General features: G+C 70.6%; 48 protein-coding genes, 1 tRNA gene and 3 pseudogenes (1 of these 52 running past the window's edge). 24 read left to right on the forward strand and 28 right to left on the reverse strand.

From position 1 onward, the window contains the following. Positions 1–132 precede the first annotated feature (132 nt). The 4 genes from AB0C46_RS14685 to AB0C46_RS14700 are packed head-to-tail and all read right to left on the reverse strand — an operon-like array spanning position 133 to position 4,506. A complete protein-coding gene (locus tag AB0C46_RS14685; RefSeq protein WP_362828179.1) occupies positions 133–1,077 on the reverse strand; it encodes a sugar ABC transporter permease in 945 nt (314 codons plus the stop codon). A 5-nt stretch (positions 1,078–1,082) separates the two neighbouring features. After that, positions 1,083–1,967, reverse strand: a complete 885-nt coding sequence (locus AB0C46_RS14690) for a metallophosphoesterase (RefSeq protein WP_362828180.1) — start codon at positions 1,965–1,967, stop codon at positions 1,083–1,085. Beyond that, the gene (locus tag AB0C46_RS14695) at positions 1,964–3,346 is read right to left on the reverse strand and encodes an ABC transporter substrate-binding protein (RefSeq protein ID WP_362828181.1); all 1,383 of its coding nucleotides are present in this window, start codon (positions 3,344–3,346) and stop codon (positions 1,964–1,966) included. Before AB0C46_RS14695 ends, AB0C46_RS14690 begins: the two co-directional genes overlap by 4 nt. Then, a complete protein-coding gene (locus AB0C46_RS14700; RefSeq protein ID WP_362828182.1) occupies positions 3,343–4,506 on the reverse strand; it encodes an ABC transporter ATP-binding protein in 1,164 nt (387 codons plus the stop codon). The genes AB0C46_RS14695 and AB0C46_RS14700 overlap by 4 nt, the downstream gene beginning before the upstream one ends. Before the next feature lie 183 nt (positions 4,507–4,689). Between AB0C46_RS14700 and AB0C46_RS14705 the strand changes: the two genes are divergently transcribed. After that, a complete protein-coding gene (locus tag AB0C46_RS14705) occupies positions 4,690–6,168 on the forward strand; it encodes an MFS transporter (protein WP_362828183.1) in 1,479 nt (492 codons plus the stop codon). 767 nt (positions 6,169–6,935) lie between these two features. Here AB0C46_RS14705 and AB0C46_RS14710 read toward each other — a convergent pair. Genes AB0C46_RS14710 through AB0C46_RS14730 form a run of 5 tightly spaced genes read right to left on the reverse strand, consistent with a single transcriptional unit; the run spans position 6,936 to position 11,983 of the window. Further along, complete coding sequence (locus AB0C46_RS14710; RefSeq protein ID WP_362828184.1) at positions 6,936–8,099, reverse strand: aminotransferase class I/II-fold pyridoxal phosphate-dependent enzyme; 1,164 nt, start codon at positions 8,097–8,099, stop codon at positions 6,936–6,938. Next, positions 8,096–9,265 carry an amidohydrolase family protein gene (locus AB0C46_RS14715; protein ID WP_362828185.1) on the reverse strand — a complete coding sequence of 390 codons (1,170 nt, stop codon included), beginning with the start codon at positions 9,263–9,265 and terminating at the stop codon, positions 8,096–8,098. Before AB0C46_RS14715 ends, AB0C46_RS14710 begins: the two co-directional genes overlap by 4 nt. After that, positions 9,262–10,248 carry an alpha/beta fold hydrolase gene (locus tag AB0C46_RS14720; RefSeq protein ID WP_362828186.1) on the reverse strand — a complete coding sequence of 329 codons (987 nt, stop codon included), beginning with the start codon at positions 10,246–10,248 and terminating at the stop codon, positions 9,262–9,264. The genes AB0C46_RS14715 and AB0C46_RS14720 overlap by 4 nt, the downstream gene beginning before the upstream one ends. Then, positions 10,248–10,796 (reverse strand): DUF4442 domain-containing protein, encoded by a 549-nt coding sequence (locus AB0C46_RS14725; RefSeq protein ID WP_362828187.1) that lies wholly within the window; start codon positions 10,794–10,796, stop codon positions 10,248–10,250. The genes AB0C46_RS14720 and AB0C46_RS14725 overlap by 1 nt, the downstream gene beginning before the upstream one ends. 26 nt (positions 10,797–10,822) lie before the next feature. Then, positions 10,823–11,983: an acyl-CoA dehydrogenase family protein gene (locus AB0C46_RS14730; protein ID WP_362828188.1), complete on the reverse strand. Its 1,161-nt coding sequence runs from the start codon at positions 11,981–11,983 to the stop codon at positions 10,823–10,825. Between the two features lie 243 nt (positions 11,984–12,226). On the opposite strand from AB0C46_RS14730, the gene AB0C46_RS14735 reads away from it, so the two are divergent. Together AB0C46_RS14735 and AB0C46_RS14740 are read left to right on the forward strand one after the other, a co-directional pair. After that, positions 12,227–13,192, forward strand: a complete 966-nt coding sequence (locus AB0C46_RS14735; RefSeq protein WP_362828189.1) for a PDR/VanB family oxidoreductase — start codon at positions 12,227–12,229, stop codon at positions 13,190–13,192. 213 nt (positions 13,193–13,405) lie between these two features. Then, positions 13,406–14,245, forward strand: coding sequence for an MBL fold metallo-hydrolase (locus tag AB0C46_RS14740; RefSeq protein WP_362828190.1), 840 nt, complete (start codon positions 13,406–13,408; stop codon positions 14,243–14,245). A gap of 211 nt (positions 14,246–14,456) precedes the next feature. On the opposite strand, the gene AB0C46_RS14745 is transcribed toward AB0C46_RS14740, so the two are convergent. Genes AB0C46_RS14745 through AB0C46_RS14755 form a run of 3 tightly spaced genes read right to left on the reverse strand, consistent with a single transcriptional unit; the run spans position 14,457 to position 18,258 of the window. Next, positions 14,457–15,242: an SDR family NAD(P)-dependent oxidoreductase gene (locus AB0C46_RS14745; RefSeq protein WP_362828191.1), complete on the reverse strand. Its 786-nt coding sequence runs from the start codon at positions 15,240–15,242 to the stop codon at positions 14,457–14,459. Positions 15,243–15,293: 51 nt separating this feature from the next. Then, entirely contained in the window at positions 15,294–16,724 is a 1,431-nt protein-coding gene (locus AB0C46_RS14750) for a cytochrome P450 (RefSeq protein WP_362828192.1), read from the reverse strand. A gap of 1 nt (position 16,725) precedes the next feature. After that, positions 16,726–18,258, reverse strand: a complete 1,533-nt coding sequence (locus tag AB0C46_RS14755; protein WP_362828193.1) for a prenyltransferase/squalene oxidase repeat-containing protein — start codon at positions 18,256–18,258, stop codon at positions 16,726–16,728. A gap of 255 nt (positions 18,259–18,513) precedes the next feature. Between AB0C46_RS14755 and AB0C46_RS14760 the strand changes: the two genes are divergently transcribed. Next, positions 18,514–20,031 (forward strand): DUF4334 domain-containing protein, encoded by a 1,518-nt coding sequence (locus AB0C46_RS14760; RefSeq protein ID WP_362828194.1) that lies wholly within the window; start codon positions 18,514–18,516, stop codon positions 20,029–20,031. Between the two features lie 419 nt (positions 20,032–20,450). Continuing rightward, positions 20,451–22,685 carry a hypothetical protein gene (locus AB0C46_RS14765; RefSeq protein WP_362828195.1) on the forward strand — a complete coding sequence of 745 codons (2,235 nt, stop codon included), beginning with the start codon at positions 20,451–20,453 and terminating at the stop codon, positions 22,683–22,685. Between the two features lie 173 nt (positions 22,686–22,858). On the opposite strand, the gene AB0C46_RS14770 is transcribed toward AB0C46_RS14765, so the two are convergent. Beyond that, complete coding sequence (locus AB0C46_RS14770; RefSeq protein ID WP_362828196.1) at positions 22,859–23,791, reverse strand: SDR family oxidoreductase; 933 nt, start codon at positions 23,789–23,791, stop codon at positions 22,859–22,861. A 155-nt stretch (positions 23,792–23,946) separates the two neighbouring features. Continuing rightward, positions 23,947–24,873 carry a MurR/RpiR family transcriptional regulator gene (locus AB0C46_RS14775; RefSeq protein ID WP_362828197.1) on the reverse strand — a complete coding sequence of 309 codons (927 nt, stop codon included), beginning with the start codon at positions 24,871–24,873 and terminating at the stop codon, positions 23,947–23,949. A 126-nt stretch (positions 24,874–24,999) separates the two neighbouring features. On the opposite strand from AB0C46_RS14775, the gene AB0C46_RS14780 reads away from it, so the two are divergent. From AB0C46_RS14780 to AB0C46_RS14805, 6 genes are read left to right on the forward strand one after another with little or no spacing between them, the layout of a single operon-like run. Then, positions 25,000–26,154 carry a C45 family peptidase gene (locus AB0C46_RS14780; protein ID WP_362828198.1) on the forward strand — a complete coding sequence of 385 codons (1,155 nt, stop codon included), beginning with the start codon at positions 25,000–25,002 and terminating at the stop codon, positions 26,152–26,154. Continuing rightward, positions 26,154–27,839 (forward strand): ABC transporter substrate-binding protein, encoded by a 1,686-nt coding sequence (locus AB0C46_RS14785; protein ID WP_362828199.1) that lies wholly within the window; start codon positions 26,154–26,156, stop codon positions 27,837–27,839. Before AB0C46_RS14780 ends, AB0C46_RS14785 begins: the two co-directional genes overlap by 1 nt. Before the next feature lie 6 nt (positions 27,840–27,845). Then, on the forward strand, positions 27,846–28,796 hold the full coding sequence (locus tag AB0C46_RS14790; protein WP_362828200.1) for an ABC transporter permease: 951 nt from the start codon (positions 27,846–27,848) through the stop codon (positions 28,794–28,796). Next, on the forward strand, positions 28,793–29,662 hold the full coding sequence (locus AB0C46_RS14795; RefSeq protein ID WP_362828201.1) for an ABC transporter permease: 870 nt from the start codon (positions 28,793–28,795) through the stop codon (positions 29,660–29,662). Before AB0C46_RS14790 ends, AB0C46_RS14795 begins: the two co-directional genes overlap by 4 nt. A 5-nt stretch (positions 29,663–29,667) precedes the next feature. After that, a complete protein-coding gene (locus tag AB0C46_RS14800) occupies positions 29,668–30,744 on the forward strand; it encodes an ABC transporter ATP-binding protein (RefSeq protein WP_362828202.1) in 1,077 nt (358 codons plus the stop codon). Further along, the gene (locus AB0C46_RS14805) at positions 30,741–31,619 is read left to right on the forward strand and encodes an ATP-binding cassette domain-containing protein (protein ID WP_362828203.1); all 879 of its coding nucleotides are present in this window, start codon (positions 30,741–30,743) and stop codon (positions 31,617–31,619) included. Before AB0C46_RS14800 ends, AB0C46_RS14805 begins: the two co-directional genes overlap by 4 nt. 178 nt (positions 31,620–31,797) lie before the next feature. Here the strand turns inward: AB0C46_RS14805 and AB0C46_RS14810 are convergent, their stop codons facing one another. From AB0C46_RS14810 to AB0C46_RS14825, 4 genes are all read right to left on the reverse strand, one after another. Next, positions 31,798–32,307 (reverse strand): VOC family protein, encoded by a 510-nt coding sequence (locus AB0C46_RS14810; protein WP_362828204.1) that lies wholly within the window; start codon positions 32,305–32,307, stop codon positions 31,798–31,800. A 90-nt stretch (positions 32,308–32,397) separates the two neighbouring features. Continuing rightward, the gene (locus tag AB0C46_RS14815) at positions 32,398–33,048 is read right to left on the reverse strand and encodes a TMEM175 family protein (RefSeq protein ID WP_362828205.1); all 651 of its coding nucleotides are present in this window, start codon (positions 33,046–33,048) and stop codon (positions 32,398–32,400) included. 156 nt (positions 33,049–33,204) lie between these two features. Continuing rightward, positions 33,205–33,561 (reverse strand): helix-turn-helix domain-containing protein, encoded by a 357-nt coding sequence (locus AB0C46_RS14820; RefSeq protein WP_362828287.1) that lies wholly within the window; start codon positions 33,559–33,561, stop codon positions 33,205–33,207. A gap of 167 nt (positions 33,562–33,728) precedes the next feature. After that, positions 33,729–34,619 carry a LysR family transcriptional regulator gene (locus AB0C46_RS14825; RefSeq protein ID WP_362828206.1) on the reverse strand — a complete coding sequence of 297 codons (891 nt, stop codon included), beginning with the start codon at positions 34,617–34,619 and terminating at the stop codon, positions 33,729–33,731. Between the two features lie 139 nt (positions 34,620–34,758). Between AB0C46_RS14825 and AB0C46_RS14830 the strand changes: the two genes are divergently transcribed. The 4 genes and pseudogenes from AB0C46_RS14830 to fecE form a co-directional block, all read left to right on the forward strand. Continuing rightward, positions 34,759–35,154, forward strand: coding sequence for a VOC family protein (locus AB0C46_RS14830; RefSeq protein WP_362828207.1), 396 nt, complete (start codon positions 34,759–34,761; stop codon positions 35,152–35,154). Between the two features lie 185 nt (positions 35,155–35,339). Beyond that, positions 35,340–35,591, forward strand: a pseudogene (locus AB0C46_RS14835) (YncE family protein); the annotation flags it as partial. Positions 35,592–36,045: 454 nt separating this feature from the next. Next, on the forward strand, positions 36,046–37,416 hold the full coding sequence (locus AB0C46_RS14840; protein WP_362828208.1) for an alpha/beta hydrolase-fold protein: 1,371 nt from the start codon (positions 36,046–36,048) through the stop codon (positions 37,414–37,416). A gap of 68 nt (positions 37,417–37,484) precedes the next feature. Then, positions 37,485–37,646: pseudogene (gene fecE / locus AB0C46_RS14845) on the forward strand (Fe(3+) dicitrate ABC transporter ATP-binding protein FecE); the annotation flags it as partial. Between the two features lie 75 nt (positions 37,647–37,721). Here fecE and AB0C46_RS14850 read toward each other — a convergent pair. After that, entirely contained in the window at positions 37,722–39,251 is a 1,530-nt protein-coding gene (locus tag AB0C46_RS14850) for a helix-turn-helix domain-containing protein (protein ID WP_362828209.1), read from the reverse strand. Between the two features lie 246 nt (positions 39,252–39,497). Then, on the reverse strand, positions 39,498–40,328 hold the full coding sequence (locus tag AB0C46_RS14855) for a CPBP family intramembrane glutamic endopeptidase (RefSeq protein ID WP_362828210.1): 831 nt from the start codon (positions 40,326–40,328) through the stop codon (positions 39,498–39,500). A 307-nt stretch (positions 40,329–40,635) separates the two neighbouring features. Between AB0C46_RS14855 and AB0C46_RS14860 the strand changes: the two genes are divergently transcribed. Continuing rightward, positions 40,636–41,889 carry a histidine kinase gene (locus AB0C46_RS14860; RefSeq protein WP_362828211.1) on the forward strand — a complete coding sequence of 418 codons (1,254 nt, stop codon included), beginning with the start codon at positions 40,636–40,638 and terminating at the stop codon, positions 41,887–41,889. Beyond that, positions 41,886–42,608: a response regulator transcription factor gene (locus AB0C46_RS14865; RefSeq protein ID WP_362828212.1), complete on the forward strand. Its 723-nt coding sequence runs from the start codon at positions 41,886–41,888 to the stop codon at positions 42,606–42,608. The genes AB0C46_RS14860 and AB0C46_RS14865 overlap by 4 nt, the downstream gene beginning before the upstream one ends. Positions 42,609–42,742: 134 nt before the next feature. Here AB0C46_RS14865 and AB0C46_RS14870 read toward each other — a convergent pair whose 3' ends face one another. After that, a complete protein-coding gene (locus AB0C46_RS14870) occupies positions 42,743–43,306 on the reverse strand; it encodes a hypothetical protein (protein ID WP_362828213.1) in 564 nt (187 codons plus the stop codon). A gap of 196 nt (positions 43,307–43,502) precedes the next feature. Between AB0C46_RS14870 and AB0C46_RS14875 the strand changes: the two genes are divergently transcribed. The 3 genes from AB0C46_RS14875 (at position 43,503) to AB0C46_RS14885 (ending at position 45,431) form a co-directional block, all read left to right on the forward strand. Continuing rightward, positions 43,503–43,574, forward strand: a tRNA-OTHER gene (locus AB0C46_RS14875). 518 nt (positions 43,575–44,092) lie between these two features. Next, positions 44,093–44,572, forward strand: a complete 480-nt coding sequence (locus tag AB0C46_RS14880) for a tyrosinase cofactor (RefSeq protein ID WP_362828214.1) — start codon at positions 44,093–44,095, stop codon at positions 44,570–44,572. 40 nt (positions 44,573–44,612) lie between these two features. After that, positions 44,613–45,431 carry a tyrosinase family protein gene (locus AB0C46_RS14885; RefSeq protein ID WP_362828215.1) on the forward strand — a complete coding sequence of 273 codons (819 nt, stop codon included), beginning with the start codon at positions 44,613–44,615 and terminating at the stop codon, positions 45,429–45,431. A gap of 246 nt (positions 45,432–45,677) precedes the next feature. On the opposite strand, the gene AB0C46_RS14890 is transcribed toward AB0C46_RS14885, so the two are convergent. From AB0C46_RS14890 to AB0C46_RS14910, 5 genes are all read right to left on the reverse strand, one after another. Continuing rightward, entirely contained in the window at positions 45,678–46,331 is a 654-nt protein-coding gene (locus tag AB0C46_RS14890) for a response regulator transcription factor (RefSeq protein WP_362828216.1), read from the reverse strand. A gap of 97 nt (positions 46,332–46,428) precedes the next feature. Beyond that, a complete protein-coding gene (locus AB0C46_RS14895; protein ID WP_362828217.1) occupies positions 46,429–48,165 on the reverse strand; it encodes a histidine kinase in 1,737 nt (578 codons plus the stop codon). A gap of 323 nt (positions 48,166–48,488) precedes the next feature. Beyond that, complete coding sequence (locus AB0C46_RS14900) at positions 48,489–49,061, reverse strand: TetR/AcrR family transcriptional regulator (RefSeq protein ID WP_362828218.1); 573 nt, start codon at positions 49,059–49,061, stop codon at positions 48,489–48,491. Between the two features lie 171 nt (positions 49,062–49,232). Next, the gene (locus AB0C46_RS14905) at positions 49,233–50,630 is read right to left on the reverse strand and encodes an amidase (protein ID WP_362828219.1); all 1,398 of its coding nucleotides are present in this window, start codon (positions 50,628–50,630) and stop codon (positions 49,233–49,235) included. Next, positions 50,617–50,823 carry a hypothetical protein gene (locus tag AB0C46_RS14910; protein WP_362828220.1) on the reverse strand — a complete coding sequence of 69 codons (207 nt, stop codon included), beginning with the start codon at positions 50,821–50,823 and terminating at the stop codon, positions 50,617–50,619. The genes AB0C46_RS14905 and AB0C46_RS14910 overlap by 14 nt, the downstream gene beginning before the upstream one ends. A gap of 314 nt (positions 50,824–51,137) precedes the next feature. Between AB0C46_RS14910 and AB0C46_RS14915 the strand changes: the two genes are divergently transcribed. Then, positions 51,138–52,076, forward strand: coding sequence for an MBL fold metallo-hydrolase (locus AB0C46_RS14915; RefSeq protein WP_362828221.1), 939 nt, complete (start codon positions 51,138–51,140; stop codon positions 52,074–52,076). A 123-nt stretch (positions 52,077–52,199) separates the two neighbouring features. On the opposite strand, the gene AB0C46_RS14920 is transcribed toward AB0C46_RS14915, so the two are convergent. Continuing rightward, positions 52,200–53,324, reverse strand: coding sequence for a DUF4185 domain-containing protein (locus AB0C46_RS14920; RefSeq protein WP_362828222.1), 1,125 nt, complete (start codon positions 53,322–53,324; stop codon positions 52,200–52,202). Between the two features lie 450 nt (positions 53,325–53,774). On the opposite strand from AB0C46_RS14920, the pseudogene AB0C46_RS14925 reads away from it, so the two are divergent. After that, positions 53,775–53,966, forward strand: a pseudogene (locus tag AB0C46_RS14925) (SDR family oxidoreductase); the annotation flags it as partial. Positions 53,967–54,167: 201 nt separating this feature from the next. Here AB0C46_RS14925 and AB0C46_RS14930 read toward each other — a convergent pair. Further along, positions 54,168–54,668, reverse strand: a complete 501-nt coding sequence (locus AB0C46_RS14930; RefSeq protein WP_362828223.1) for a hypothetical protein — start codon at positions 54,666–54,668, stop codon at positions 54,168–54,170. Between the two features lie 370 nt (positions 54,669–55,038). Here AB0C46_RS14930 and AB0C46_RS14935 point away from each other — a divergent pair, with 370 nt between their 5' ends. Both AB0C46_RS14935 and AB0C46_RS14940 read left to right on the forward strand, forming a co-directional pair. Beyond that, positions 55,039–56,553 carry an AbgT family transporter gene (locus tag AB0C46_RS14935; protein WP_362828224.1) on the forward strand — a complete coding sequence of 505 codons (1,515 nt, stop codon included), beginning with the start codon at positions 55,039–55,041 and terminating at the stop codon, positions 56,551–56,553. A gap of 41 nt (positions 56,554–56,594) precedes the next feature. Next, on the forward strand, positions 56,595–57,671 hold the 5' portion of the coding sequence (locus tag AB0C46_RS14940) for an amidase family protein (RefSeq protein WP_362828225.1). It continues 384 nt past the right edge of the window; only the first 1,077 of its 1,461 coding nucleotides appear in the window; it begins with the start codon at positions 56,595–56,597; its stop codon lies beyond the right edge, outside the window.

Genomic DNA, 57,671 nt, shown 5'->3' on the forward strand with positions numbered 1-57,671 from the left:
CCTCAGACGTGGTGACGGTCCTCAGACGTGGTGACGGTCCTCAGACGTGGTGACGGTCCTCAGACGTGGTGACGGTCCTCAGACGTGGTGACGGTCCTCAGACGTGGTGACGGTCACCGGGTCGGTCGTCGGTCAGTTGTCGTGGAAGGCCAGGCGTTCCGACAGCCACACCAGCCCGGCGGCGACCAGCCCGAAGCCGACGAAGAGCAGCATCCCGGCCGCTGCGCCCATGCCCGCGTCGTAGCTGCGGAAGCCGTAATCCCACAGCAGGTAGTAGACGTTGGTGGTGGAGTCGGCCGGTCCGCCCTGGGTGAGCGAGTCGATCAGCGGGAACGTCCACTGAGCGGACAGCAGTACGGTCATCAGCGTCAGGAAGACCAGGGTCGGCGAGAGCAGCGGCAGGGTGATCCAGCGGGTGATCTGCCGGCGCGACGCGCCGTCGAGGGCGGCGGCGTCGGAGTAGTCGCCGTTGATGCCGGAGAGCGCGGCGGAGACGATGATCACGGCGAAGCCGAGCACATGCCAGCCGGTGATGAGGATGATGGCGATCTGGGCGAAGCCGCTCTCCTGAAGCCAGTTCACCGAGGTGCCCGTGGCCCGGTTGACGACGCCGCCGCGCGGGTCGAGCAGCCATCCCCAGACGGCGGCGCCGGCGACCGGCGCAATCAGCATGGGCGCGAAGACCAGGGCCTGGTAGACGGCCTTGGCCCGGCCGCCGAGCTGCCGGGTGAGCAGGCCGACGACGACGGGGATGACAAGGGAGAACGGCAGCAGACCCAGGATCACTTCGACGGTGCGCCACAGCGCATCGCCCAGCTCCGGGGAGTCCAGCATCCGCCGGTAGTTGTCGAGCCCGACCGGCTCCATCGGCGTGGTGGGCAGCAGGTTCCAGGAGTAGAACGACAGCTGGGCGGTCTGCGCCAGCGGCCGGTACACCCAGATGCCCAGCAGGATGAGGGCCGGTGCGAGGTACAGATACGGCGGCGCCCCGCGCAGCACGACACGCGGCAGCGAGGGCCGCGCCGCCCTGGGTGCCGCATCCGGCACCCGCGGCGGCGCGGGAACCTCCATGAACATCTCTCTCACTCCGTCTCGGGCGTCAGGTCCTTGATGAAGCGCACCATCCGGTCGCGCTCGTCGTCGTACACGGCCGGGCCCTGCTCGACGGGGAGGGCGGTGGTCACCAGACTGCCGTCGATCAGGTCGATCCTGCTGAACCCGGCGCCCTTGATGCCGCGCAGCCTGCCGCGCGGGGACATCGCGTCGACCCGGTACGCGAGCGCGGGCGACACCCATACGGGAATGGCGCCGAGCATGCCGGAACCGGTGTGGTGGGCGTGCCCAGTGACGATCAGCCGGACGTCACTCCCGGCGACGACCGCGCTCAGCCGGCCGGCGTCGCGCAGCCGCAGCAGATGGACGGTGGGCACCGGGGAGGGCAGCGGCGGGTGGTGCACCACCAGCACCGTGCCCAGGGGAGCGGGCCGGGACAGCTCGGCGGCCAGCCAATCGAGCTGGGCCGGGTCGAGATGGCCGTCGTGCCGCCCGGGAACGCTGCTGTCCAGGACGACGATCCGCAGTCCGCCCGCCCAGTGCACACGGTCCACCGGCGGCTCGCCGCCACCCGTTCCACCGCCGTCCGTTCCGTCGCCGTCCGGCCCGTCGAGCAGTTCGGCCCGGAAGGCGGCGCGATGGTCATGGTTGCCGACCGCATACACCACCTCCGCGCCGATCCGCCGCGCGAACGGTTCAACCGCGGCGCGCAGCCGCCGGTACGCCTCGGGTGAGCCGCTGTCCGTCAGATCGCCGGTCAGCAGCAGCGTGGACACCTCCGCGCCGGAGGCCGCCACCACCTCGATGGCGGCCTCAAGGTTGGCGAGCGTATCGACCTGGCCGTGCATCAGCTCACCCTCGGGCAGGATGTGGGTGTCGCTGAACTGCACCAAGGTCAGCTCGGGATCGCTCATTTGGATCCCGTCGGCAGGAGCTTCGAGGCCTGCTTCCGGGCGCCCGTGAGCGTGGACTGGGCGTCGGCGCCTTGGTAGACGATCTTCTCCACGGCGTCCAGCATCTCGTTGCGCGCCTGGATGTAGTTCTTGCCGGGGAAGGACTGCCACGGTTCGAGGCGCGCGAGCTGGTCCAGGTTGGGCCGGATCAGCGGGTTCTGCCTGGCCCAGGTCTGAAGACCCTTCGGGTCGTCCACCAGGCCGGTGCGCAGTGGCAGGTAGCCGATCTTGCTGGAGATCATGGTGTAGGCCTCGTCGCTGGTGAGGAACGTGATGAGGTCCCACGCGGCGCGCTGTTTGGCCGGGTCCTTGGAGTAGACGAACAGCGCGGAACCGGAGTTGGTGGGGATGACGGTCTTCCCCTGGTAGCCGGGCGAGGTGGTGGCCCGCAGGTCCCACTTGTCCTTGGCGCCCTTCATGAAGACGCCCTGGATCGCGCTGGTCTCCAGGATCATCCCCATGCCACCGCGGGCGAACTCGTTGTAGGCCTGTTCCTGGCTCAGCTTCGGGGTGGCCCCGGACTTCACCATGCGCTGCGCGGTCTTCGCGGCCTCGACGGCCGGCGGCTGGTCGAAGGTCAGCTTGGCACGGTCCTCCGAGAGGACCCGGCCACCGTTGGAGCGCACCATGCTCTGCCAGCACCAGTCGGTGGCGATCTTGGTCAGGCAGTCGCTGTAGTGGCCGTCCTTGCCCGTCTTCTTCTTGATGGCCAGAGCGTCCTTCGCCACCTCGCCCCAGGTCTTCGGGGGCTTGGCGGGGTCGAGTCCGGCCTCCCTGAAGAGCGTGGCGTTGTAGTAGAGGACGGGGGTGGAGAAGACGAACGGGACGCCGAAGGTCTTGCCCTTCCAGTCGCCGAGCGTCCGGGCCTTCGCCGCGTACGGGTGCGCACCGGCGAAGTTCTTCCGCACCGCGGACTTGCCCACCAGGTCGTCGAGCGGCTTGGCGCCCAGGCCGTTGACGGCGTAGTCGAGGTCGCCGAAGCCGAGCTGGGCGACGTCCGGCGGGTTACCGGAAGCGGTCTCGTTCTGGACGCTGGAGACCGCGTCCGCCGCCGGGTTGGGGCTGTTGCCCTGCGGCTTCTGTGCGGTGACCTTGATATTCGGGTGAGCCTGTTCGAACTTCTTGATAAGTGCGGTGAACGTGTCCGTCCACGGGCCCGCCTGGCCGAAGTTGTAACTTTCGAACGTAATCGACACCTTCTGGTTCGGCTTGAGTTCCGGCACCGGCGAAGAACCGGACTTCTCGTCCGGGGCGTCGCCGAGGCCGCCGCATGCCGAGGTGCCGAACAGGACGGCGGCGATGCCCAAAGTGGTACCGAGACGGAAACGGGCTCTGTTCACGGAATGCTCCTTGGTGAAGCGGGCGCCCCCACGTCCACTGCGGACACGGGGAATCGGGAAAGCGAGTCGGAAGAGGGCTCGGATTTTGGGTCGTTCTGCCAGACCAGCCGGCGTCCGCCGGCCCGGTCGAAGAGGTGGACATGGTGGGGCGCCACGCCGAGTCCCAGCGAGTCGCCGGCGGCGACACCGAGCGGGCGCGGGCCGCGCAGCGCGACCTCGGCCGCGCCGACGGAGCAGTGGGCGACCTCGTCGCTGCCGAGGTTCTCCACGGCCCGTACCGTCGCGCGCGGCATCTCCACGCCCGCCGTGACGTGCTCGGGCCTGATGCCCAGCACAACATCACGCGGGGGCAGGTCGCCCGCGATGCCGAGGGGCACGTCGATGCCTTCGGCCACCGCCCGCAGTTCGCCGTCCCTGCTGATGACCCGGGCGTCGATCAGGTTCATCGGCGGGGAGCCGAGGAACCCGGCGACGAAGACCGAGGCGGGCTCGTCGTAGACCTCGGCGGGGCTGCCGATCTGTTCCAGGCGGCCGCCGTTGAGCAGGGCGATCCTCGTCGCCATGGTCATGGCCTCGACCTGGTCGTGCGTGACGTACACAAAGGTCGAACCGAGCCGTGAATGCAGGCCGGTGAGCTCGGCGCGGGTGGAGGCGCGCAGCTTGGCGTCGAGGTTCGACAGGGGCTCGTCCATGAGGAACGCGCCGGGGTCGCGTACCAGCGCCCGGCCGAGCGCGACCCGCTGGCGCTGGCCGCCGGACAGTTCCTTCGGCCGGCGGTCGAGCAGTTCGCCGAGGTCGAGCACCTCGGCGACGGCCGCGACGCCGGCCCGGATCTCGGCCCTCGGCCGGCGGCGGGCACGCAGCGGGAAGCCGATGTTACGGGCCACGCTGAGGTGCGGGTAGAGAGCGTAGCTCTGGAAGACCATGGCGAGGTCGCGGTCGCGCGGCGGGGTGTGCGTGATGTCGGCCTCGTCCAAGAGGATGCGGCCCGCGGACGGCGGGGTGAGCCCTGCGATCATCCGCAGCAGAGTCGACTTACCGCAGCCGCTCGGCCCGAGCAGGACGAGGAACTCGCCGTGGCCGACATCCAGGCTGACTCCGTCGACGGCAACGGTCCGGCCGAAGCTTTTGGTCACACCCTCGATGCGTAGTCGGCTCACCGCTCAATTCCTTTCACACGCCGGGTTATTGTTCGAGAGAACCACAACAGCCATAGATGTATTCGAGGTAAACCACCTCTGATGAATGCAGTTCGCACGGCGATGATTGAATTATTCAATCAGCCGAGTGGAGAAAGGAATGGAGAACGAACCGGCCTCGTGCGCCCGGTCAGCATGGAAACCATGCGTTCTCGGCTCGTACTTGCATTCCTGTGTGCAGCGACTTTCCTGGTCTATCTCGACACCAGCATCACTCCGGTCGCCTTGCCCGCTCTTCGCGCGGACGTCGGGGGCGGCGCGACCGCCGGGCAATGGCTGCTGGACTCCTACACGTTGGCCTTCGCCTGCCTGTTGCTGACGGCGGGTTCGCTGGGCGACCGGCTGGGTCGCAGAAACGTCCTGGGCCTGGGCATCGCGGGGTTCACCCTGGCCTCGGCCGGCTGCGCGCTGGCACCCGGCGTCGGTGCCCTGATCGCGGCGCGCGCGGCGCAGGGGGTGTTCGCCGCCGCCGTCGTGCCGCTGTCCCTGGCGGTGACCTCGGGTCTGTTCGACGATGCGCGGCAGCGCGCCCGGGCCATCGGGATCTGGGGTGGCACCAGCGGTGTGGCGCTGGCGCTCGGACCGCTGCTCGGCGGCCTGCTGGTCGAGAGCGCGGGCTGGCGCAGCATGTTCTGGATCAACATCCCCATCGGTCTGGTCGCCCTGACCGGTCTGCTCGTCACCCTGCCGGCCGCGCCCCGGACCGGCGGCGCCCGGCGCGTCGACGTGCTCGGCCAGCTGCTGTTCGTCGGCGGTGGTGGCGCGCTCACCTTCGTGCTGATCGAAGGACGTGACCGGGGCTGGCTGTCCTGGCCGATCCTCGGCCTGCTCGCCGTGGGCGTGCTCGCCCTGGTGCTGTTCGGCTGGTGGGAGACCCGGACGCCGGAGCCGATGCTGCCGCCCGGGCTGCTGCGCGTTCCGACGGCGGCCATCGCCTGCACCGTCAACTTCCTTGGCCTGCTGGGGCTGTACGCGGTGCTGTTCCTGCTCACCACATACCTTCAGGGCACGCTGGGGCTGTCGGCCCTCCAGACGGGTCTGCGCTTTCTGACCCTGTTCGGCTGTCTCGCGGTGGCCGCGGTGGGCGCCTCGTCGGTCGTCGCCCGGTGGGGTACCCGCCGCACCATGGTGACCGGCCTGGTGTGCGTCGCGGTCGGCCTGGCGGGCCTGGTCCTGGTGGAGGCCGGCGTCGGCTACCCCGGTTACGCGTGGGCGCTGCTCCTGCTCGGGGCGGGCGTGCCGCTGTCGAGCGGGGTGGTGGCGCTCCAGGCCATGATGGGCGATGTGCCGCCGGGCCTCGCCGGGACCGCGTCGGGCACGGTGAACACCTTCCGGCAGTTCGGTGCGGTCCTCGGGGTGGCGCTGGCGGGCCTGCTGTCGCCCGAGCGCGGTGGCACGGTCCATTCGATGTACCTGACCTTCGTGGTGGCCGCTGTGGCCGCGGGGCTCGCGGCGGTACTGACCGCCGTGGTCCTGCCCAAGGGGTCAGCGCGGCGGGAGGGTGTCACCGCCGCGGCCTGCCCCGCTTCTGACGGGCGGCCAGTCGAAGCCGACGGGGTTGGGGACCGGCACGGCCCCCGCGGCCATGACCAGGTCGGAGAACGGGCGCACAGCCGCGACTAGCTCCTCGGTGCGCGCCCGCCCCAGCTCGCGGTAGGGCCGGGCCGTCAGGCGGTCGGTGTCCGTCTCGATCCGCTCGCGGACGAGGGCACCGGCCGCCGTGAGCCTGCCGTCCGCGCGCAGCCAGCCGCGCCGGCCGAGTTCGCACAGCGCGGCGGCCCACTGGGACTCGGTCCACTTGTGGTACTGCTTCGCGTCGGACTCCGGCGACCGTCCCGACGCGGCAGCGAGCACATGCGCCGCGCAGGGGTCGATCTCAAGGCCGACCAGCACCGCGACATGTCCGTCACCGCGGTATTCGCGCAGGGTCGTCAGCGCCTGCCACAGCGCCAGGTGCGGCGCGTCCGGCACCGGCAGGGCGGCGTTGGCCGTCCCCAGCGGACGGCCGCCCTCGCCGTCCACGACCGATGCGGCGGCGGTGGCGAGTTCCGCCGCCCGGGCCAGGCCCGGGGACTCCACCAACGGCCCCAGCAATCGGCGCAGCGCCGCGTCCACGGCGGTGCGCCGCGCCCGGAGGAAGTCGTCCGGGCTCGCGTGCTGCCACAGCGCGGGGACCGAGCGGGACACCATCGCGGGCGCCAGGTGAAAGAACACCGATGTCGCGGTGGCGGCGCCGACGGCCCCCAGCGGCGCCGCCCGGCAGCCGAAGTACCACATCCACCGGCCGGGCAGCTCCAGCGGCACGGTCGCCGCCCGGGTCTCCGGCGCGTAGTAGAGCAGGGCGTGCACCGGCTCCGCGGTGTGCCAGGCGTACCGGACCAGGCTCAGTTTCACCGTCGTTTTCCCGCCGTTTCGGCCATGGCCCGTACGAGCCGTTCGAGGATGCGTGGTGAGGTGGCGAGGTTCAGCCGGGCGTGGCCCGCCCCGGATTCGCCGAAGGGGCGGCCCGCGCTGAGCGCCACCTTCGACTCCCGCAACAGGAACTCGGCCGGTTCTTCGGGCAGGCCGAGGCAGCGGAAGTCCAGCCAGGCAAGGTAGGTGCCCTCGGGGAGGCGGTACCGGACGGCGGGCAGCAGCTCGTCCAGCAGGTCCGCGAGCAGCCGCCGGTTCACGTCGAGGGCGCGCAGCACCCCGGTCAGCCAGGGGCCGCCGAGACGGTACGCCGCTTCCGAGGCGACGACGCCGAACAGGCCGGCTCCCCAGGTCCGTACGGTCGGCAGCGCCGACCAGATGGCGCGGTCGCGCTCGTGGGTGACGATCGCCTGGGCGCACTTGAGCCCGGCGATGTTCCACCCCTTGGAGGCGGCGACCAGGGTGACCGTGTGGTCCGCCGCCGTCTTCGACAGGGCGGCGTACGGCACATGGCGGTGGCCCGGGAAGACCAGCGGGGAGTGGATCTCGTCGGCGACGACCCGGCCGCCGTGCCGGTCGACCACGGCGGCGACGGCGTGCAGCTCATGCGGCTCGGCGACCGTGCCGAGCGGATTGTGCGGGTTGCAGAGCACGAGGGTGCGGGCGCCCGCGGCGAACGCGCGGTCCACCGCGTCGAGATCGAGCGTTGGCCGCCCGTCCGCGCTGGTCATGGGCACCTCGAACAGCGGCCGCCGGCAGACACGGACCGCGTCGGCCAGCGGCGGGTAGCCGGGCACCGGCAGGATCACCGGGCTTCCGGCCGGGGAGTGCTCCTCGATGGCGACCTGTACGCCGTGCAGTACATCGGGCAGCACGTACACCTGCTCGGGGGCCACCTGCCAGCCGTGCGTACGGCCCAGCCAGTCGGCGCACGCGGTCACGAGGTCCTGGCGGGAGCGGTCGTCCGGGTAGCCGAACGCCCCGCGCCGCACGGCCGCCTCGATGGCGTCCCGGATGGGCGGCGCGGTCGCGTAGTCCATCTCCGCCACCCACGCCGCGAGCACGTCCGGCGCATGCCGGGTCCACTTGAGCCCGCCGGTCACGGTCGGCAGATCGGCCCCGGCGCGGTCCAGAGCGGTCATCTGCGCGCCGCCCGCTCCGGCCGGTACTCCCTGCCCCTGGCGACGACCAGCGCGGGCATGGCGAGCGCCGACAGGTCGGTCAGCGGGTCGCCGTGCACGGCGACCAGGTCGGCGTTCCGGCCCGGCGTCAGGCTGCCCGTCGATCCGGCCACGCCCAGGGCGGCCGCCGCATCGACGGTGGCGGCCCGTATCACCTCGGCGGCGGTGAAGCCGTAGCCCGCCATGGTGGCGAGGGCCGTCGCGTACGCGGAGTGCGGGGTGTCGCGGATACCGGCGTCCGTCCCGGCAATGAACGCGACACCGCGGCGGCGCATGTCGGTCACCACCCGGCGGCGCTGCTCGGCGTACGCCTCGTCGCGCGCGAGCAGCGGATGGAACGTGCCGCACACCGGGATGCCGGCCTCCGCGATCGCGTCGGCGAGGGCGGGCAGGTAGCCGTCGAATCCGTGCTCGGTCTGCCAGGTGCAGTGCTCGATGGTGTCCATGCCGTGGACGACGGCGGCCCGGATGCCGTCGGCGCCGTGCGCGTGCGCGGCAACCGGGATGCCCAGGCTGTGCGCCTCGGAGACGGCCGTGGCGAGTTCGGCGTCGGTGAACTGGTGCAGCCAGGCCTTCGACCCGGGCGTGGTGTTCCCTCCGGTCACCATGATCTTCAGCAGGTCGGCGCCCCTCAGGTGCCGCTCGCGCACGCCGCGGCGTATCGCGTCGACGCCCCGGCACTCCCCGCCGAGGTACCAGCAGTGGCCGCCGGGCGAGGTGAGGGGCCGGGTGGCGGTGAGCAGCCGGGGGCCGGGGCTGACGCCGTCGGTGATCTCGTCGCGCAGCACGACGTCCAGGAAGCCGCGGGCGCCCAGGTCGCGAGCGGTGGTGACGCCCGCGGCCAGCAGGGCACGGGCGTTGCGCCGCATGGTGTGGAGCAGGGCGGTGTCGTCCGCCGCGCGGAGCACGGACACCGGGTCGTCCCCGCCGTCCATGGCGAGGTGTACGTGCGCGTCGATCAGGCCCGGCAGCAGCGTGCCGTGCGGGAAGTCGACCCGCTCGGCGGCCGTCGGCAGCTCGCCGAGCCTGCCGACGGCCTTGATCACTCCATCGCCGGTCACGACCCCGCCGCCGGGGAGTACCTCCCCGTCCCCGGTGAGGACGCGGGCGGCGGTGTAGAGCTTCACCGCGGGCGCCGTCCGTCCAGGATCCACCCGGCGATCTCGCTGCCGATCACCGTGCTGTCCTTGATCCACTCGAAGTGGTCGCGGTGGGCGACGGCCGACGACGCGTCGATGTGCCAATGCGTCACCTCGGCGGACGCGATGCGGCCGCACAGGAAGTCGACATTGGATTTCGGGCCCAGCCGGTCCTCGTCGAGGGAGATCGCCAGAACGGGCAGCTTCAGCTCGGCGAGCTTCCTGTCGTAGTCGTGGCTGCGGCCCTTCGGCCGGTAGCGGCTGGTCAGCGAGTGGCGGGACCAGTCGGCCATCAGCCGGCCCTGCATGGCGCCGGGGATGAGCACACCGCCGGGCCACTTGCCGGTGACCCTGGCGACCAGGCCGATCCACTGGATCTTCCACAGCGCCTCGATCCAGCGCCGGGGCCCGAACGCCTTCCAGTACACGCTGCCGGTGCCGATGAGTGTGACGCCGGCGACCTTGTGCGGCGCGGTGGCGCTGAAGAGCAGCGCCACCTGACCGCCGAGGCTGTGCCCGAACAGGTGCAGCGGCGCCTGCGGGAAGCGCTCGTGCACGGCGTCGACGATGGCGGGCAGGTCGATTTCGAGCAGTTCGCGGTAGCCGAACTCCGGCGCCTCGCTCAGGGCCGGGGTGCTCTCGCCCTGGGCGCGCAGGTCGACGGTGGCGACGGCGAGGCCCGCGGCGTGCAGGGCCTTGGCCATCGGCAGATAGAACTTGGCCTTCATCGCCATCGCGGGCAGGACCAGCACCACCGGGGCTGCTGGGTCCGGCTGCGGCAGGACCCGGATGACGAACGCCGCGCCGTCCGGCGTGGTCAGGCGGAGGTCTTCGAGGGTGCTGAACTCGGACGGCCGCTTACCGGTCCGCGCGGCACCCGCACCAGGGTCCGCGGCAGGGTCCACCACTGCCGGACCCGTCGCGCCGCCCGTCCGGGAATTCTCGGCGGAGTTCGCCCCGGGAGCGGACATCACTGCTCCCAGCCAGGGCCGGCGGCAACATCGACGACGTAGTCGAAGCTGGCCTTGGCGACGAGCAGCCCCGCGTCGTCGTACATCAGCGCCTTGCCGTCCACCTCGAACCGCTGCTCGCCCTCGGCGGCCAGCACCTCGCGGAGCACCCGCTCGTCGATCATCCCGATGGTCCGGATCCGGCCGATGGCCGGCTTCCGAAAGGCGGTCCTGCTGTCGCGCAGCACGAAGCGCCGGATGGCGTGCAGCCGGGTGGCAACGGCACCGAGGAAGGCGGCCGCTCCGGCGATGTCCGCGGCGAGGAACAGGGCTCCTGCGTGCACGGTGTCCATGTGGTTCCGCAGGTGCGGCTCGTCGGGGATCTCCACGACGGCACGGTCCGGGCCGATCTCGGTGACCCGTACGTCGGCGTGGTTGCCGAACGGCACGAGGGTCGTGGCGATGCGCCGGATCTCGTCGTAGTCCGGGTCGGCCGGGTCGATGTCGCCGAACGCGGCGGAGTAGGCGCCGCCGGCCGGGGTCTTCACTTCGGTCGTCACGCTCGTCATCCCTTGCATACTCGGTTCCTGCATGGTCACTTCTGGACGTTCCGCAGGACCCGGCGGCCGATCGACCAGCGCAGCACCTCCGACGCCCCCTCGTAGATCCGGACCGCCCGGGCCTCCATGAGGAAGCGGGCCACGAAGTGGTCCTCGCAGACCCCGAGCCCGCCGTGCAGCTGCACCGCCCGGTCGAGGACCCGCCAGACTGCCTCGGCCACGAAGGTCTTGGCGACGGACGCGGCGTGCCGGGCGGCCGAGCTGAGCGGGCCCTCCTCGTCGAGCACCGTCGCGGTGGAGTGGATCAGCGCCCGGGAGGCGATGATGTCGATCTCGTTGTCGGCCACCAGGCCCTGTGCCATGCCGTGTTCGGAGATCGGCACACCGAAGGCGGTCCGGGTCCCGATGTGCCGTGCGGACATCTCGTGCGCCCGGGTGGCGAGGCCGAGCCAGTTCATGCAGAGCGCCAGGCGGGACGGAGCCAGCCGGGCCTGCGCGTAGTCCAGGCCCCGGCCGACCTCGCCGAGCACCGCGCTGTTCGGCACGACGCAGTCGTCGAACTCGACCTCGCTGTGGCCGCCCGGGTTGCTGTGGTCCAGGGTCGGCATGCGCCGCCCCACCTTCATGCCCGGGTTGTCCTGGTCCACCAGGAACAGGGTGGCGCCGTCGCCGGTGTTCGCCACGCAGATGGTGAACGCGGCTCCCTCGGCCCCGGTCGTGAAGTGCTTCCTGCCGTTGATCACCCAGCCGTCGGCGGTCTCCTCGGCGACGGTCATCAGCATGCGCGGGTCGGAACCGGCGCCGGGGGCGGGCTCGGTCATGGCGATGGCCGAGCGCACGTCGCCCGCGGCGAGCGGGGCGAGGTAGCGGCGCGCCTGCTCCTCGTCGCAGGCGTGCGCCAGGAGGTGGATATTGCCGTCATCGGGCGCCGAGCAGTTGAGGGCGAGCGGTCCGATCAGGCTGGTGCCCGCGGCCTCCATGACCAGCGCCGCGCCGCGCATGTCCAGGCCGAGGCCGCCGTGCTCGACGGCGGACATCGGGCCGAAGACACCCGCTTCCTTCGCCGCCTTCTGGAGTTCCAGGCGCAGGGCGTCGTCCATCGGACGGCCGTCCACCACCAGCTCCCGCTCGATGGGGAGGACGCGCTCCTGGACGAAAGTGCGGGTAGATACGCTGAGTTCCTGCGGGCTTGGCACCTCGGGCTCCTCCTCGTTGGGCAGTCATCGACAGGGTCGTCGGCGCGGTCGTCGGCGCAGTCGTCAACGCCGGCATCACCGCGGTCGTCGACCGGTATGCCGCGACCATTCCGCCAGAGCACCACGGCCCGTGCCGGTGTCATTGCCAGAACCAATCGGCCGAGTGGATTCCGGTCCGTGATCTCCTGCGCCGCTCGCCTTCGGAGAAACTGCCGATGCACTGATATGAGGAGGACAGAAACCGTGACGACGTTGGTTGACTGGACGGCACTTGACGTTGCGGCCGTCCGCGACGAAGTGGCGGAGGTGCGCTCTTTTGAACTGGTCCATCCGGCCGGTGCGGCGCTTCCGAAGTGGGCGCCGGGCGCGCATATCGATGTACTCGTCACCGACGCCGATCCCGGAATGGTCCGCCAGTATTCACTGTGCGGCGACCCCGATGATTCCGGCCGTTATCGGTTCGCGGTTCTCCGCGAGGAGAACGGCCGTGGTGCCTCGCGCTTTCTGCACGAGAGCGTGACAGCCGGTTCTCAGTTGCTGGTGCGCGCCCCGCGCAACAACTTTCCGCTCGTCTCCGCGCCGCACTATCTTTTCATCGCGGGCGGTATCGGTATTACGCCGGTACTGCCGATGGTCCGTACGGCACATGAGCAGGGCGCGGAATGGGACCTGTTTTACGGCGGCCGGCGGCGCGAGCGGATGGCGTTCCTGCCGGATCTCGACGGCTACGGCGCGCGCGTACGGGTGCTGCCCGAGGATGAGCACGGGCTGTTGCCGCTGGCCGGTATCCTCGCCGCCGCCGGGCCGGACACCGCCGTCTACTGCTGCGGTCCCGAACCGCTGCTGGCCGCCGTGGAGCGCCTGTGGGACGAGCGGCGGGTGGGCACCTTGCACATCGAACGGTTCCAGCCACGTCCGCAGGAGCCCTCCGCGGCGCCGGACAAGGGGTTCGACGTCCGCGTCGCCAGCACCGGCGCCACCGTCCGGGTCGGGCCGGAGCAGTCCATCATGGACGCCCTCGGCACCGTGGGCATCGACGTTCCGTCGTCGTGCCGGGAGGGAACCTGCGCCAGCTGTGAGACCACGGTGCTGGCGGGCGAGGTGGAGCACCGCGACTCGGTGCTGTCGGAGGAGGAGCGGGCGACCGGGGAGACGATGATGCTCTGTGTGTCGCGGGCCAGGTCGCCCCAGTTGGTCCTCGACCTCTGATGGGCCCTCGCCCTCTGACTTCGCGTCACGACACGCGTCACGACGCGCGTCACGACACACGTCACGATAGCGAACACCCATGGACCGGTTGTCCAGTCCAATCATGACCGGGTGAGGGAGAAATATCGGGCACACTCACATCGCCGACGTGGGCCCTCGATCCATCGACCCCGCGCGGAGAACAGCGGGGAATCGAGTAGATCGGACATCGCCATGCAGCTCACCGTTCTTGGATGCCGGGCCGGAATGCCGGCGGACGGACAGCCGAGTTCCGGCTATCTGGTGGACACCGCCGGCGCGCGCCTGCTCATCGACTGCGGCCCGGGAACGGCCGTCGCGCTGAGCGCCGTCGCACCGCCGTCGTCCCTGGACGCCGTGGTGATCAGCCATTTCCACTCCGATCACTGCTATGACCTGCTGCCGATCGGAAAGTCGCTGCTGAACGGTCTACTCGAAGTGCAGGGCGGCCCGCCGCGCCTCGAAGACGAATGCCGGCCCGTACCGCTGTATGTTCCCTCGGGCGCGCGGGAATTGTTCGACAGGTGGGGCGCACTGTTTCCGGTGACCACACTGCCGTTGCTCGACCGGGCCTTCGAGGTCGCGTTCGACGTCCGCGAATACACCCCCGGTGAAAGCTTTCAGGCGGGCGACTGCGCCATCACACCGCAGGAGCTGCGGCACGTCCTGCCGAACTGCGGGCTGAGGGTGGAGGCCCCCTGCGGAACCCTGGCCTACACCGGGGACACCGGCGTCACCCCGGCGCTGGCCGAACTGGCCGCCGGAGTCGACATCCTGCTCGCCGAGGCGACCCTCGCTGAGACCGACCGCAGCGGCCACGGCCACCTCTCCGGCGCCGACGCGGGCCAGGTGGCGAGGGCGGCGGGCGCGGCAGAACTGGTGCTCACGCACTTCGCGTCGAGCGATCCGGAGTGGCTCTCCCACCTCGCCAGGACCGCCGCGGACGAGTTCGCGGGGCCCGTCCACATGGGCGCCCCGGGGCTGACCGTGGCGGTGAACCGCGCCGTCGAGGCCGTACGGTCCATGCAGCGCTGACCGGGCACCCCCACGCCCCGCGCGGTCCCCGCCGCGTCCGCGCCACGTGCGTGGCCGGTCGGGCGCGGGCACGAAACGGCTGAACGGCGAAAAAACGACGGAACGACTGAACGGCGAAGCGGCGAAACGACGGAACGAGGACTCCTGCTGCACGCCGTACGGCGGGCCCCGCTGTCCTGCCCTGCGCCGGCGAACGTTGAGCCGACCTCGGCTACTTGGCCAGGTAACCGCCGTCCACGACATGGTCGCTGCCCGTCACATACGAGGCGTCGTCGGACACCAGGAACGCGATGAGTGCGGCGACTTCGGCCGGCTGCGCGGTGCGCCGCAGGGGGACGGCGGCGAGGAGGCTGTCGGTGGCTCCGGGCGGCAGCGAGGTGACCATGGGGGTGTCAACGACGCCCGGCGATACCGACACGACGCGGATGCCGTGGTCGGCGTGTTCGCGCGCCGCGGTCCGGGTCAGGGCGAGGACACCCTGCTTGGCGGCGGCGTAGGCGGCGTGCCCCCGGAAGCCCGAATGTGCCGCTACGGAGGCGAGGTTGACGATGACGCCACCCTTGGCGTCCATCGCGGGGAGCTGGCAGCGCATCGCGTGGAAGACGCCGTACAGGTTCACCCTCATCACGGCGTCGAAGTCGGCGGGCGGGAGTTCGGCCAATGGGCTGAGGGGGCCGTTGATTCCGGCGCTGTTGACCGCGATCCGCAGGCCGTCGCGCAAGGCAGCGGCTTCCGTGACCACGCGGGTGACGCTGTCCGGGTCGGTGACATCGACGCGGCGGGGCAGGGCGGTGCCACTGGCCGCGGCGATCTCCCGGGCCACCCGGGTCGCACCGTCCTCGTCGAGGTCCGCGACCACCACCACAGCGCCTTCCGCGGCCAGTCGCCGCGCACACGAGGCGCCGATCCCGGAGGCGCCGCCGGTCACCAGGGCGACCCGGTCCCGCAGCCGGCCGGGCCGCGGTCCGCCGTCTGACGTCTGTGCATGCACTGGCATGGGTGACTCCTGGCAAGGTGAGGGCAGGCGGGAGAGGCCGTGCCGTGCGGATCAGGACGGGCGGGCATGCGCCGTGAGCGGCAGCCGGTCCGGGCGCAGGACAGTGCCGACCAGGGGCCGCACGGGGGTGGAGCCGGCTGGTGTCAGGCGCCGGTGAGCGGTGAACGCGGCCAGTGCCAGGGTCAGTTCGGTCCAGGCGAAGTCTTCCCCGATGCACAGCCGGCTGCCTGCTCCGAAAGGCAGATAGGTGTGCCGCGAGGCCTTCGCGGCGTCGTCGTGCGACCAGCGCTCAGGATCGAAGGCCTCCGGGTTCTCGTACAGTTTCGGATCGTGGTGCAGGGCGTACGGGCTGAAGAACACCTCGGCGCCCGGGGAGAGCGATACGCCGCCGAGGGTGACCGGCCGCACCGCGCGGCGCATCAGCAGCCACGACGGCGGATGCAGTCGCAGTACTTCGGTCAGCACCCTTCGTGTGTAGACCAGTGCGGGAAGATCCCCGATTCCGGGAGGCCGTCCGGCGAGAACGGTGTCGAGTTCGTCGTGGAGCTGCCGTTGGACGTCGGGGCGGCGGGAGATCTCGTGCAGCGCCCAGGCCAAAGACGCGCTGACGGTGCCGGTACCGGCCAGGAAGAGGGTGATCAGTTCGTCGGTCACTTCGGCGTCGGTCAGGGCACCGTCCGGGCCGCCCGTGAGCAGGAGCATCGAGAGCAGATCACCGCGGTCCTGGCCATCGGCACGATAGGTCTCGATGATGCGGTGCTGGACGGCCACCAGCCGGCGCAGCGGGCCGGCGTGCGGCGGCCGCCATCCCGCCAGCAGCGGGAGGCGTTCCGCCCAGGCGTGCAGCGGGGAGAGGGCAAGGCGCATCGAGTGGTACTTGACGGACAGCCAGTCCTTGACAGCGGAGTGCAGTTCAGGGTCCTGGGGGTCCGCGAAGAGGGTACGCAACAGGATGTCGAGCGTCAGGCGGTGGATCTCCGGCACCAGGTCGAGAGTGGTGCCGGGCTCCCAGAGGGCGGCTCGTGCCAGGGACCTTTCGGACATGATGCGGGCGTAACCGGCGATCCGGTCGTGGTGGAAAGCGGGTTGCATCAGCCGTCGGTGGCGGAGATGACGGTCGCCGGCGGCGGTGATCAGCCCGTCGCCGAGCGGCACCCGCAGGGCGTCGAACATCGCGCCCTTGTCGAAGGCGCGGGCCTGCACGGTCAGCAACTCCCGGACGACTTCGTGGCAGTTGACGGTGTGCACCTGCCGGGGGCCGATGTAGATCTTCGTCACCGGTCCGTGGTGCCGCAGCTCACGGACGAAGCGCAGCGCGTCACGGTGGATCCACGGGGCGTGCCCGGCCAGCGGCAGGCGGCCGGGGACGACGGGGGCATCGGTGGAGCCATCGGCAGAGGCATCGGCGGCGGTGCGTCCCGGCCCGCCGGTCCGCCGTGCACCGACGCTGCTCCTGCCGGTCCCTCTCGTGCCCGGCCTCATGTCAGCCCTCCTCGTGAGCGGAGGCGATGGGCCCCGCAGCGGATCGGAAGCGGCGCTGCCCGGCGAAGAGGCCGCCGGCGGCAAACGCATGGGTGTGGGTGGAGTAGTGCGTGAGGAGCGGTCGCGGGCCGTACATGAGCGGTACGCCCGGCCAGGTGCCGTCGTCGCGCTGGGTCTCCACCAGGTAGCCGAGCGCCGGCGCCCAGTATTCCTCGTTGAGCAGACCGCCGTGTTCCAGGGCCGCGAGCGCCAGTCCCGTTGCGGCGGGAGTGCTCGGGCCGGCCCCTTCGACGGGCCAACCACCATCGGGATGACGGGTTTCGGCCAGAGTCCGTGCGGCGGGGTGGCCGCCCGCAGGTACAGCCGCGGCGAGGGCGGGAAGGACTTCGGCGGTGGCGTACGGCAGCCCCCGGTACCACCCGGCGTGCCAGCGTCCCTGGTCGCCGAGGCGTTCGGCGAGCCAGCCACGCGCCGCGGCCAGTTGCACGCGATGGCGGCCGGAGTGGCAGTCCAGTGCGGTGACGACATGGGCCACCACGTCGTCCACCGGAGGGTCCCCGGCGGACTGCCAGGTCCGCCAGAGACCGTCGGCCGTCTGCTGCCGGGCCAGGTGACGCAGCCCGGCCCGTATCGTCGTGCCCGGCGCGCCGCTTGCGCCGCCCAGCGCGATCAGGACAGCCGCGGTGGAGTCATTGTCGGACTCGACACCCAAGCGGTACGGCCAGCCGCCGTCCGGGTTCTGTGCCGCGACCAGGAACGCAACGGCGGCCGGCAGTCCGTGGCGGTCGAAGGCCGCTGCGCCGTGGAAGGTGCGCACGGTCAGCGCGGTGTCCCAGACATCGCTGGCGGAAAAGCGCCAGGTTCCGTCGGGAAGTTGGCTGGTGAGAAGGTACTCCGCGCAGCGGCGGGCGGCGGCTGTGCCGGGTGCGGCGGCCTGCAGCGCGAGTGCCGCGAGAGCGGTGGTGACCGGGTTGGCGAAGAAGTCGCCCGACGGGGATTGCTGGTCGGCGACCATACGGGCGGCGTGCCGGGCGGATATCCGGTCGCCGAAGTGGGTCTCCACCAGTGCGTGCGTGGACCAGAGCTCCACCCGGGTCCAGCGTTTGAGCTGTCCCTGGGCTGCTACCGCGGTGGCCAGCAGGGCGCGCAGCGCGGCGGGGCTGCTACCGCCACTGGTCGCTCGGCCGGTGTACAGGGCGATGGCCTGGAGGAGCCGGGCGCGGGCCGACAGCGTCCGGTCCGCGAAGGCGGGGTGGCTCAAGTCGAGGGGGCCGCCGGTGTCCAGGGCCAGGGACAGCAGCGCGGTCTCCACGGCATGGGCCACCGGATGGTGGTTCTGCGCGGCGGCGCCGTTGGCGAGCCACGCCCTGCCCCGCTCGGCGGCCCGGGCGGCGTCGGGGTGCGGAGAGCGTGCCAAGGCCAGCGTGCACAGTGCGGTCTCAGTGATGCGAGGGTCGGGGGTGGCCAGCCATGAGCCGTTGTCCCGCTGGGTGGAGAGTGTTTGCCGGGTGGCGAGGGCAAGCGCACGCCTCACACGTGTGGCGAGCGTCGGCGATAAATGCGCATCCGGTACGGCCGGTAGCGCACGTCCTGTAGACATCTGGCCTCACTCTTCCCTGGTTCCGCTTCCGCTTCGTCAGTCATGACTCACCGCGTGGATGACGGCCCGGCGCGCTGCCGGCCCGCCGGGGGCAGGCGAGGCGGCTGCGGGCGTGCGCACCGGCCCGGGCGCGGGCCGAAAAGCGCGGAGCGCCGGAACACCCACGAGCCCGGGACGTAGCCTGACGCGGTGGACACTTCGCGACCGCACAGCCACCCTCCCCGGGAGATCGTCTCCATAGCGGACACATGCTCAGCCGCATTGCAGAGCATGCCGCGACTGGAGATCTGGCTCAAAGAGCTCGGGCTGCCCGTGGACACCGCGCTGGTTCCCCTGATGTGCCTTCAGACGGCGTTCTTCACCCCTTGGCTGCCTCCGGAGACCTGCTACCAGGTGTCCCGGCTCACCGTCTGGCTGATGGCGATCGACAATGTCCTGGACGCACCGGACGCAGCAGACGCTGGGGATGGACCGGATGCAGCGGAGGCAGCGCAGGCAGCAGAGTCCGCGGGCCCGGACGGGACCCCGACCCGCGTCCGGGCCTGGCACCGGATCCTTTCGGGGCGCGACAGCGACGGCGACGGCGACGACCCCGTGGCGCGCGCGCTGGCGGAGATCGCCCGGGACCTGCACCGCAAGGGCCGGCCCGAACTCACCGCCGTCTGGCGGAAAAGCATGCATCAAACTCTCATCGGCATGCGAGGCGAACGGGAGGCGGCCAGGGCAGCGGCCGTCGGTGGCGGCGTACCCCCGCTGACGGACTATCTACGGCACGGCGCCTGGACCATCGGCGTCGAACAACAGGTCACCGCCCTGTGGGCCCTCATGGACGAACCAGGTCTGCCCCGGCGCCTTCCCCTGCTGCTCGACGCGCTGCGCCAGGCCGCGACCGCCATCCGCCTGCTCAACGACCTGCGCGGCCACCAACGGGAACAGTCCGAGGGGAAGGCCGACGTACTCGCCATCGGCCTGACCGAGCAGGAGGTGTACCAGCGCGCCGAGGCAGGGCTCGAAAACTGCCGGAGGACTCTGGCTCCGCTCACCGCGGCCGGGTACGGTTCCGCGGTGGCACTGGAGCGGGTGGCGCTCTGGCATGCGCGGATGTACCACCGCTTCGATCCCGTACGGCCCGGCCAGACCGCCACCTCACCCCTGCCGGGCGGCTCGGGCAGCGCCCCGCACGCCCGCCACGCACCGTTAGTACCCCCATCGAGGGAGGCCCCGGCCATGAGCATCGAGCAGGAGGCTCTGGACGCCATCGCGTCCGGAGGGCCGTGCGACCACGCGAAGCTGGCGGAGCTGTTCGACCGGCTCGAACCGGTCGACACCGCTCTCCTCATCGGCACCTGGCAGGGTGGCGGGTTCGAGCACACCAGCGAGAACGCCGCGCTGCTGACGAAGATGCGGTGGTACGGCAAGCGGTTCGTCGACGCCGATCACGTGGAGCCGCTGCTGTGCCGCGACGAGGACGGGACGGTCTTCTCGTACGAGGAGATGGGCCTCGCCACGTTGCGTGAGGTCGTCTACCGCGGCAAGCAGTCCACGGCGATGGTCTATGACCAGTTGCCCATCATCGACCATTTCCGCCGGCTGACCGACAACGTCCTGCTGTGCGTGATGGACAAGAAGGCAGCTCCCACGGACTTCTTCTTCCACCTCACCCGCGTACCCGCATCGCTCCCCCAGCCACCCGGCGACGGCAGTTAGCCTCACGTACCGCGGCCTTTCATCTTCGAAGCCAAGACCGCAAACACAGGCGGGAGAACACCGGACTGCTGCCGGCTGCGCCGGCCCGGCTACTCTTGCGCGCCTTCCGGGCAATTCGGTGTTCTTCGGCCTGGCGGATGAGTTCCTGATAGCGGAACGGGGGCATCTGAAAGTGCATGCCGTGATGCTGCGACTTTCCCCAAGGTGAAGGTCAATCAGCGAAGTTGCCCCCGCTCAGGTAAGTCCGGGCCTCGGCAACGTCCTTCGGCCTCGTCGGCGAGGAGATGCTTGCCGACGCGCCGTGGATCAGGGCACCGAACGAGCGCCCCTGGCGCACCGCGCCCCATTCGCGGACGGGCCCGGGACCGCCGCCCGAAACCCGAATGCGCCCGTCCATGCGGTTCTGGGATCATGCCGCAATGGGGCACAGTCTCGAATCACTGGTCATCCGGCACACCCACCGCCTTCCCTTCCCCACAGGACCCGAAGAACCCGCAAAACCCGCAAAACCCGCAGAACCCACAGGGGACGCAGGGAATGCAGGCGACGCAGGGAATGCCGACGTCGTGGCGCGGCAGTTCGACGCCGCCCTGATGTCGGTGGGTTTCAAACTCTCGGCGGAGCTGCTGGAGTGCCTGTCGGGACTGTCCGTGGGGGTGGTCGTCGACACCGCCGTGCGCACGCTGCGTACCGTCCGCGAGATGGTCGGCGACCACGTCCAACACAATGTCTACTTCATCGATTTCCCGGCCAACGTGCCCGATACGTTCGCCTTCTGGACGCAGTGCATCGTCGAGGCGCTGGCCGACGACGCGTCCCGCGCACGCACGGCTGCCCAGCTGCGGAGCGGAGTGGTGGACCTGCTCACCCTGCCGTCCTACGGCAACTACCGCCACACCTATGCCGAGATGCTCGCCGCGCATGACGAATTGATCGCGGCGACGGGCGACCGTATGACGGTGCTGCACCTGGGCGACGACCTGGACGACGAGGTCACGGCCCTGTACCTGGCCCTGGCCGGAAGCACCACACCGCTGGGCGACGACGACCTCAACGACCTGAAGGTGCTCGCCGAACGCTGCGTGGACGGCCCCCAGCCCGAGGCGATCCCGATCCGCGAGAACCGCGCCGTCCTCAACCAGGCCCGCCTGAGTGCCGGAGCGGACCTCCTGGTGGACACCGTCACCGACGTGCTCCGTCTGGCCTGCGCGGTGTCGGACGGCGATGTGACCCTCCAGGAGCCGACCCGGTTCCGGGCTCTCTCACGCCCGGTGCGCCGCGCGCTGCTCGCCGGGCTCGACAGTGTGGTCGCCGCAGTCCCCGCCAAGCTTGCCGATGTGCACGTCCACCGCGAGCAGTTCAAGCGCCTCGGCGAACGCCTCCACCCGCACGAGTACCCGCGCTGGCCGCACGCCGCCGAGGTGTTCGCCGTGGCCCGGGGCGAGAAGCAGGCCCGCTCGTTCGACAGTCGCGTCGAGGAGCTGCTCGGGATGCACGACGTGACCGGGGCGGTGGAGCTCTTGAGGTCCGCGCCCGGCAAACTGTTCCGCTCCCTGGACCGGCTGCTGCGTATGGCCCTCACCCAGGAGGAACGCAGCGCTGTCGCGACCGCCGCCGAGGAGGTCGCTCCCCAGGTCTCCGGCCGGGTCGTCCTGTCGGTGCGCGAACATCTCCACAACCGCCCCGAGCAGACCGGCGAGCGCCGCGTCTTCGTCAACCGACTCGGCAGTGCCTGGGTCGCCTCCGACGACCGCCCGCCCGTGCTGCCGGACGAACGGAAGCGGCTGATCTCTGCGCTGGACACCGAAGTCCGCCGCCGCCTGCCGGACCCGGGCCACCTGCTGGTCGATCCCGACATCCTCGATGTGGCGCTCCCCCTGAGCGGCAAGGCGACCGCGTCCGGTCTCGGAGTGCTGCCCCGCGGCTCGGTCTCGCCGGTCGACGGCGACCTGCTGCGCTTCTTCGTCCACTGGAAGCAGGCGCGCCGGAGCACGGACTACGACCTGTCGGCGCTGATGCTCGGTGCCGACTACTCGACCCGCTCCTGGCTGTCCTACACCGCCCTCACGCAGGTCGAAGGTGAGCACTCCGGTGACATCACCGACGCGCCCGAGGGCGCCTCGGAGTTCATCAACCTGCGTCTGGGCGCCGTCCGCGGCACCTTCATCGTCCCGCAGGTCAACATCTTCTCGGGGGAGGGCTTCGAAGAGGTCGAGGAGTCGTTCTTCGGCTTCATGCTGCGCGACGCCGCCCAGCAGGGCCGTCCGTTCGAACCGCGCACCGTGCGCCTGAAGTCGGAACTGCGTGGCCCGGGGAGGGTGGCGCTGCCACTGGCATTCCTGCGCGGGAGCGACGGCCGCTGGCGCGCCAAGTGGCTGCACCTGCACCTCAAGGGCACGCCGTCGGCCAACCGGGTGGAGGGAAACCAGGTGTCGGTCGCGACGCTGCTGCGGGGCATCGTCGAGCGTGAATACCTGACGGTCCGCTACCTCGTCGACCTGATGGCCGGCGGCGCCACGACCGTGACCCTGTGGGACGGCGAGAACCTCCCGGACCGCCCGGTCACCTACATAGGCCTGGAACGCCCGGAGGGTCTGCACCCGGACTCCCGGATCCTCACACCCGAAAATCTGCGCGACCTGATCCCCGCCTGACTGCTATCGTTCATTTCGGCGAGGCCATGAAGGGGCTTCCTTCTCACACTCCTTGAATTAGCCCTTTCGCTCTCCTCGCCCTCTACGTTGCATCAGGGCCATCACCGAGCAAGCCGGGCGTCCTCGACGACGCCTGACGATCACCGGGGCAAGCCCCGTACCGGGACATCCGCTCAGGTATGGCGCGCCCAACTGTCGGGCTGGGAACCGTCGATGTCGGTGAAGCCGTACTCACGGGCCAGCTCGGCGGAGGTCACCGACCGCTGGTTCCAGCGTGCTCGGGCGGGGTCTGCGGCCAGCGCTGCGACGGCGCGGCCGATATACCGAGGTGACTCGGAGGTCTCGAAGCCGTCGGGTGCGGGCGGGTATCCCTCGACCGTGCCGTGGAGAGCGTCCCGCCAGTTGTCCTCGGTGACCCCGAAATTGTCGAGCATCATTTCCGAACGCAGCCATCCTGGGGTGAGGGCCAGTGCGGTCGCACCATGGGGTTCGAGTTCGTGTCCCTGGGAGAAGGCCAGCCGGTTCACGGAGACCTTCGCCAAGTCGTAGTACACCGAGATCCGGTACTGGTCTGCGTTGAAGGCCGTGGTGCCGTCGGTGACCTCGACGAGCAGGCCGCCCGGTCGGTCGATCAACAGGGGCAACAGGTGGTGCGAGGTGATCAGGTGGGTCTCGACGGCCAGTCGCAGGATGCGCAGGCCCTTGGCCAGGTCATGGTGCCAGACCGGTGTGTTCCACTCCGGTGGCCGGCCCTTGAGGATCTCGGCGCCCCAGATGTCGTTCACCAGCACATCGAGGTGCCCGTGTTCGTCGCGGACGCGCTTCGCCAGGCGTCCGACCTGCTCGGAGTCCAGGTGATCCACCTGGACCGCGACCCCCACCCCACCCAGGCTGTCCACCAGCCCGGCCGTTTCCTCGATGGTTTCGGGGCGGTCGTAGTCCGAGGAGATGGCGGCGGTGCCCGTACTGCTGCTTCGCCCCGTACAGATCACCGTGGCACCGGCCTCCCCCAATGCGGCAGCGATCCCGCGGCCGGCTCCCCGCGTCGCTCCGGCCACCACCGCGACACGGCCACGAAGGGCATCGCGCTGGGGCGACCACACCATGACCTGCACCTCCTCGACCACGGCCACCGTACGTCAGCCCCCGCTTGCGTGACATCGAACGCGCTGGCATCAGGTCAGCAGACGGCCCGGGTGGGCGAGCTGGGGAGTCGGGGAACCGGGAGCGCCGGCGAGCCGTGGCCAAGAGGGCGTGAGTTTTAGGGGGACTCCTTCCGGCCGCGGGTGCGCACCGCGGGTGGGAGCAACTGCTCGCGGAGCGCGGTGAGTTGGTGTGAGGTCTCCACCGCTCGGGTCTCGTCCAGCGTGGTCAGGGCGAGCAGCAGGGCGTCGGCGATGACCAGGCCGGTCAGCGGCTCGGCGGTGATGCCGGTGGGGGTGTGCGGCGCGGTCAGTACGGCCTCGACGCGGCCCTCGAAGGTGTCGCCGAGTTCATCGGTGACGAAGACGACCTTGGCCCCGATCGCGCGGGCCCGCTCCACGAGCACGGTGAACTCCGTCAGCGGGCGGGCCGGCTGGAAGACCACCACCGCGTCGCCGCGCCCCAGTGGCAGCAGCGCATCGGCGAACGCGAATCCGGTCGCCCCCAGGAAGCGGGCCCGGCGGCCGGTCCGGGCGAGCATCAGGGCGAGGTGCCGGGCGGCGAGTTCGGAGGCTGCGACGCCGTAGCAGAACACCTCTCCGGCCTGGGCCAGTGCGGCCACCGCGCGCTGGAAGGACTCGGCCTCGGTCAGCCGCCGGGCGTGCCCGATCCGTTCTGCCGCCTCGTCGAAGACGTCGTCCCAGATAGCCGTGAGGTCCTTGCCGACATGGGCGATGCGCTGCCGCAGCCGGACCTCGGGGGCGACGGTGGTGGTGAAGTCGGCGGTCAGGTCGCGCTTGAGGGCGGGCAGGCCGGCGTAGCCGATGCGCTGGAGGGCGCGTACGACGGTGGCATTGCTGGTGCCGCTGGCGGTCCCCAGTTCCTGGGCGCCGGCGAAAAGCAGCTGCTCGGGCTCGGCGCCCACGAGGTACTGGGCGACGGCGCGCTCGGAGGTGGAGAGCTCGTCCCAGGCGTCGCGGACGGCGGCCCGCAGCCGCGTCATGCCGGTGCCCTCTCCCACGGCGGACCCTTCTGGAATCTCCATTACAACCCTTGACTTTCGTGAGACCAGCATTACTCTCCTGGACAACGCATTCCAAGAGACCCACTTGCTGAAATTGACGTTACAGCACCACGGCGTCCTGGCGCCGGGTCCTGCGCAGGGAGAGACATGGCACAGCGCACCCTTCCGGTCATCGAGATCGCCGGTCCGCCGGCCGAGCGAGGCCGTCAGTACGGCGAGGCGGTGCGCGACCGCATCCACGCCGCGACCGCGTACTACGAAGCCGCCTTCGGCGCCTCCAGCGGGCTGACCTGGCAGCAGGTCACCGCCCGTGCCGCCCACTGGCTGGCACCGGTCCGCGACTACGCACCCCACCTGGTCGACGAGATGCAGGGGATCGCCGACGGCGCGGGCGTCGGCCTGCTCGACATCCTCGCGCTCAATGCCCGCGGCGAGGTCCTCTACGACAAGTCCTTCACCGAGATCGGTGCGGCGGCACGGTCCGACGGCGAGGAGCCCGCCGAGGGCTGCACCTCCTACGCCGTCTACGGGAAGGCCAGCGGCGACGGCCATGTCTACGCCGGGCAGAACTGGGACTGGCGGGCCGGCGTCGCCGACACCGTCGTGCTGATCCGGATCGTCCAGCCGCCCAAACCGACCCTGATCATGCAGGTGGAGGCCGGGCAGATCGGCCGCCAGGGCGCCAACTCGGCCGGTATCGCGCTCAACGCCAACGGTCTCGGCGGGCGGTTCGACGACGCGATCGGGCTGCCGCAGACCGTCGTACGGCGCAGCGTGCTGGACCAGGACAGCATCACCGACGCCGTCGAAGTGCTGTGCCGCGCCCGTGCACACATCGCCAGCAACGCGCTGCTGACCTGTCGCGAGGGGTTCGCCGTCGACCTGGAGACCACCCCGGCCGGACACGGCTGGATGTATCCCACCGACGGGCTGCTGGTGCACGGCAACCACTACCAGGCCGGCGTCCCGGCCGCGCTCGCCGCCGGGTACCGCCCGGCGTCGTCCGACTCCCTCATACGGGTCCCACGCGCCGAGGCCGGACTGCGGGCACTGTGTACGTCCACCGGCCCCGACGAGTCACGCAAGATCATTCGACAGGCGATGTCGGACCACCTCGGCCACCCCGAGTCGCTGTGCACCCACCCCGATCCGCGGAAGCCTGCGCTCCGGCACTGGACGACACTGGTCTCCTCGTGCGTGGATCTGACCAGCGGCGAATACCACGCCACCGCGGGGACCCCCTGCGAGCACGAGTACCAGCGGGTGCCGTGGAACCTCTACGACGGACCGGGGGCGCACTGATGAAGCGGATGTCCCGTCCGACCGCTCCCCTGCTGACCGCGGCCGCCGTCACTCTCGCCCTGGGCGCGGCGGGGTGCAGCGGCGCCACCAACACCCTCGGCGGCGGCAAGGCGCTGAACGCCGCCGATCTCCGGCTCACCCCCACGACTGCCGAGGCCACCGGCCGGCTCGACACCGTCAACTGGTTGCTGGAGGACGAACCGGACTCCCTCGACCTGGACACCCAGGGCACCAGCGCCGGCCGGGTCGTGCTGACCAACGTCTGTGAGCGGCTCTACCAGCTTCAGCCGGACATGTCCGTCCGCCCTTTCCTCGCCCGGAAGGCCACTCGCCCCGACCCGACCACGCTGGTCCTGAGCCTGCGCGACGATGTCACCTTCCACGACGGCGCGAAGATGACCGCCGACGACGTCCTGTGGAGCCTGAAACGGCATGCCGACCCGGACATGGAGCAGGCCGACGAGTTCGCCAACGTCAAGAAGATGGCCAAGACGGGTCCGCACGAGATCACCGTTACCTTCAAGCAGCCCGACGCCCTCTTCACCAAGGCGCTCGCGGGCGATGCGGGGCTGGTGTACCACCGCAGCCAGGTGCAGGCGGCGGGAGCGGAGTTCGGCACCCCGGGGCGCGGGGACGCCTGCTCGGGCCCGTATGAGCTGCAGAGCTGGAAGTCGGGTGACTCCCTCACCATCCGCCGCTCCGACAGCTACTGGGGCAGCAAGCCACTGACCCGGCAGATCGTCTTCCGCTGGGCCGCCGACAGCGCCTTCGTCAACGCCCTGACCACCGGCGCCGCCGACGGCGGCTTCGCCGAATCCCCCAACATCGCCGCCGCCCTGGCCGGCCGCAAGGGGCTCACCGAGCACTACGGACCCAGCACCGCCTCCCTCGCCCTCATCCCCACCGAGCGCGGCGGCCTCAAGGACCCCACGATCCGCCGCGCACTGTCCCTCGCCCTGGACCGCGCCGGCATCGCCGCCTCCGGCTACGGCGGGCTCGTCCAGCCCTGGGCAACCCCCGTCGGCTCCGGCGCCTGGGGCTATGCGAAACCCGCATTCGCCGCCGCGCAGCGGAAGCTGAACGCCGCCGCCCCCGCGCGGCCGGACGCGGCCGCTCTCGCACAGGCCAAGAAGCTGGTGCAGGCGGCAGGGGCGCCCACCGAACCGATCATCATCGGCACGGACGCGAGCCAGGGCCGCACCGTCATCGCCAACGCGGTACGGGGCGCGCTGCAGCGCATCGGGCTCGTCGGACAGATCAAGACCGTGCCGACCGCCCAGTTCGAGGAGTTCTACAGCTCCCAAGAGACCCGCTCGGAGATCGATGTGCTGGTCGGCGACTGGTACATCTCCAAGAGCGACCCGATGGGCTTCTACGACAACGCCCTGTCGGACAGCCCCAACAACTGGGTCGGCTTCAAGAGCCGTACGTACGACAGCAAGGTGCACCAGGCGCTCCGCACCCTGGATGACGGCGCTCGCGCCCGGATCGCCATAGGGGTGCAGCAGGAGTTCGCCGACGCGGCGGTGTGGATCCCCGTCGCGCAGGTGCCCTCCGTCCTCGTCCTCAAGGACGGACTGACCGGGCCGCCCGCCTCACAGGCCCACCTCTATTACCCATGGGCCGCCGAACTGGGGACCGAGCCCAAGGCCGACCCCTCCCACCAGCCCCGAGAAAAGGACTGAACCGCCGTGGTCCGCAGACTCGTGCGGCGCATCGCCGGCCTCATCGCGACGCTGTTCGCCGCCTCCTTCGTCATCTTCGCGTCCGTCTACGCCGCCCCCGGCGACCCGGCGGTCTTCCTCGCCGGCGGCCGCGACAAGCTCACCCCCGAGAAAATCGCCACCGTCCGCGCGCAGTACCACCTCGACGAGCCGCTGGTCGTCCAGTACGGCCGGTGGCTGTGGGACTGCGTACACACCGACCTGGGGAGGTCCTTCCGGTACGGGGACCAGGTGGCCGACCTGGTGGCCGCCCGGCTGCCCACCACCCTCGCGCTCGTGGGCTATGCGACGGTGCTGTTCGTCCTGCTCGGCGTCGGCGCCGGGGTGCTGGCGGCGGTCCGCCGCGGCTGGGTGGACTCCGCCGTCGTCGGTGCCACCACCCTCGCCGGCTCCGTCCCTTCCTTCGTCGCCGCCATCGCGCTGATCTCGCTCTTCGGGGTGCGGCTCGGCTGGTTCCCGGTGACCGGTGGCGGAACGGGCTTCGCCGGAACGGTCCACCACCTCACCCTGCCCGCCCTGTCCATGGCCCTGGGTGCGCTGGCGATCATCAGCCGGGTCACCCGGCAGGCCATGCTGGATGCCGCGGCCGCCGACCATGTGGAGGTCGCCCGTGCCTGTGGCGTCCCCGAGCGCGAGATCGTCGTGCGGCACGTGCTGCGCAACGCCCTCGGTCCGATCGTGACCATGTGCGGTCTGGTCACCGCCGGCATGCTGGCCGGCACCGTCGTCATCGAGACCGCCTTCGGGATCAGCGGCATCGGCTCGCTGCTCGTCGGGGCCATCAACACCCATGACTTCCCCGTCGCCCAGGCCGTCCTGCTGCTGATGGTCACCGGCTACATCCTCGCCACCACCCTCGTCGACCTCGTGCACCCGCTGCTCGATCCGCGGGTCAAGGCCGCAAGGAGCACGCTATGACCTCCCTCAACCCGGCGGCGGGCCCCGTCCCGACGGTGACCGCCGGCCCCCGCCCGCGTACCAGGCGTCCGGTCGCTCCGACGGTGGCCGCCGGTTTCCTCGCCCTGGTGGTGCTCACCGCGCTCTGCGCACCGCTGCTCGCCCCGTACGCGCCGGACGCCATCGACCTGTCGTCCTCGCTCGAAGGCACCGGCCGGGCGCATCTGCTGGGCACCGACGCCTCCGGCCAGGACCTGCTCAGCCGGGTCCTGTACGGGGCCAGGACCAGCCTGATCGCGCCGCTGCTGCTGCTTGCGCTGGCCGCCGTGCTGGGCGTCACCCTGGGCACCGTCGCCGCCTGGCGCGGTGGCTGGGTCGACACCCTGGTCAGCCGGATCACCGACGTCATGTACGCCTTCCCGGGCCTGCTGTTCGTCGTGCTGATCATCGCGGTCTTCGGCTCCGGGATCACCACATCGGTGATCGCCCTGGGGCTGGCCTTCGCCCCCACCATCGCCAAATACACCCGCAGCATCGCCCTCGCCGAACGCGCCAAGCCCTATGTCGACGCGTACCTCGTCCAGGGCATGGGCGGCGCCCGGCTCTGCGTCCGACACCTCGTCCCCAACCTCGGCCGGTCACTCGCCGGCTATCTCGTCGTCCTCTTCGGCGAGGCCCTGATGAGCCTGGCCACCCTCAGCTATCTGGGCTTCGGAACCCAGCCGCCCAGCTCCGACTGGGGGCTGATGGTGCAGGAGGGCCAGGCCGCGATCGTCCAGGGGGCGCTGCTGCCGGCCATGGTGCCGGGCTGTGCCGTGGCCGCCGTCGTGGTGGCCTTCAACATCGCCGGTGTCTGGGCCGCCGACCGACTCTCCGCCAAGGGATAGCCGCCATGCCGAACCCGACCACGCCCCCTGCTCCCGCCCGGTCCGCGCCCGCCCCGTCCACGCCCCCGCCGGACACCGCTCCGCTGCTGGACATCGACCGGCTGACCCTCCAACTGCCCGGCACCGCCCGCCCCGTCCTCGCCGATGTCTCCCTGCGCGTCGGGCCCGGCGAGATCGTCGGCCTGGTCGGGGAGTCCGGATCGGGCAAGTCCACCACCGCCAAGGCGGCGCTGCGACTGCTCCCCGAGGGCGCCCACACCGAAGGCACCGTCCGGGTGTCCGGCACCGATGTGCTGTCCCTGAGCGGATCGGCACTGCGCGCACACCGCTCCGGCTCCGTCGCCATGGTCCACCAGGACCCGCGCTCGGCTCTCAACCCGGTCCGCAGGATCGGCGACTTCCTCACCGAACGGCTCGCCCGCAGCGGCCTCGACCGCCCCGCCATACGCGCCCGGGCCCTCGAACTCCTCGACACCGTGGGCCTGTCCGACCCGGAGCACCGCATCCGGCAGCGCCCGCACGAGCTCTCCGGCGGCATGCTGCAACGCGTCGTCATCGCCGGCGCGCTCGCCGCCTCCCCCCGGCTGCTGCTCGCCGACGAGGCCACCAGCGCGCTGGACGTCACCACCCAGGCCGCGATCCTCGCCCTGCTGCGCACCCTGCGCGACGAGCACGGCATGGGCCTGCTCTTCATCACCCATGACCTGCAACTTGCCGCCGCCTATTGCCAGCGGGTGTACGTCATGTACGCGGGCCGGGTCGTCGAGGAACAGCCGGCCGGCGCCCTGTTCAGCGCGCCCCGGCACCCCTACACCCGCGGGCTGCTGGCCTGTTCGCCCGACCTGGCCGAGGCGCCGCGCGTGCTGCGCCCCATCCCGGGCCGCCCGCCGTCCCTGGCCGACGCCTTCCCCGGCTGCCCCTTCCACGCGCGCTGTGCCCACGCCGACGACGACTGCGCGGCCTGGACGCCCGTCCCGAACGCGCTTCCCACCGGCGGCTCCGCGTCCTGCCGCAAACTGCCGGACGCCCCGGCACCGACCGCCTCCCCGACCCCGCCCTCGTACGAGAAGAGGCAGCAATGACCGGCGCACACCCGCTCCACGACCCGGCGCACCGGCCCGCGCACGACGGCACGCCCGTTCTGGTGGCCGAGGGACTGACCAAAACGTATCCCCTGCCGGGCGGTGGCCGGCACCGGGCCGCCGACGGGATCTCCTTCACGCTGCCGCGCGGCGGCTCGACCGGGATCGTCGGAGAGTCCGGGTCCGGCAAGACGACCGTGGCCCGGATGCTCGTCGGACTAGTGCGGCCCGACGCCGGCACCGTGTCCGTCGACGGGCACGCCCGCACACCCCGTACGCCACGGGGCCGGGCAGCACGGCTGGCCAGGGCCCGGGACATCCAGATGGTCTTCCAGGACCCCTATGTCTCGCTCGATCCCCGGCTCACCGCACGCCAGTGTCTGCACACCGCGCTGCGGCTGCACGGCGCGGCACCACAGCACGCCGAACAGCGGGCGACGGAACTGCTCGATCTGGTGGGGCTGGGGACACGGGAGGCCGGCGCCCGGCCGCACGGGCTGTCCGGCGGACAGCGGCAGCGCCTCGCCATCGCCCGCGCACTCGCCGTCGACCCCAAAGTGCTCGTCCTGGACGAGGCCGTCGCCGCGCTGGACGTCTCCATCCAGGCACAGATCCTGCACCTGCTGGCCGAGATCCGCCGGGAGACGGGGGTGGCGCTGGTCTTCGTCAGCCACGATCTGGCCGTGGTGCGGCACCTCACCGACGAGACGCTGGTGATGCGGCGCGGCCGGACCGTGGAGCAGGGGCCCACCGAGCAGGTGCTCGCCGCGCCGGCGGACCCGTACACCCAGGCGCTCCTGGCCGCCGTACCACACCCGGGGTGGGACCCTGCCACGGCAACGGCGGCCGCCGCCCTGGCAGGGTTCACCGCATAGCGATACAGCGATGGACGGGCCTTCCCCTGGCGTGCAGCGGCGCAGCGGAAGGCACCGGCAACGGCCTGGCGGGACGGGTGAGCCTGGTGGGTCCAGCGGGTCCGGTGAGCCCGGCGGGGCCGGTGAGCCCGGTGAGCCGCTCCGGGTTGGTCCCTGAGGCCGAACTCTTCGGGCTCGGCTAAGGCGTGTGGCCTGCCAACTCCTCCGCAAGAGACGTCTGCACATAGTCCATGGCTCGTTGGTAGGTCGGCTCGGCGAACCGCTTGGCCATCTCGTCGGCGGGGACCTCTTCCAGGCGCTGAAAGACCCACCACAGGTGGCCTTGGGGGTCACGGAAGCGTGCGGCTATTTGCCCGAACGCCAGCTCGGTCGGCTGCGTCACCACTCGGGCCCCACAGGCGAGGGCCTTCTCGACGGTCTTCTGGGCGTCCTCGACGTAGATCCTCAGATGCGCGGGCAGCTGCGGCCAACCGGGCTGTCGGTCGAACATCAGCACCACGGCACCCGCCACATCCACCTCGGCGTGACCCACGGTCCCGTCCTTGTTGAGGACGCGGGAACCGCGTTCGGTGGCCCCGAACACCTGGCGCAGGAACTCGATCTCCGCACCGGTGTCCTGCGAGATCACCCAAGGGTCGATCCGTGAGTAGCCTTCAGGAACAGATCCCAGCTCATCCTTGATCGTCATGCGGTGACCCTGCCACAGACCACACCACTCCGGTGGGAAAACCCCATATCGCGGCGGCAGTACGGTCGATCCGGCCACGGGGTGTCTCCCTTAGGCGCTGAACTGCTGTGTGTCCGCGCGCAGTCGCTTGCCCCGCTTGCCCGTCACCATCCTGACCGGGATCAGCACCGCCCACCACAGCTTCGCGCCCGTCGGTGAGACGAAGGCGAGCGGGACGGCGGCAGCGAAGACCAGCACCGTCGCCGCGAGGTCGGCGACATCGTTGCGCACGATGGGGTCGGGCAGTGCCGCGCTCCTCAGCCATGGGCGCTTCCAGAGCACAAGCGTCAGCGCGAGCTGGCTGGCCCCCATGGCCGCGACGGCGCCGGAGTAGATGGCCACGGACTGCGGCAGGTCCCCGTACTCGGCCAGCAGGGTGGTGGGGAAGGGCATCAGGGCGACCAGCCCCAGGCTCAGCAGCACGATCCTGATGACCGTCCCGTCCACGTCCCGCACGTACTGGAAGATCTGGTAATGGCCCCGCCAGAACGCCGCGATGACCAGCAAGCTGAGGGCGTACGCCCACACCTTGGGCATCACGTCCCGCAGTGCCTGCGCGAAACCGGCGGAGTCCAGCCCGTCGGGCAGCGTGATGTCCAGCGCCAGCAGCGTCATCGCGATGGCGAACACTCCGTCGGACAGCGCGAGGAGTCGGGCCGCGCTCCCCTCGTCGTCCCGTGATTTCCGGCCACCGTTCACCACGCCACTCTAGGATCATCCGGCCCGGAATATGACGATTTGCCTCTTGCACGTGTTGAGCCGCCCGCCGGGCTTCGTGGGCCCGCTCGGAGAACAGGGAGCGTTGCAGACGCCGCCCAGCGGGAGGAATTGCCGTGTTCCAGGAATTGGGCAGGGACTTCAGGACGACGGTGTTCGTGGTGGGTGTGTGGAGTCGTAATGGTGTCGGTTGTTGTTGATCTGGTGGCGATGTGTCGTGGCCCATTCTCCGAGAGCGACGACGGAGTCGAGCAGGGTCGCGCCGAGTTCGGTGAGCGTGTAGTCCACGCGCGGGGGAACGCTGGGGTGGACGGTGCGGGTCAGCAGGCCGTCGCGTTCGAGTTGCCGCAGTGTCAGGGTGAGCATGCGCTGCGAGATGCCGTTGACGGTCCGGTGCAGTTCGCCGAAGCGCAGGATGCGGTCGCGGAGTTGCCCGATGATGAGGATGCTCCACTTGCTGCCGATCAACCCGAGGATCTGGAGCACCTGCCGGCACACTTCCTCATCCGGCTCGCGGCCGAGGTCTGCTGTCGAAGTCGGCGCGGAGTCGCGGTGCTGCGGGGCCGGTGAGGTGTTCCTGCGGGACGCCAACGGTTACCTCCGTATGTGTCACTGATGTGGATGTGCCGGCTCGCTGGGCCCTCCAGCAAGAAGCCAAGGGGCCATTAACGGACTGGGGCGGCGGCATCCGTCGCAGCCCTGACGAATGCGCGCACCCGCTCTGTCGTGTTCCCAGCCGACCAGACCAGTCCCCGTTCGATCGGCTGCGCGTCATGCAGGGACACATAGGCGATGTCAGGTCGGGGGTAGTACTGCCGGGAATGCTCCCCGACCGGGAGAACACCCCTGCCCATCGCGACCAGAGTGAGCATCTCGGAGAACGACCCGCCGACGGGCCCTTTCGGAACGGGCCTGCCCGACGGCGTGCGGTCCGGTGTGCGGTCCCCCTTGAACGCCGCAGAGGTCACGTGCGGATACTGCACCACGGGGTATTCCGCGAGCACTTCGAGCGACACCGACTGCTCACCGGCCAGCGGATGCCCGGCCGGCACAGCGAGCACCCGCCGCTCCCTCAGCAATACGGGCCCACAGGCCACTCCGTCGAACGGGTAGGAGGCGAGGAGGATGTCGATCGATCCGTCCAGCAGACCCGCCCGGGAGTTGGACAGCTGCACCTCCCGTACGTCGACCCGGCAGTCGGGGTGACGTTCCGCGAACAGGCCGACCGCTCGCAGCAGTGCAGGAGCCGTCCACTCACCGAGGAAGGCCACCCGCAGTTCTCCCGTGACACCGCGACTGGCGTCGGCCGCCCGTCGCAGTGCGCCCTCCATGGCGGCGACCAGGGGCACCAGCTCGTCGGCCAACTGCCGCCCGATCGGAGTGAGTCGGACGGTGCGGCTGTTCCGTTCGAAGAGCATGCCGCCGATCCGGCGTTCAAGCTTCTTGATCAGCTGGCTGACCCGGCCGGTCGTGATCCGCAACCGCGCGGCGGTCCGGCCGAAATGCAGCTCCTCGGCAAGCGTCAGGAAGGTCTCCGTCTCCAACCGCTCCAGCATGGTCCGCCCCCCCCGGCATTGAATCTGGCTCAACGACCGTATTCCGATCATGCCTTGAAGGCGCCCGCCATGGGGCCGATCGTAGAGGCCTTGCCCCGTTCACCGACCGGCTGGGCCGCGTCATCACCCTGGAGACGAAGTGACCACTGTTCACGTAAAGGCATTCGACCACTTGGTCCTCAACGTCGCGGACGTTAAACGGTCCCTGGACTTCTACACCGGACTCCTCGGCCTGGAGCCGGTACGCCTCGCGGAGTGGCGGTCCGGTCATGCCCCCTTCCCCTCGGTGAGAGTCACCCCGGAGACCATCATCGACCTGGTCAGCAGCGCCCGCGGCGAATCCAACGTCGACCACATCTGCCTGACTGTGGAACCGGTGGACTGGGACGAGGTCATCAAGTCGGGGGCCTTCGTCGTGCACGAGGGCCCCGTGGCACGCTTCGGCGCGCGGGGTACGGCTACTTCTGTCTACGTCCAAGACCCGGACGGCAACACGGTGGAACTGCGCTGGTACCCGCAGGACGCCACAGAGTGACCAAGCCGGGGGCTCCGGCCGGGGGCTCCGGCCGGGGCGGCTCTGGCCGGGTGCTCCGGCCCGGCGATCCAGCCCGGCGTTCCGGACGGGTACCCAAAAGCGGCGTGCATGTTAGGTAAGGCTAAGCTAAGTTAATTCCTGATCGCCTCTCCGCGAGGCGCCTCTGTCCAGGAGACTGACGCCACATGACCTCACTCGCTTACCGCATCCGCCGCACTGCGGCGTTCGCCGTGAGCCTCGCCGCCGGCAGCACTCTCGCCCTGGCCGGCACGGCGACCGCGCACTCAGGCAATCCGTCCGGCCCCGCCGCCGGGTCAGCGCCGGTCGCCAACGGCCTGTACCAGTCCGCGTACTCCGAGCGAAACCAGGTGCACTGGGCAACGTCCTCCGTGGGCCGGCCGCCGGTCACCAACTCCAGCCTGGTGAAGGTCGACCCACACGTCCAGGTGGCCCACGGCACGGCGTTCGTGGCCGCCAAGTCCGGCTCCGGACCCGCGGGTCAGGACGTGCTGCACCGCTTCCCCCTCGGGCGCTGACGCCCCCCACACCCAGCGGCTCGGTCCGGAGCCGCACCGCGCCCCGCCCGCCTCGCCCGAGCGCGGGCGGGACCCGGCCACCCCGCCACCTCCGTACGACCGGGCCGGCCTCCCCGCCGCCCCGCCCGAACCGCTCGGCACCGTCCATGTACCAACCACGCACCGACCACATACCGTTCGCGCACCGCGCGCCCTCCGACCGGAATGTCTTTCCCCGCATGACGCATCGATACGATCTCCGCCACTTTCTCCCACCGCTCACCCTGAGGCACCGGGCCACTACCGCCGGAGCCGGGTTCCGGCCGGCGGCCGGCCCGCGGCCCGGGGCGTCGCACCGCACACGGAGGACGCTCGGGTGAGCCGCGCCGCCTCCGCCGCAGTCATGGCGCCCGCGGACGCCGCCGAGCCCGTGCCGTACACCGTCGCCGGCCCGCGCATCACCCGGCTCGCCCACCGGCTCGCGCAGGCCGCGCCGACCGAACACAGCGCGCTGACCGCCGAGTTCTGGACCACGGTCGAGCAGGAGGGCACGCCGCTCATCGAGGCTCTCGACGACGACCCCCACCACCGGGCGGTGACCTTCCTGTGGCGCGGCCACCGCGCCACCCGCCAGGTTCTGCTGCTCGCCAACGGGCTCACCGACCCCGACGACCTAGCCGGTTCACTCCTCACCCCTTTGCCCGGCACCGAGATCTGGTATCTGACCCGTCGTCTGCGGGCCGACCACCGGGGCTCCTACCGCCTGGTCGCCGACGTCTCCACCGGTCCCCTGCCCGGTGCGGAAGAGTCCCTGCGCGCCCGCTTACGGGGGCTGGCCGTCCACGCGGCTCCCGACCCGCACAACCGGATGCCGCTGCCCGGTCGTGGCCGGTCGGCCGGAAGTTCGCTCTTCGAGCTGCCGTTATCCCCGCCGCAACCCTGGCGAGATCCCCGCCCGGACGCCCCCCGCGGCACCGTGGAGCGTCACCGCAGCCCCGGATCCGCCCTCGGTGACCAGCACTCCACGTGGGTGTACCGGCCCCCGTCCGACACAGCGGCCGGCCCCCTGGATGTTCTCGTACTGCCCGACGGGGAGATGTGGTTCGGCGCCCTCGGCCTGGCCCATACGCTCGACGCGCTCCTCGCCGAACGGCGCATTCCGCCGCTGCTGGTGCTCGCGCCCGACGCGTCCGGCCCGGCCGCCTGGTGGCTCGGGCACCACACCCACGATGACTACGCCGACTTCCTCACCGACGAGCTGCTGACCTGGGCGGCCACTCACTGGCCGGTCACCGCGGACCCACGGCGCACCGTGGTGGCCGGGCAGGGCCTCGGGGGCACCGCCGCACTGCACACCTGTCTGCGCCGGCCCGAGCGGTTCGGCGGCGCCCTGGCCCAGTCTCCCGCGCACCGGTCCGCCGCGCACCGGCCCGCCGCGGACCGGCCTGCTGGTACCCGGTCCCCTGCTGCCCGCCCGGCGCGTGATCGGCTGCCGGGCGCCCCCGGAGCCGCCCACGGCGAGCCGTCCTGGCCTTCGCAGTGGTTCGCCCCGCCCCACCGGGGCAGCGCCCGTATACACCTCGACATCACCCGGCAGGACGCCGCGACGGAGCCGGGCCCCGCGCTCCCTGAGCTCCTGCGCCGCTGCGGTCACACCGTCACCTGGCAGGAGTTCAACGGCGGCCCCGATTACGCCTGTTGGCGCGGCGGGCTGGCCGACGGCCTGATCTCCCTGCTCGGAAGCTGAACGGGTGCCACGGGACCCCGGCGTGGCTCGGAGGCCGGTGGCGTGCGGTGTCGGCCGGAGGCCGGTGCCTCATCGCGATGAAAGCCGGCCGCATCATCGCCCAGGGCGTGCCCCGCGACACGGTCGATGAGGCCCTGGTCAAGGACCTCTACGCACTGGATGCCGACATCTTGCGGGCCCCCGGCGACGCCTCACCGGTCGTCGTTCCCCTGGCCAGGAACCGAAATTGACAGCAAGTCAGACAGGAACGGCGGAGCCCGCCACGCACCCTGGTGGCCGGGGCGGGGCTCACCGGAGCTCCCGGGTCATCTGGGCCCCCAGCGGTTCTTGTCCGGCTGGTAGGAATACCGCTTGCGGCCCTCGATCGCGCTCGTACGGAACGGCTTGCCCCCGTCATCGACGCGTACCGTCCCCCGCCGGCCGCCGCTGCTCCAGCCGACTTCCAGGTACCAGCTGACGTCATGCCCCTCAGTGTGCAGCTCGAGGTTCAAGACCTGCGGATCACTGGTGGAGACCTTGAAGGGGAAGTCCTTCGCGGGCACCACGATGTCGCCGTCCTGTCCGGCCACGGGCTTCGCCAGCGGCTGGGCGTCGTCCAGGTCGATGTCGAAGGACTGCGGGGTGATACCACCGCCGCAGCCGTCACCCATCCTGTAGGCAGGCCAGGGCAGCGCGGCGCGCTTGTCCACCACCCGTACGTGCAGAGAGGTCAGCACAACCGCTTCTTCCGCACCGCCCGTTGCGGTGAGCTGCAGCAGCATATGTCCGGCGTCGATACCGCCCAGCGCACGGGCCCAGCCGCGGGCGTCCTGCGGTGCGGGCGGTGGCGGGACATGGTCCGGGGTCTGCTGGAGGAGGTAGCTGAGGCCACAGGGCTGATCCCAGTTGTAAGAGCTGATGCCCACGCGCGGAGCCGAACCTCCCCGGACCTCGGCCGGCGCCCGGCTCTTGCCGGAGGAGTCGGGCCGTACCGCGCCAGGCGTGCTGTGCCGCGCCTCTCCACTGGGGGTGGGATGTCGCTCCGCTGGAGTGCGGCCCGGCGAAGGGCTCTCCGGCGGCTTCGTCGGAGCGCCGCCGGCGGCCGGCGGCCGGCCGGTGCCCTGCGCGCTCTTCCTCTGGGAGTCGGCCACCGTGGGCTCTTCAACGGCTAAGGCCGTCGGCACGGCGAGAGCTGCCACCGCGCTGACCGCGAGGGCGATACGGAGGTAGGTGCGCCGGGCGGGGCCGCGCCTGGCCGCCACCGGCTTCGGCTGCGTGACCGGCGAGTGCGGTGCGCGTGGTGTACGTGGTGGATGTGGTGTACGTGGTGAGTGCGCTCTGCCCGGCGATGCCGATGAGCCCCTTGGGGCCGACGGGTCAGGCGCGTTCAGCGATTCCGATGCATTCGGCGAGTCCGATGCATTCGGCGAGTCCGGCTTGTCTCCGGTGGCGTTGGTGTGCGGGTCGGCGGGCGCTCGTGCGGCAGGGGCGGACGGGGCGGCCGTATCGGCGGACGCGTCTGCCTGATGAGCCGACGAGGTGGCCGCCTCATCGGTCGACGAGGCGGCCGGGGCGGACGAGTTGGCCGAGCCGGGCGTGGAACGGCTTCGCCTGCGGGCCTCGTCGGCGAGGATCCAGCGCCGGTGCAGTTCCACCAGTTCGTCCGCGGTCGCCCCGCACCGCCTGGCGAGGCGGTCAGCGGGTGCGAAGTCCTTCGGAACGGCATCGCCGTTGCAGTACCGGTGCAGCGTGGACACACTCATGTGCAGCTGCCCGGCGAGGACGCCATAGCTGCGTCCGGAGCGCTCCTTCAACAGCCGCAGCAGCCCCGCGAACCCCTCTATTTCCGTCCCCACCCTGTCCCCTGTTCGCTCCGCCGTTCCAGGACAGCGTTCCAGGGAGTCATCATTCTCCCAGGTCAGCACCCATTTCAGCGTTCTACCTTCCCTCATTGTCCCGGATCAGTTGGCACCCGAGCGCACGCCACGCACGCTGTGAGCAGCACCACGAGACAGGAGACCTCATGCGAACCCGCCGGCGCATCAGCGATGTTGTCGCCATCGCCGCGCCGAGCATCAGCGCCACGGTGGTGATCTCACTGATCAACCGCCGCTGAGACCGGCGGATTTGTCCCTGTCCGTCTGCCGGAGCGACACCCTTCGTCCGCCGACGATCCACAGGCAGATGGCGGCCAAGGGGACGAGGACCAGCAGCATGGGGGTGACTGCGCCCAGGCCTTCCGCCTCGTCCAGCATTTCACCGAGAATCAAGAAGAGGACCATGTTGTTTCCCGCATGGGCCAGGCTCGCGACCCAGACGCTCCCGCTGCGCTGGTACAGCCACATGAGCGTGACCTCCTGGAGCTGGAATGACAGGGTCCACACCGCCAGGCCGAGCACCACGTTCGTGAACTCGGCATAGCCGATGAAGGCCAGTGGAAAGTGCCAGACGGCCCAGATCAGGCCCGTGGCAACGGCGGACGGCACCGTACGGCCACCGAAAAGGCGTGGCCGCAGATAGCTGGTCCAGCCGAATTCCTCGCCGGCGTAGACGGGCGTGAGGATCAGGGCCGCCATCATGAGACCGAGTACGGACGCCAGCTCTTTCACTCCGGGCATCCCGCCCGGCCCGGACAGGTCCGGGTCCCACAGGCCGGCCGCCGCGGCGAGTGCGAGGGTGGCCGCCGCGACAAGCGGCGGGCCCAGCCAGGCCATGGCGTAGTAGCGCCAGGCCGCTTTGAGGCGGAGTTTCAGTCCGGCGTCGGCGAACCCTTCCTTGGTGATCCAGCGGCGGACCACCACTGCGGCGATGCCGGGCATGCAGAAGCCGGGTAATTGCAGCAGGGGGCTGAGCGCGGACAGCCCGAGGCCCCACCGCGCGAACAGCAGCCACAGCCAGGTTCCGCCAAAGGAAATGATGAGGAAGGCCGTCACGCCTTTACGAGTGACGGGTTTCGCATGACTGAAGGACACGAACATTCACCTTTCGGTTTCTGGATTTCTGGTACCCGCGTGCGGAACTCCGGTTCCTCTGGGTGAGTTTCCTTCTCCCCTGGTTCCGCCTCCCCCAGCTCCCCCTGCGCCCTCTCCCGCGGTTCCCTCTACGGGCTCCCAACCTTCACATTCGGCAGCAGGAATTCGTATCGCTATCAGGGGCGAATGGAGGTTCCCCTCTTTTCGGGAGGCGTTCTGGCACTTTCGGGGGAGGCGGTCGGGCGCGGCACCGGGGTACGGTCCGGCCGTGCGTAAATCAATTCGCCTGCTTTCGTGCAGGACTCTGTTCCGGGACTGGGTGTACGCGGCCTTGGGCGCGGCCCTGAGCCTGCCGCCGCTGACCGCGGCCGTGCTGTTCGCGCCGCCAAGGTGGCCGGTGGGGCTCCGGGTGCTGGGCTTTGTGTCCGCGTTCGCCGTGGTGACCGTGGCCATGGGTGCTCCTGTGCCCGCCAGGCGCGCGAGTGTGCGGCTGGCCAATGGCCTGCTGGGCGCCGGTCTGCCCGCGCCGGTGGACACGCCGGAGTCGCGCTGGGTCAACCGGCTGCGCACGGTGGTGTGGCTGGTACCGCACATGGTGCTCGGTGGGGTGGTGACGGTGGTCTCCTGCTTGGCCGTGTTCGGAGCCGTTGTCTTCCCCTCGGTCTGGCTGGGCGGTGCGGAGCACCTGGCCGTGTTCGGACTGTCCCTGCGGATCGGAGAGGGCTGGCGGGGGACGTGGGCGTTGCTGCCGGCCATGGGGTGTCTGGTGCTGGCGGGCGGGATCACACTCGGCGGCGCGGCCGTGCTTCGGCCGCTCGCATCGGTGTTCCTCGGCCACCGGCCCGGCGAGCGGCTGGCCGCCGCCGAGGAGCGGATGAACGTGCTGGCGCAGCGGAACCGGCTGGCGCAGGAGCTGCACGACTCGATCGGCCACACCCTGACGGCGTCCACGATCCAGGCGGCCGTTGCGGTGGAGCTGATGGGCAGTGACCCTGCGGGGGCCAGGCGTGCCCTGAACAGCATCGAGGAGACTTCTCGGGCCGCCATGGACGATCTCGACCACGTTCTGGGGATGCTGCGGGAGGAGCGGCCGTCCACAGTGCCCCGGCCGGGTCTCTCGGATCTCGGCCCGCTGGTGGACGGAGTCCGCGGCACGGGCGCGGAGTTGGCCGTGGAGGTTCACGGCGACCTGGCCCGGGTGCCGGCCACGGTGTCGCGGGAGGCGTACCGGGTCGTCCAGGAAGGGCTGACCAATGCCCTGCGGCATGGCGGGAAGGCCGGGATCCGGCTGCGGATGTCGGTACGGGACGGGTGGCTGGAGGTGGAGCTGACCAATCCGGTCGGTACGGGGATATCTGACCGGCAGAGGACCGGGGGTCTGGGTGTTCAGGGGATCGGGGATCGGGTGCGGCTGCTTCGGGGGGAGGCGCACGCCGGGGTCGTGGAGATCGACGGCGACGGGGGCGCGCGGGACGCACGCTGGCGGCTCCTGGTCCGGATACCGCTACGGTCGGTGTCATGAACGCCTCCAGAGTCCCGGGTCCGGACGCCGACCCGCCCGTGACCGTGCTCGTCGTGGACGACGACGAGTTGACCCGCACCGGCCTGCGGACGCTGCTGTCGGCCAAGCCCGACCTGGACGTAGTGGGCGAGGCCGATGACGGCGCCGAGGTGGTTGCCGCGGTGACCCGGCTGCAACCGGACGTGGTGCTGATGGATGTCCGCATGCCGCGGGTGGACGGGATCGAGGCCACCCGGCGGCTGCAGGCGCTGCCCGATCCGCCGAAGGTCGTGGTGATCACCACGTTCGAGAACGACGAGTACGTCTGGGATGCCCTGCGGGCGGGCGCAAGCGGGTTCATCCGCAAGCGGGCCCCGTCACAACAGATCGCGCACGCCATCCGGTTGGTGGTGGCCGGTGACTCCGTGCTGTTCCCCGACGCGGTCCGCCGGATGGCCGCCGGCCGTCATGTTCGACGAGACGCCTCCGTGACTGCCGCACTCACCGGCCGTGAGACCGAGACGCTGCGGCTCATGGCACGAGGGCTGTCCAACCAGGAGATCGCCGCCCAGCTGGTGGTGAGCCTGGAGACCGTGAAGACCCATGTGGGCAATGTGCTGGCCAAGTTGGGAGTCGGCAACCGCACCCAGGCGGTCATCCTGGCCTTCGAAACGGGGGTGGCCGACCTGGGGGCGCGGACTCACCCGGATCAGCCCGTCACACAGGCCACGCCCGGATAGCCCGCAGCTGCGTTTCGCGCTCCGCCCGATCCCTGGCGCACCGACGCACCGCCGCACCGCAGCTCCGCTCCCCCTGTCCGTCGCTTCCGCGGGGCATCGGCCTGGCGACATGCCACCCGTGTCCCGCACCGGCCTCAGTGGCCGGAGGGCGGCTCGAAGCAGCCGGTCTCCATGAACGGGCCGTTGGTCTTGACCTCGTAGTTGGTCTTCTGCACGAACGCCGTGACGCAGGCGTCCCCATGGACGCGAAGGCCGACCTGGGCGCCCTCGGGCGTGACGTGACGGGCGCCCTCGTAGCGCGGGTCCATCGCCCGCACGGTGAGGGCCCCGCCTCGCCGCTCGCCCTTCGGCCCGGTCCGCTCCTCCTCGTACCCGAGCTGGAGCAGCGCCGCGCGCACACTCTTGGGATCCCACTTCTTCTGCCCCCAGAGCCGCTTGAGCACGGGCTCGATGCGGTCGGCCTCCTTCTGCGCTTCCTTGGCGCCGGCGGGGGACATCTCGCCGGAGCGGCGAGAGGCGTTGTTGTCGCCGTGGTGCGGGGCGCCGTCGACGACTCCGGGCTCCACGTACGGGGAGGCGCCGGGTGAACTGGGGCTGGGGCTGGGGGACGTACTCGGGGCACCGGCCGCCGCGCCCGTGCCGCGCTGCTCACCACAGGCGGTCAGCGAGATCACGGCCCCCAGAAGGAGAGCAGCCACAGCGGCGTGTCTGCGCCGCCCAAGCGTCAAGTTCACCATGGGCATGACTCTGCCATGCCGGGGACGGCGGCACCGGCGAACGCCCCCATGGCCTTTCGGCGCTGCACTGCCGCTGTGCACGGCGGACGAGTGGACACCGAACCCCGCAGACCCTGTATGATCATGATGCAACTCCGGCGCTGCACACCGGAGTCAGGCGTCTGTGGTCCAAGGAAAGACGCCCGCCAGCCGGCGGGAAATGCAGGTGCAAGGCCTGCCGGGCGCTCCACACAAGGGCCTCTGTCTCTCACGAGACGGGGGCCCTTGCTCTTTCGCGACGACGTTTCACGACCCCCGGCCCTTGAGTGTGATGGCGGTCATTCCGAGGCAACCGGGCTCAACACCCAAGGCTTCACGCGCCGGTTCGCTGCCACGCGGTTGGAGCGCCGGGCCTCAAACCCCGCACGCCCCAAGCCCCCTTCATTCGCGCCGAGTTCCGGCCGTGCGGAGTCTCATGGTTTTGATCGTGCAGGAAAAGGATCTGCGGTGGAAGGTGGCCGACATCGCGGAATATCCGGTTCCGCGGTGAACCGCGACGGCGCATGAGCACGATCCGCGCCGTTGAACCCTGCACCTTCACCCATGTGTTGTCTCGTTCAGTGCCTCACTCGCCGGTGCGACTTGATGATCCGGTCGTCCCTGCCAGCATGTGGCGGCGCGGGCCGACCGTCGGTGCGCCGGCTCGAAGACCGAATCCTCTGCGGTCCCGACCCAGAGGAGGAGCCGAGACGAACAGAGGAGTGGAACATGCCGCGTCCCACCCGACGCCAGGTGCTGCACGGCAGCGCCGCGGCCCTGACCGGGGCGGTGCTCGCCGCGCCGGCCGCCTTCGCCGACACCGCTGCCGCCCGGCCCGCCGACGGCCACGGTCACTCAGCCGGGCACGGTCAGTCAGCCGGGCAGGGGCATTCCGGTGGTCACCAGATGCCGGAGCCCTTCGACGAGATGTACCAGGGCCGCCACATCGAGGGCTGGCCGGCAGACGACGGAGGCTCACAAAACGGCGACCACGGGGATCACCCCGCCGACCGGGCAGCCGGCCCCCACGAGGGGATGGACTTCGTGGTCCGCATCGACAACGACGACCTCCATGTGATGCGGAACGCGGACGGCACCTGGATAAGCCTGGTGAACCACTACGAGACGTTCACCACGCCACGCGCCCTGGCGCGCGCCGCCGTTCGCGAACTCCAGGGCGCCGACCTGGTCCCCGTCGTCACCGGCTGAGGCCTGCCCCTGCCCGTCCCCCCACCGAGGAGTCCTCGACATGGCAGTCCGGAAGAACCAGGCGGACCTCACCGCCACCGAGAAGCGGAACTTCATCGATGCGGTGCTGGAGCTCAAGCGCAGCGGCCGCTACGACGAGTTCATCAGCACCCACAACGCCTTCATCATCGGTGACACCGACACCGGAGAGCGGACCGGCCACCGGTCACCGTCCTTCCTTCCCTGGCACCGCAGGTTCCTGCTGCAGTTCGAACAGGCCCTGCAGAGCATCACGCCGTCGGTCATGCTCCCCTACTGGGACTGGACCGCCGATCGCACACCCCGCAGCTCCCTGTGGGCCGACGACTTCCTCGGCGGTGACGGGCGGAGCGGCGACGGCCGGGTGACCTCGGGGCAGTTCGCGTTCGGCAACGGCAAGTGGCCGATGAACATACGGGTGGACGGCCGGACGTTCCTGCGCCGCTCGCTCGGCACCGGGGTCCGCGAACTCCCGACCCGGGCCGAGGTCGACCGCGTGCTCGCCATGACGGTCTACGACACCGCCCCCTGGAACAGCTCCTCCGACGGCTTCCGCAACAACATCGAGGGCTGGCGCGGTCCGAATCTGCACAATCGGGTGCACGTCTGGGTCGGCGGGCAGATGACCACCGGCTCCTCGCCCAACGACCCCGTCTTCTGGCTGCACCACTGCTTCATCGACAAACTCTGGGCCGACTGGCAGCGACTGCACCCCAAGTCGGGGTATCTGCCGACCGGCAACACCCCCGACGTCGTCGACCTCCACGACACCATGAAGCCATGGAACGACGTCACCCCGGCGGACCTGCTGGACCACACCAAGTTCTACACGTATGGATGACAGGTCCCTGACATTAATCAGGATGAGGCGCTGATGGCGGAACCGTCCAGGGACGGGGAGCGATCCCCCTGTTGACCACTGGGGTCCTGAGGTCCTGAGGTCCTGCGGCCTTCGGCGGGCGGCCTGCGGTGGGCGGCCTTCGGCGGGCGATCCCGCAGCCGTGGCCGGTGTGCGCGCTCCGACAGCGGGAGCGTGCGCATCGGCACCGTGGTCATCCGACTCGTCGCAAGGGCCTCGGGTGCGGGTTCAGGTTCCCAGGCCGGCGTCTCGTGCCAGGAGTGCGGCCTGTACCCGGTTTTCGCAGCCCAGCTTGGCCAGGATCCGGCTCACATACGTCTTGACCGTGGCCTCGCTCATATGGATCCGCTGGCCGGCGTCCGCGTTGGACAGGCCCTCGCCCAGCAGTGCCAGAACCTCCAGCTCACGGTCGCTCAATGTCTCCAGCCGGCGGCGGGCCTGCTCGGAGCGGAGCACGCTCTGGCCGGACGCCAGTGAGTCCACGACATGGCGGGTGGCGCCCGGCGACAAATACGCGTCGCCGGCCGCGGCGGCCCGTACCGCACCCATCAGCTCCGCGGGCGCCGAGTCCTTGAGGAGAAAGCCCGCGCTGCCCTCCGCCAGAGCGCGCAGGACGTTCTGCTGCTCCCCGAAGGTGGTGAGGATCAGCACCCGTGCATCGGGGACGGCCCGGCGGAGTTCGGCCAGTGCCGTCAGCCCGTCCATGACCGGCATCTGGAGGTCGAGCAGCACGACGTCCACACGCTGGGCCCGGGCCAGTTCGACCGCTTCGCGGCCGTTCGCCGCCTCCGCGACGACGTCGATGTCGTCGGCCGAGGTGAGAATCATCCTGATGCCCGCCCGAATGAGCGGCTCGTCATCCGTGACGAGAACCTTGATCACGAGTCTCCTGCGCCCTCTTGAACGGTCATAGCTACGGCCGCTCGCCATCATCCCTGATCAAGCCGCCCGCCCGGACCTCACAGTGAGCATGCCGCCCTCACGTCTTGGCCTCGAAGGATTTCTTCTCGATCAACTTGCCGTCCTTGAAGCAGAACCGGAAGACCGGAGACTTCTCCCAGCTACTGCCGATCTCCGTGGAATTCAGGGTGAGGCACTTCGCCCCCTCGGGCACGGGCGGTGCCCCCTTGTCCAGGCCTTCGTCGATGAACGAGGAGCCGTCGGGCAACTGCTTGCGCACCTCGGCCTCGGACCGGCCCACCTTCACCGCCGCGTACTGCTTCGGCTCGATCATGGCTTTGTCCATTTCGCCCGCGAGGTAGAACCCACCGACGACGGCGCTGATCGCCAGCAGCAGGGCGGTCAGTGCCGCCATCCCGCAACCGATGGCTATGCCGCTGCTTCTCTTGTCCGTGCTCATTGCCTTGGCCAGCCCCTTCGGCAGACCGTTCCGGTCGATGACCGGATCACCCTCGCTGAGCGATCCCGCCGGAATCTGCTGCCGAAAGTCGCCTGTTGGAGCAACGAACGTCGCCATCGCCCGGTTGGGCGAGGGGCTCGTGGCGCCGCCCTCCGACGAGGTGTACGGCAGCACACCCGCCAGCCGGAAGCCGCCGTCCGCCGTTGGGCCCACATGCACCATGCCGCCGACGAGCCGGGCCCGCTCCCCGAGCCCGGTCAGCCCCTGGCCGCCGCTCACCACGCTCCGGCCGCCGTCCGCGGTCTCGGGCGCGGGACCGTTCGCGACCTCCACGACCAACGAGTCCGGCTCATAGCGCAGTTCGATGGCGATCGAGGCGCCCGGGGCATGCTTGTGGGCGTTGGTCAGGCCCTCCTGAGCTATCCGGTACGCCGCGTGATCGGCGGTCGGGGCGAGCGGGCGCACCTCGCCCGAGCGCCGCAGCTCCACGGCCGTACCCGCGCTCCGGGGCGCCTCCACCAAACGCTCGATGCCCGCGACCCCTCGCGACGACGCCTTGGCGACCTCCTCCCCCACGGCCTCAAGGGCCTGGGTGGGGGTGCCCCCAGTGGCGGCCGAGGGAGTGGCCCCGTCCCCGGGGGCGTGGGTGCCGTCCCGCAGCAGCCCCACCACCTCGCGCAGCTCGTGCATCGCGCCCACCGACGCCTCCCGCAGCACGCCCACGGCCTCCCGCTGCCGCCCGGTCAGCTCGCGGTCCACCTCCAGTGCCCCGGTGTGCACCGAGATGAGCGCGAGCTGATGGCCGAGGCTGTCGTGCATGTCCTGCGCGATGCGCTGGCGCTCGCGCATCCGGGCCTGTCCGGCGATCATCGCGCGCTCACGCAGCAGTTGGGCGTTGTACTCCCTCAGGGTGTCCAGCAGCGTGCGGCGCTGCGACCAGTAGCGCCCGGCGAGTCCGGGCACGACGATCGCGACCAGCGTCATCAGGGCACCGACGACCAGGGCCGCCGGCGAGACGCCGGGCAACTCCTGCAGAACGTCCAGGCCGAAGCTGAGGACGTACGCGAAGGCGAAGGTGCCGGTCGCCCTGCCGACCCCGACGATCCGGCGCCCGGCCGACCAGCCGGCGACGGGGGCCAGCAGGGCGAGACCGACGATCGCGACCGAACCCACGACGGTCACCAGCAGTACGGTCCCTGGCCCCACCCGGCGCAGCTGCACCAGCAGTCCGGCAGCCAGCGCGACGGCGACGACCAGTACCGGGCCACCGCCGCGCACGGCCTCGATCCCCGCCGCCAGTACCCCCAGCACCACGCTCAGCAGCGATTCGCCCACGATGCGTCTGGGGGGCCACATCCCGGGATCGCAGAGAGCCCTGGCAGGAGCGGCCAGCCGCCGGAACGCCCTACGCAGCCTCGCCGCCGGCGCCCGGCGAGCGCGCCGCGCATGCTCCATACCTTCCACACCTGTCACGCAGCCACGTTAAGCAACCCCTCCCCGCCGCCGACACCACCTTTCGTCTCGACGTAGCGCAACCAAAGTCCCATGATCCCGCGCTGGGTCCGGTTCGTGACGTTGCTGGTAGATCAGGGCCCGTCGCTGAGCGGGTCCGCACGGACCGCCGCCGGCACGGACCGCCGCCGGCACGGCAGTGGCGACGACTCCGGTGTCCGGCCCCGTCAGCCGGGCGGGACAGGTGGGGCGAGGGCAGCGCGTACGAGGTCATCCGCGTACGCAGCGGTCAGCCGGCCCGGCCGGAACAGGATGCGGTACATCATCGGGGCCACGACATGGTCCATGACTGCTTCGACGTCGGGAACGGTTTCGCCGCGCCCCGACGCGCGGGCGAGGATGACGTCGATCTGGTCGGCCGCGTATGCCGAGCACTGGCCGGCATTGCTGCCGTCCGGGTCGCCGAGGAGCGCGTCGCGGCTGTAGGCGCGCCCCGACGGAGAGGCCATCTCGTCGAGGAACTGCCGGGCCCAGGACTCCAGATCCGCGTGGAGACTCCCGTGGTCGGCGGGCGGCTCCTCGGGGCGCAGGCGTTCGACCGCCACGTCGGACAGGAGCTCGTGGAGGTCGCCCCAGCGACGGTAGATCGTCGACGGGGTGACACCCGCGCGGGCCGCGACCGCCGGCACGGTCAGTGACGCGCGGCCCTGTTCGGCTTCGAGTTCCCGCACCGCGGCGTGCACCGACTCCTGGACGCGGGCGCTGCGCCCCCCGGGGCGGGCCATGGCCTTGGGACTCATGACCCCACCTTAAAGCAAAATCGTTGCGTCTGGAGCGGGGCCTCCCGCCCCTCCCCGAGGACCACTTCCCAACAGTGGCAGCACTCACCCGCAGGGAACCCGGCCGCCGGGCGGGGGCGCACGCGCACCTGCAACTCAACCGGCTGCTGCGCCCACCGAGGCCGGCGTCCTTCAGGGCGTCACCACCGCCGGCTCAGCGCGCCCGCTCCGGACCGATTCGTAGGCATGTCCGGCGCGCAGCACCAGCGCTTCCCCCATGGGCGGGCCCATCAGCTGCATGCCGATGGGCAGGCCCGCGTCATCGTGGCCGACCGGCAGCGTCAGCGCCGGTATCCCGGTGATGTTCGCGGGGGCGGACAGGCGGACATAGGCATCGGAGACGCTCTCCGTCACACCCTCCGGCCATGCCACGGTGTCCTGCCCGGCCTCGGCGGCCGTCATCGGCACCGTGGGCGCAGCGATCACATCGACCTGTTCGAGCAGGCGCCCCCATGCCTGGCGCATGAGGGTGCGGGCCCGCTGGGCCCGCAGATAGTCACCGGCCGACATGAGCTCACCGGCTTCCAACAGCACCCGGACGTCCGGCGCATACAGCTCCGGGACCGACCGCAGTGCCTGCTCGTGGTAGGCGGTCGCCTCCGGGACCATCAGACCCCATTGGGTCGCCTGGACGTAGCGGGCCATCGGTATCCCGACCTCGACGAGGTCGGCCCCGAGGTCCGCCATCTGGGCGATGGCACCTCGTACGGCGGTTTCGACCGCGGGACTGACCCGGTCGAAGTAGTAGTTGGCCGGTACTCCGATCCGCAGGCCCGTCAAGTCCCTTTCGCGAGGGAGGGGATGGGCGGGCCGTGCCGCGTCGCGGCCGGCCGGATCCTCGGAGTCGGGGCCCGCCAGCGCGGCGAGCACAAGCGCCGCGTCCCGCACCGTACGGGTGAGCGGACCGACATGGTCCAGGGACCAGGACAGCGAGGTCACACCGTGCCGGGAGATGAGGCCGTAGGTCGGCTTGAGTCCGACGACTCCGTTCAGCGCCGCGGGCACCCGGATGGAACCTCCGGTGTCCGTACCCAGGGCGAAGGTGGCCGCCCCCGCGGCCACGGCGACCGCGGAGCCTCCGCTCGACCCGCCCGCAATGCGGCCCTGGTCCCAGGCGTTGCGCGTCTGGGGTGTGGTCAGCCCGTAAGCGAATTCGTGTGTGTGCGTCTTCCCCAGGAGCACCGCGCCGGCGTCGGACAGCCGCCTGGCCACCGCACTGTCGGCCTGCGCGACATGGTCCGCTCGCACCCGGGAACTGGCCGTGGTCGGCAGACCGGCGACGTCGATGAGGTCCTTCAGCCCGAACGGTATGCCGTGCAGCGGGCCGCGGTACCGACCGGCCGCGATCTCGCGCTCCGCCAATGCGGCCGACCTGCGCGCCGCTTCACCCGTCACGGCGACGTAAGCCCCGAGCCGTTCTTCGACAGCGTCGATGCGTTCGAGCAGGGAACCGGTCAGCTCCACCGGGGACAGCTCCCCCTTCGCGATGGCGTCGGCCGCCTCGGCGAGGGTCAGTTCAAAGGGACGCATCGATGGCCTCCCCTTCGACGGGGTGGGTGGCGGGAGGCGTCTCCCCGAAGTCCAGCTCGCGCAAGGTGCTCACCACGGCGTGGATGTGGTTCGCGGCGGCAGCTACTTCGGTGTGGCGCCCGCTCTCCAGCGGGAGTCCGGCGCGGAGCGCCCATCGGGCGGCCTCCGAGGCGGTGAGTTCGGCGGCGGTCATGGATGCCCTTCGTGTGCGTGCAGGGTGAGTTGCGGAGCGGCCGCGCAGCGACCACCCCGGCAAAAGCAAAAGATTTGCCTTAGTCGACGGTAGGGGCTAGCGTCACCTAAAGCAAATAAATAGCGTTTACGGCGGATGACCTCTCACCGTTCACCGTCGGCTCCTGCGTCTCCCCGACAGCCGGAGTGCGCCGCCCGTCCTGGACCCCACGCACACACCCGCTACCCGCCCCCGACCGGGCGCCGCCGGGCCTCACCGCCCCGCCCCCGGCCCACTCCTCTCCTGACGTACGAGCGAAGGAACGGAATCGCCGCATGCACAGCCACTCGACTCCCTCACCCAGCGGCAAGTCACCGGCCTGGGACCTGGGGGACCTCACCGTCCGCCGCATTGACGAGGTGGCCCTGCCCCCGCAGACCGGCCCCTGGCTGCTTCCGGCCGCCACCCCTGACGTGGTCGCCCAAGCACCCTGGCTGCGGCCCGACTTCGCCGACGACGCCGGCACCCTGCGGCTGAGCAGCCACAGCTTCGCTTTCGTGGCCGACGGCCTGCGCGTCCTCGTCGACACCGGTATCGGCAACGGCAAAACGCGCGCCAACCCCGCCTGGCACCACCTCGACAGCGACTACCTCGCGCGCCTCGACGCCGCCGGCTTCCCGCCGCAGACCATCGACCTCGTGATCCTCACGCACCTCCACACCGACCATGTCGGCTGGAACACGTATGCCGACGGCGCCACATGGAAACCCACCTTCCCCAACGCCCGTTATCTGACGGCGCGAACGGAGTGGAACCACTGGGCGACGGCAGACATGGACGAAGCCCGGCGGCAGATGTTCCGGGACTCCGTCGACCCGATCAGGGACGCCGGCCTTCTCGACCTCGTCGACGTCCCGGCGGCGGGCACCGACATCGCGCCGGGCATCCGCCTGATTCCCACCCCCGGACACACCCCCGGCCATCTCGCCGTCGAACTGCACGGCCGCACGGCCACCGCCCTGATCACCGGCGACTGCATCCATCACCCCGTACAGCTGCTCCAGCCCGCCATGGGAAGCTGCGTGGACATCGACCCCCAGCAAGCAGCCGCCACCCGGCGCCACCTGCTCGCCTCCCTGGCCGACACCGGCACCCTGATGCTCGGCACCCACTTCCCCTCGCCGACGGGCGGCCTGGTGCAATCCCACGGCGACTCCTACCGGCTCGCCCCGGCCCCTGCAGCCTCGGCGCACCACTCCCCCACGCCCCACTGACATGACGCAGGCCTGGGCGCCCTCATCCAGGAGACGCGGACACAAGAGCCGGCCACAGGACCACAGGTTGCCGGACCGGCACAGCCCACCGCACAGGCGAGGGCAGACCCAGGCCCCCGTACGTCAGCCGGTCAGCCCCTGGATGCGGAACTGCATCACGTGGTACGACCAGGAGTCCGGCACCTGGCCGTCCGGGTTCTCCCACTGACTGACCGCGATGTGCAGGTCGTTGAGGGTGGAGCCGGGGATGACATAGCCGCCGTACGGCTGCGCGACGCGTCCGGCCTTCGGATCGTTCTCCGGCCAGGTGACGCCGTGGACCAGTGTGTGAGCGGGACCCGGGTCGCCGTCCGGCACGTCCAGGATGTGCCCGACGATCCGCCCGTAGGGCACGCTGAGGTCAAGGCCGGTGAACAGCCACTTCCCCTCGATCGGCCGCAGACACAGCTCGCGGTACTTGCCGGTCAGGACGAACGCGGCCTCGTCTCCCCAGGTGCCCCAACCCGTTCTGGTCCACGGCTCGTACGCCGTCGGGTTGGTGATCTGGTCCTCCCGCACCCGGTGCATGATGACGGACTCGGTGCCGTCGAACTTTGTGGACCAGCAGTACACATAGCCGTTGTCGCCCTGCCCCCACGTCACCATCTGGAAATGCGGACTCAGGCCCGGGTCACCGGGCTTGCCCCAGCGGCAACCGGTGTGCTCCCACGTGGCTCCGGAGTCCGTTGACTTCCAGATCTCCGTCCACACCACGGTGCCGTAGGGCTTCTGGACGGCCACGTGCAGATATGTGGTGTCGCCGATGGTGAGCACGTCGCCCGGCAGCACCGTGTCGAACTCCGGGTTGCCGTGGTCGTACTGCCACAGCTGTCGTGCCCGGTCGCCGCCGACGGCACCGGACCACTCGATGCCCTGGGCCAGGTCGGTGGTCTCCGAATACAGCGCGACCGGCGCCCGCCAGTCATTGCCGAGGGGCTGGTCCTCCCAGGTATCACCGAAGACGAACAGCAGCCGCCCGTCCGGCGTCCTGACGGGAACGCCGAGGTCGGTCGCCGCCATGCCGAAACGGTCCGTGATCCCCGGCCCGGTCAGATCCTTGACCAGACTGATGTTGAGCGCTGCCGCCCTCTTCCGCGTCGAGCCGCCGCGCGGCCCGGCCGCCGCTTCTCTCGCACCGACGCCACCCAGCAGCGCACCTCCACCGATCACCGCCCCCGCGGCAGCCCGCAGAAACCTCCCCCGGCTCATCGGACGCCCCTGCCCGGCTCCGGCCGGTCCGCTCTCCTCGCGGTGCCCCACGTGCTTCCCCCTGTCACGCCGTCACGAACGGTCACTGGCCGCCACCCTGTCAACCCGGCCATGCTGTAGTCAACGCCAAGTCCCTTTGATGTAAGGGGAGTTGACGTGAAGCGTTCGACGACGTGTTCGTGCAGCATCGCGTCTCGCCGGTCGGCCCGCACAGCTCCCTCCCTCCGGACCGCTCTCGCAACAAGTCCAGAAAGCACCGTCGAGGATCCATTACGGGGCAGCCCTGGCATCCCCCTGACGCCGGCCGGAGCGCGCCTCGTCCGAGTGGACGATGAACGGGCGGCGGGCGGGCCGTATCCTGGTGACGACCGTCGAGAGCGGCGGTGCAAGAGGGAGGAAAGGAAGGGCCGGCATGAACATCCGCAGGGCGCACCCCGCCGGGGGTCGTTCATCGCCACCCCGATGATCCAGGATCTCCTGGACGAGCAGGGCGACCAGCAGCCGGACATCGTGTGGACCCCGATGCGCCGCGCGGGCCGCGCCGACGAGATCGCCTCGGCCATGCTCTTCCTCGCCGGCGACGAGTCCTCGTTCATCACCGGTACCGAGCTGGTGGTCGACGGCGGCCTCACCGCCCACTGACCCCGCCCCCTGCGGACGGAGGCGATCAGCAGCTCGCCCGCCGGTGGCTCCCCCGACCCGGCCCCCGGGCGCCTTGCAGGCCGATTGTTCCTCCGGCGCGCTCCGCGGGCCCCGGTCGCGGACGGCACGCGGCCGCGCCCGTCCGCGACCGCGGAAACGGATCGGCGCGGGCGATGCCCGCGCGGATCCGTCGACGGGACGTCAGTCGAGATCGTCCGAATAGTCGGTCGTGGAGCAGCCCTCGATCTCACCGTCCTCCGCCGATTTGCCGGAGGGAGCCTTGAAGTCCGGGGTGCAATTGAGGAACAGCAGCCCGGCCTTGAGAAGTTGGCGCCGCTGGTCGTCGCTGCTCGGGTCGACGACGAAATCGTCGCCGATCATGAGCTCGTCCCGTTCGTCCTCGTCCCCCTTGACGGCGGTCTGGAACGCCTCCATGTCCTCGATGGTGAGGAAGTCGACGTCACCGTCGTGGCCCGCCGGCTCCTTGCACTCGCCGCCGCCGTTGATGCCCGTCATCCCCATGGCTTCCACCCGCTGGACCTCGGGAGGCGAGGCAATGTCGATGCTCTCGCAGCTGAGCGTCGACGTGAGGAAGTCTCCGGCCTCCTGGGGTGAACCCGCGGAGGGCAGGCCGCCGCAGGCGGAGACCGACGCCAGGGCTACAACGGTTCCTGCGGTGGCAAGTATTCGGTGGAAACGCATGACGTTCCTTTGCAGATGTGGCTTTGAGCCGAGCGCGCGCCCACCGGATACGGCGGGCGGCGCACCGGCTGCGAGGGTGAAGACAGCCATCTGCTCTCTCCCCCGCTCCCCCGCCGTGATCAGTTGACCGGGACATGTTAAGCGGATCCGCGCCGCGGTCGGGCCCGGCAATGCGACCTGCGAAGCCGCGTACGGCCGGCGGATGGCCGTTTTTCTGCGTATTCGAAGCGCAGATGGACATTCCTCTTCACCTCTCCGGAGTTTTCCGCCGCCCCCTCGATAGTGGCGCACGCACACCGCCGACACGCTCCGGGACGAGAGGCAGGCAGCAATGAAGGCACTGGAACGGAACCCGCTTCCACTGGAGGGATTGCTGGGACGAGTCGAGCGATGGGTCAACCGGCTGCCCAATCCGTTCGTGCTCTTCGCCGGCATCTTCGGTCTGGTCGCTGTGGTGTCGACGGTGATCGCCGCCTTCGATGTGTCGGTGCAGGTGCCCGGGGAGAAAAAGCCGACACCCGTGCTCGGCGCGCTGACACCGGAGGGCATCAGCCATCTCCTCGCCACGGCCATCGATTCCTTCACGGCCTTCCCCGCGCTCGGCCCGGTACTGGTCATCGCCATGGGCATAGGCGTGGCGCAGGGTACCGGCGCCCTGGAATGTCTGATGCGGTTCGCGTTCCTGCGGGTGTCGCGGCGCTGGGTCCCCTACCTTGTCGCCTTCGTCGCCTGCCAGGGGCACGTACTGGCCGATTCCGCCTACATCCTGCTGCCGGCGCTCGCCGCGATCGTCTTCAAGGCGGTGGGACGGCACCCGGTGGCGGGCCTGCTCGGTGCCTTTGTGTGCGTGGGGAGCGGCTACGACGGCGGGATCCTGCTCGGCACTCTCGATGTGACCACGACCGGTATCACGCAGAGCGCGGCGGATCTGCTGCCGGGCATCGAGGGCTATCACGTCCATATCGCCATGAACTGGTTCTTCACCGCGGCGACCGGACTGCTCCTGCCCCTGGTCGGCGGCTTCCTCATCGACCGGGTCCTCGAACCCCGGCTGGCGCCCTGGAACCCGGAGCACGACCCGGCGCATTCCGGTTCGGAGGGCTCGGCCACGGAGACCCTGGCGACCCCGGCGCAGCGCCGGGCACTGCTGATCAGCGGCGGGGTGACGCTGGCGGTCGCCGCCGTTGTCGTCACCGCTTGGCTGCTGCCGGGAAGCCCGCTGCGCGGGGAGGACGGGGTGCTGGCCCCCTCCCCCTTCGTCGACAGCCTCGCCCTTGTGCTGTCCGGGCTGTTCTTCCTCTTCGGCGTCGTCTACGCCCGCTGCGGTGGGGTCGGCAAGGAAGCGCGTGCCGTCTACCCGCACCTCATCGGCGCGGTGCGGGACATGTCCGGGTTCGTCGTGCTCGTCTTCGCGATCGCGCAGACCATCAATCTGCTGACGTGGAGCAACTTGGGCAAGCTCTTCGCCATCGGTCTCGCGGACGGTGCGCAGTCCGCCGGGCTGGGGGGATTCGGGATTCTGCTCGCGGTCGTCCTGGTGACCTCGTTGCTCAATCTGCTGATCACCTCGGGCTCCGCGCTGTGGTCGATCCTGGGCACCGTCATGGTGCCGGCCGGGATGCTGCTGGGCCTGTCGCCCGCCGCGATGCACGCGGCCTTCCGGATCGGCGACTCCGTGACCGGGGCGATCACGCCGATGCAGGTCTTCCTTTACTTCGCCCTGGTCTCGGCGCAGAAGTACCAGCCCGAACTGAGACTCGGCACGGTCATCTCCCGGCTCGTGCCGTTCGCCCTGTCCTTCGCGACGGTCTGGACCGTCATCCTCACCGGGTTCTACTTCCTCGACCTGCCGCTGGGCCCCGGCGCTCCCATCCATCTGCCGTAAGCACACCCCCCGAAAGACCGAGAAAAGGACTGCTGATCTCTGTGACCGAGAATGACCTCCTGTGGCTGCCGGCCCGGGAACTGGTGGAGCTCCAGCGGCGCCGTGCGGTGTCGGCGCGTGAGATCCTCGACGCGCACCTCGCCCAGATCGACGCGGTGAACCCGAAGGTCAACGCGATCATCACGCTCGCCGAGGACCGCGCCCGTGAGCTCGCCGCCCGCGCCGACGCCGCCGTCGCACGGGGCGAGCTGCTGGGTCCCCTGCACGGCCTCCCGGTCGCGCACAAGGACCTCTCCCCGACCAAGGGCATCCGGACGACCTACGGTTCGAAGCTCTTCGCCGCCCATGTGCCGGACCATGACTCGCTGGTCGTCGAGCAGTTGGTGAACGCGGGTGCCGTCACGCTCGGCAAGACCAATGTTCCCGAGTTCGGTGCGGGCATCCAGAGCACCAACGAGCTGTTCGGCCCCACCCGTAACCCGTACGACCTGAGCCTGACGGCCGGCGGCAGCAGCGGCGGTGCGGCGGCCGCCGTCGCGACGGGCATGGTGGCCCTCGCCGACGGCGGCGACACCGGCGGTTCGCTGCGCAACCCGGCGACCTTCTGCAATGTCGTGGGGCTGCGGCCCTCGGTGGGCTCGGTGCCGATGTGGCCGGCCAACGATCCGTTCGCACCGCTGAGCATCCAGGGACCGATCGGCCGTACCGTCGACGATGTCGCGCTGCAGATGACGGTGCTGACCCGGGCCGATCCGAGGTCCCCCTGGGGCCTCGGCGACCCATCCCGGTTCAACGCCGGTCTGGAGCACGACTTCTCGGACGTCCCGGTGGCGTGGAGTGCGGACCTCGGCGGCCAACTGGCGGTCGACGACGCCGTGCGCACCGCGATGCAGCCGGTGCACGAGGCGCTGGCCGGGATCTCCCGCAAGGTCGGCGTCGCGGCCCCGGACATGACCGGAGCCGATGAGGCGTTCCGCACGCTGCGCGGCTGGTACCGGGCGCTCAACTACGGTGACCGGTACGCCGCGAACCCGGAGGCCTTCGGCATCAGGGTCCGCCAGGACATCGAGCACGGGCTGGCGACGACCTCGGCCGGTCTGATGCGCGCACACAAGCTG

Source organism: Streptomyces sp. NPDC048637 (assembly GCF_040650675.1).
Taxonomy (GTDB): Bacteria; Actinomycetota; Actinomycetes; order Streptomycetales; family Streptomycetaceae; genus Streptomyces.

Bases quoted from the DNA above. Each gene is read 5' to 3' on its own strand.
- AB0C46_RS14685 (WP_362828179.1), bottom strand. From the start codon at position 1,077: ATGTTCATGGAGGTTCCCGCGCCGCCGCGGGTGCCGGATGCGGCACCC.
- AB0C46_RS14690 (WP_362828180.1), bottom strand. From the start codon at position 1,967: ATGAGCGATCCCGAGCTGACCTTGGTGCAGTTCAGCGACACCCACATC.
- AB0C46_RS14705 (WP_362828183.1), top strand. From the start codon at position 4,690: ATGCGTTCTCGGCTCGTACTTGCATTCCTGTGTGCAGCGACTTTCCTG.
- AB0C46_RS14710 (WP_362828184.1), bottom strand. From the start codon at position 8,099: ATGACCGCTCTGGACCGCGCCGGGGCCGATCTGCCGACCGTGACCGGC.
- AB0C46_RS14720 (WP_362828186.1), bottom strand. From the start codon at position 10,248: ATGTCCGCTCCCGGGGCGAACTCCGCCGAGAATTCCCGGACGGGCGGC.
- AB0C46_RS14725 (WP_362828187.1), bottom strand. From the start codon at position 10,796: ATGACGAGCGTGACGACCGAAGTGAAGACCCCGGCCGGCGGCGCCTAC.
- AB0C46_RS14740 (WP_362828190.1), top strand. From the start codon at position 13,406: ATGCAGCTCACCGTTCTTGGATGCCGGGCCGGAATGCCGGCGGACGGA.
- AB0C46_RS14745 (WP_362828191.1), bottom strand. From the start codon at position 15,242: ATGCCAGTGCATGCACAGACGTCAGACGGCGGACCGCGGCCCGGCCGG.
- AB0C46_RS14750 (WP_362828192.1), bottom strand. From the start codon at position 16,724: ATGAGGCCGGGCACGAGAGGGACCGGCAGGAGCAGCGTCGGTGCACGG.
- AB0C46_RS14765 (WP_362828195.1), top strand. From the start codon at position 20,451: ATGGGGCACAGTCTCGAATCACTGGTCATCCGGCACACCCACCGCCTT.
- AB0C46_RS14770 (WP_362828196.1), bottom strand. From the start codon at position 23,791: ATGGTGTGGTCGCCCCAGCGCGATGCCCTTCGTGGCCGTGTCGCGGTG.
- AB0C46_RS14775 (WP_362828197.1), bottom strand. From the start codon at position 24,873: ATGGAGATTCCAGAAGGGTCCGCCGTGGGAGAGGGCACCGGCATGACG.
- AB0C46_RS14780 (WP_362828198.1), top strand. From the start codon at position 25,000: ATGGCACAGCGCACCCTTCCGGTCATCGAGATCGCCGGTCCGCCGGCC.
- AB0C46_RS14785 (WP_362828199.1), top strand. From the start codon at position 26,154: ATGAAGCGGATGTCCCGTCCGACCGCTCCCCTGCTGACCGCGGCCGCC.
- AB0C46_RS14795 (WP_362828201.1), top strand. From the start codon at position 28,793: ATGACCTCCCTCAACCCGGCGGCGGGCCCCGTCCCGACGGTGACCGCC.
- AB0C46_RS14800 (WP_362828202.1), top strand. From the start codon at position 29,668: ATGCCGAACCCGACCACGCCCCCTGCTCCCGCCCGGTCCGCGCCCGCC.
- AB0C46_RS14805 (WP_362828203.1), top strand. From the start codon at position 30,741: ATGACCGGCGCACACCCGCTCCACGACCCGGCGCACCGGCCCGCGCAC.
- AB0C46_RS14810 (WP_362828204.1), bottom strand. From the start codon at position 32,307: ATGACGATCAAGGATGAGCTGGGATCTGTTCCTGAAGGCTACTCACGG.
- AB0C46_RS14825 (WP_362828206.1), bottom strand. From the start codon at position 34,619: ATGCTGGAGCGGTTGGAGACGGAGACCTTCCTGACGCTTGCCGAGGAG.
- AB0C46_RS14865 (WP_362828212.1), top strand. From the start codon at position 41,886: ATGAACGCCTCCAGAGTCCCGGGTCCGGACGCCGACCCGCCCGTGACC.
- AB0C46_RS14880 (WP_362828214.1), top strand. From the start codon at position 44,093: ATGCCGCGTCCCACCCGACGCCAGGTGCTGCACGGCAGCGCCGCGGCC.
- AB0C46_RS14885 (WP_362828215.1), top strand. From the start codon at position 44,613: ATGGCAGTCCGGAAGAACCAGGCGGACCTCACCGCCACCGAGAAGCGG.
- AB0C46_RS14895 (WP_362828217.1), bottom strand. From the start codon at position 48,165: ATGTGGCCCCCCAGACGCATCGTGGGCGAATCGCTGCTGAGCGTGGTG.
- AB0C46_RS14900 (WP_362828218.1), bottom strand. From the start codon at position 49,061: ATGAGTCCCAAGGCCATGGCCCGCCCCGGGGGGCGCAGCGCCCGCGTC.
- AB0C46_RS14905 (WP_362828219.1), bottom strand. From the start codon at position 50,630: ATGCGTCCCTTTGAACTGACCCTCGCCGAGGCGGCCGACGCCATCGCG.
- AB0C46_RS14910 (WP_362828220.1), bottom strand. From the start codon at position 50,823: ATGACCGCCGCCGAACTCACCGCCTCGGAGGCCGCCCGATGGGCGCTC.
- AB0C46_RS14915 (WP_362828221.1), top strand. From the start codon at position 51,138: ATGCACAGCCACTCGACTCCCTCACCCAGCGGCAAGTCACCGGCCTGG.
- AB0C46_RS14920 (WP_362828222.1), bottom strand. From the start codon at position 53,324: ATGAGCCGGGGGAGGTTTCTGCGGGCTGCCGCGGGGGCGGTGATCGGT.
- AB0C46_RS14930 (WP_362828223.1), bottom strand. From the start codon at position 54,668: ATGCGTTTCCACCGAATACTTGCCACCGCAGGAACCGTTGTAGCCCTG.